Source organism: Mangrovibacter yixingensis, from assembly GCF_020523985.1.
GTDB lineage: Bacteria > Pseudomonadota > Gammaproteobacteria > Enterobacterales > Enterobacteriaceae > Mangrovibacter > Mangrovibacter yixingensis.
The window spans coordinates 1-56,428 of record NZ_JAIVKM010000001.1; the positions used below are offsets into that span (position 1 = coordinate 1).

The window sequence follows — 56,428 nt, forward strand, 5'->3', positions numbered from 1 at the left end:
GTGTGTAAGCGCAGCGATGCGTTGAGCTAACCGGTACTAATGAACCGTGAGGCTTAACCTTACAACGCCAAAGATGTTTTGGTGTGAGAGACGAATTTTTTAGCTTGTTGACGGATAAGATTCATGGCCGTGAGGCGGTGAATGAAACAGAATATGCCTGGCGGCAAGAGCGCGGTGGTCCCACCTGACCCCATGCCGAACTCAGAAGTGAAACGCCGTAGCGCCGATGGTAGTGTGGGGTCTCCCCATGCGAGAGTAGGGAACTGCCAGGCTTCAATTAAAACATTCGCATTATGCGGGTGTGGAAAGAAAAAGTAATAAGCCATTGTAATGGCTGTTGCAGAAAAATTCGGTGGAGCGGTAGTTCAGTTGGTTAGAATACCTGCCTGTCACGCAGGGGGTCGCGGGTTCGAGTCCCGTCCGTTCCGCCAATTATTATTAACCCCTGAGGAAAACTCAGGGGTTTTTTGTTTTTATCACTTATATCTCCAACTGCATTTTCCAATAATTTTTTAGTTACTATTCAGTGACTGGAAATGGTGGTCATAGCAATAGCAAAACAACCACCATGTCTTTGCAGCATTTTAGCTCTTCAGTTTCACTTGCAATGATTGTGCATTCAGAACCGCTTTATCTGCAAAGCGCTCAGTAAGAAAATCAATGAATGCGCGGATACGTGCACTAATGGCCCGGTCACTGTAGTAAACGGCGCTGAATGGTGTGGGTACTGCTAACTTGTGTGCCTGCAAAACCTCAACTAACCGGCCCTGAGTGATTTCCTCATCGACCATAAAGTCCGATAAGCTGGCAATACCATTCCCACCCAGGCACAACTGCTTGATAGTTTCACCATTGTTAGAGGTTAGCGCCGGGCTAATTTGCCTCAACTGGCCATTCTCATCCGGTACCGCCCATGAATTCAGGGATAACGGCTCGGAAAATCCAATACAGCAATGTGCATCCAGATCTTCAGGCGTTTGAGGCATACCATTTACTGCCAAATATTCTGGTGTGGCGACTATACGGCGATAGCTGTTAAACAACGGCCGGGCGCGTAAACTTGAATCCGATAAGTTACCTACACGAATGGCAACATCTACTTTGCGTTCAATCAGGTTGATAAAGGTTTCAGAAGAAACCAGTGATAGTGTGACTTGTGGGTAGCGCTCGCGAAAGGGTTTGATTAGAGGGACGAGTAAGTGCAATACCACAGGTGTGGCTGCATCAACAATCAATGTCCCTGCTGGCGTTTCTTTGGTTTCCTGTAGCTCATTTTCAGCATCTGCCATTTCCTGAAGAATATGCTGAGCCCGGCGGAAGTAACGCTGGCCTTCCTCGGTTAAACTTAATTGCCGTGTTGTTCGGTTGAGTAGGTTCACTCCCAACTTCATTTCAAGGCGCTTAACCGCTCTGCTAACTGCTGAGTTAGCCTGGTTCAGTTGAACGGCTGCACGGCTGAAGCTGCCATTTTCTACAACAGCGACGAAAACCCCGAGTTCCTCAGAATTTGTTTTCATTATTGCCTCCATGGCAATAGTTAAATTGTTTTATGGGCAATTTGGTAATAAAAGTACCCTGCATCTTTACTGGCTGGCAATGAAAATACTGAAATAGTGCATCTTGCTTTATCAAAGCCAGCGGATGATTGAAACTGACCGCTAAAAATTCTATAACTGAAATGACTGCTAACATGTTGTGTGCAGTGAAACGAAAAGGTGTGTTGTAACGTGCGTAAACCGACCTATGCCATGCGTTATGTCGCAGGCCAGCCTGCGGAGAGAATTTTGCCGCCAGGGGCGTTTTCGAGCATTGGTCAGGCTCTTCCTTCCGGAATTCCGCTTACCAGTGAGGAGCGGATACGTATTCTGGTATGGAATATTTTTAAACAGCAACGCAATGAGTGGCTGTCGGTACTGAAGAATTTTGGTAAAGATGCACACTTGGTGTTATTACAGGAAGCCCAGACAACGCCTGAGCTGGTTGATTTCGCAACTTCGAATTACCTTGCGGCCGACCAGGTACCTGCCTTGATCCTGCCTCAACACCCTTCAGGCGTGATGACACTCTCTTCTGCTCATCCTATTTACTGCTGCCCACTACGCGAGCGAGAGCCCATACTGCGGCTTGCCAAGTCTGCTCTGGTCACTGTTTACCCACTACCTGATACCCGAATGCTGATGGTTGTAAATATTCATGCCATCAACTTTACTTTGGGTGTGGACGTGTATAGCAAACAATTAGCCCCCATCCGGGAACAAATGGCGCATCATAATGGGCCAGTTATTATGGCGGGTGATTTCAATGCGTGGAGCCGCCCCAGGATCAGTGCGTTATACGGATTTGCCCGAGAAATGTCACTACGAGAAGTACGTTTTAAAGATGACCAGCGGAAAAGAGCTTTTGGGCGCCCACTGGATTTTGTCTTTTATCGTGGCCTGAATGTGGCGAACGCGTCTGTTCTGGTTACTCAGGCCTCTGACCACAACCCACTGTTAGTGGAATTTGACCCATGCAAGCCAGATAAGACAAAATAAAAAACCGCCTGTATCGATACTCTGTTTCACAGCAGTATATCTACAGACGGTTTAGCAGGCATGATGCGTATGTTATGGCCCTGGCTCCTTAGGAGTCGGGTTTAGTCCCATCATCAACAAACAAAGTTAACTGGTCGCCAGGTTTAATGGCGTCAACATCCTTATTCCAGCGCATGACATCATTAATGTTGAGGCCATGCCGCCTGGCGATGCTGTACAGGGAATCACCTTTTTTAACACGATAGGTGATGCTGTCATTTTTCACCAGCCGGGAATCACTGTTCAGCGTTCCTGTTTGCAGAGTCTGACCAACCTTGATCTTGCTGGATGTCAGGTTATTCCACGCTCGTAAATCATGCTCAGAGACATTCAACCGAGCGGCAATGGCAGAAAGCGTGTCACCGCGGCGTACTGTATACGCAGCGCTGCTATTGCTGGCGACCAGAGAAGACTGCATCGCGTCGAACGTATTTGCAGCCAAAGAGCTACGGAGCTCATCCGCATGCTTTTGTGGCACCATGACATACTTCGGGCCGCTCTTGCCTAATACTTCCCCTTTGTAGCCCGCATTAAATGTTTTCAGCTTTTTAAGCGACATACCTGCCATTTCGGCAAGTTGGTCCATCTGAACCGGGCTGGACACTTTCACTTTTGCCAAAGCACGACTTTCATCTGGCGTAGGCAAGCGAACACCATAACGCTGACTATTTTTGAAAATCTCACTCAGCGCTAACATTTTGGGAACATAGACACGCGTTTCATGCGGCAAAGAAAGTGACCAAAAGTCCGTTGGTTTCCCATGGGCCTTGTTCGCTTTTATCGCACGCATTACCCTGCCTTCACCGCTGTTATACGCAGCAACTGTCAATAACCAGTCACCGTCAAACATACGATTCAGGCGTTGCATCATGTCCAATGCGGCGGTTGTGGAAGCTACCACATCACGACGCGCATCATACTCACGAGTTTGCTTTAAACCATAATTCCTTCCCGTGCTCGGAATGATTTGCCAAATGCCTGCGGCATTAGCACCAGACGTTGCATGGGGGTTAAAAGCGCTCTCCACTATGGGTAGTAGTACCAGCTCCATCGGCATGTTACGTTTCTTAACTTGCCCGGCTATCCAGTACATATACGGCTCTGCCCGTAAAGTTACATCGTGGAGATAGCTCTTATTACTCAAATATTTCTGTTTTTGTTCGCGAATCCGGGCGTTTTCCGGAATCCCCATCTTTAGCTCGTTGCCAATGAAGGTCCACAGGTCCTGATCATGCGCGAAGGAAGTACCATCGTTCAACCATCGCGCGCTGTCCGCCTGACCTGCGAACTTTCCTGCTTCTCCTTGACCAGCCGCAGAAAGGCTCTGTGCGTGCTGTTGAATATGCCCGTCATGTTTCGACGCCTGGCACCCAACCAGCAGGACAGAGGCGATTAGAATCGCTTTTGCCTTCATGTGTGTGTCAATAGTTGCTTAAAAGACGAGCGATGATACCTGCGACTGCAAAATAACTCAACCCTGGATTTAGAAGTTATCTTTCTTTGCGCGTAACCAGGCAAAATATTGCTCAGGTTGTTGCAAAGTTGTTTCATCTCTTATTTTCTCAATTAAAACAGTATCATCCGTTCGTAAAAAAAGATTAATTCGCCGCTCATTTTCCAGCGTTGAGGGGAGGGAAGAGTGACTTTTTTTACGTAACTCATTAACTTCATTACTGTATTTAACTAACGCTTCATCTTTCGGGAGAATACTTAAGGAAAAGTTAATATTTGATTGAGTGTATTCATGTGCGCAACAAACTAAAGTATTGGCTGGTAACTGGTTTAATGTTTTAAGAGACTGGTACATCTGGGTTGGTGTACCTTCAAAAATTCGGCCACATCCACCAGAAAAAAGCGTATCGCCACAAAATAGATAAGGAGAACTGTAATAGCAGATATGTCCTAAAGTGTGACCAGGTGTGAATATCACCTCAAAATCGAGCCCCAGTAATGTGAATTTATCGCCATCAGCCAGTATGTGAGTGGTCCCTTTACTGCTGGTTTCTTCGGGCCCATAAACAACCAGTTCTGGCCATATCGCACGTAAATCCGCCACCCCGCCAGTGTGGTCGTCATGGTGGTGGGTGAGCAAAATAGCTACTGGTTTCCAGCCAAATTTCTTCACACTATCAATAACAGGTCTGGCATCACCTGGGTCGACAACCAGGCATTCTCCTGTGGAGTTATAGAGTACCCAGATATAGTTGTCCTGAAATGCAGGAATACTGGTAAGATTCATAAATGACCTCAGTAATGCTCGCAAATGGAAGGTTTTAATGAAACCGGCAAGGACACCTTTGCCACTCCAGGCGCCCGGACAGTGGGCTGAATTGCCTTGGGGTGAATACTATCGTGAAGCGCTCGAACGCCAGGTGCAACCCTGGCTTGGAAAAATGTTTGGGTTCCATTTGATTAAACTGGGGAATTTGAGCGCAGAAATCAATACCAGTGAATGCCCTATATCACACCAGGTGAATGTGGCAATGCAAGGGCACGCACTTCATGTGATTGCCGATCCATTAGCATTGCCTTTTGCAGCAAAATCTGTTGATGCTTGCTTATTAGCTCATGGTTTGTCCTGGTGCCAGGATCCACACCGTTTGCTGAGGGAAGTTGATCGCATCTTGATAGATGATGGCTGGTTAATCCTGAGTGGCTTTAACCCTGTCAGCCTACTTGGCGCTGGTAAAGCCGTGCCCTTTCGCAGCAAAAAAGGCGCAACCCAGAGCCGAATGTTTACTCTGGTTCGTCAACTGGACTGGCTTTCATTGCTTAATTTTGAAGTGCTGCATTACAAACGTTTCCATGTTCTCCCCTGGCACCGGTTAGGTGGGCGGTTACTCTCCACTCACCTTCCGGCTCTGGGTTGCATGCAGTTGATCGTGGCACGGAAAAGAACCATTCCATTAACGATGAACCCGATGTCTGCTCGTAAATCCCGTGCATCACTGCGCCCGGCAGTGACGGCTTCCCGCCAATACCGAAAATCTTCGGATCACCCGTTTTCAGATAAATAGCCCGTATCTTCCTGTGATGGCGAGCCAGCGGCTGTTCGTGCCAGTTCGTCACACCGCTCATTCTCAGGGTGCCCGGCATGGCCCTTTACCCATTCCCATTTAATGTTGTGCTGGCTAAGTGCGCTATCCAGCCTCTTCCACAGATCCACATTTTTGACTGGCTTTTTATCTGCGGTTTTCCAGCCACGCTTTTTCCAGTTATGGATCCAGGAGGTAATCCCCTGGCGAACATACTGACTGTCGGTACTCAGTGTGATATCGCAGTGTTCCTTAATGGCTTCAAGTGCGACGATCGCCGCCATTAATTCCATTCTATTGTTCGTTGTGAGGTAGTATCCTTCACTGAAGGTTTTTTCGTGTTGTTTGTAACGTAAAATCGCACCGTAGCCACCTGGGCCTGGGTTCCCTAGACAAGAGCCATCGGTGAAAATTTCTACCTGTTTACGCATTCTGGTAAACTTCCCGGGTCTGAAGAAAAAACTAAGTCTGACACAAACGAGCGCTATGAGCACAGAAATCACAAGACAGATCGTTCTCGATACTGAAACCACAGGTATGAACCAGGTAGGGGCGCACTACGAAGGGCACCGTATTATCGAAATTGGTGCTGTTGAAGTGATTAACCGCCGCCTGACGGGTAACAACTTCCATATTTATCTGAAACCAGACCGTTTAGTCGACCCGGAAGCCTTTATGGTTCATGGGATTTCAGATGAATTTCTGGCATATCAGCCAGTATTCGCTGATGTTGTCGATGATTTTCTCGATTATATTCGTGGTGCTGAATTAGTCATCCATAACGCATCGTTTGATATCGGCTTTATGGATTATGAGTTTGGCATGCTCAATAAGGGCATTGGTAAAACGGAAACATTCTGTAAAGTCACCGATAGCTTGGCTCTGGCGCGCCGTATGTTCCCAGGCAAACGTAACAGCCTGGATGCCTTGTGCTCGCGCTACGAAATAGACAACAGCAAGCGAACACTGCACGGGGCATTACTCGATGCCCAAATCCTTGCTGATGTCTACCTGACTATGACAGGCGGGCAAACCAGCATAAAATTTGCGATGGAAGGTGATGCCCAACAGGCTGCAGACTCAACAGGTATACAACGTGTAGTGCGTGCTGGTGGGCTGAAAATAGTTAGAGCTTCTGATGAAGAATGTGTTGCCCATGAATCTCGTCTGGACCTGGTTCAGAAAAAGGGCGGTAGTTGCATGTGGCGTGCATAATAATGTGCAAAATCCGGTCATTCAGGTGAATTTTGCGCCAACCAGCCAAAATAGAAAGAAAAAGCGTTGACGCTTCTGCAAGGTATCCGTAATATCCGCATCGTTCCCGACGGGGAACAATCGCGGAGCGGTAGTTCAGTTGGTTAGAATACCTGCCTGTCACGCAGGGGGTCGCGGGTTCGAGTCCCGTCCGTTCCGCCACTATTTGAGCGCCATGTTAATCTTTAACATGGCGCTTTTTCGTTTCTGATTGCCATCAATTTATCCACTCGTGATTTGTCTTTGCTACTGGCTAACGACTACTGGTAATGACATGTAGCGCAGTTATATAAGCTGCTTTGCAGAAATTTAACTGGCTCTGTTGCTGTTGACTACGATATTTTACGGATCTCACGTATTTTTCCCGGGAAAATAGCGTATTAGAGGTGCCAGCGAAATGACTGGCACCTTACTGTATACATCATTATTCTTGCGAGGCCGCTACCCTGTCAGTACGCGGGCCGGATACATGCACCCGGTCATTACGGGCAATCCAGCGGTAACTTCCAGCTGCCAAAAATGCACCGATAAACCAGCTAAAGTTAGCAACCGCATGTAATGACGGAATAAAGCTGATAATCAGGCACACCACAACAGACGGAATCAATGCAGCAATTGCTTTCGGGTTGAAGCCCTTGTTGTACCAGTAGGGGCCATCCTGAGACACACTAAATAATGCATCCACATTAATTGTGCCACGTTTAATTAAATAAAAATCAGCAAGTAAAATGCCAAAAAGTGGGCCAATAAAAGAACCCAGAACATCCAGAGTGTAATGGATCAATTCTGGTGACTGGAACAGATTCCACGGAGTTAATAAAACAGAGCCTACAGCAGCAATCATACCACCAGTACGGAAACTGATCTTTTGAGGTGAGCAGTTTGAGAAATCAAAAGCGGGTGACACAAAGTTTGCGACAATATTAATCCCTATAGTGGCAGTAATCATGGTCAGCAAACCTATCGCCATCGCCACGCTATTTCCCACATGGCTGACTGTCTCAATAGGGTCGGTAATCATTTTGCCAAATAATGATTGTGTACCAGAAACAATAATGACAGTCACAATGGAAAATAGCAGAAAATTAAATGGCAGCCCCCAGCGATTCCCACGGCGAATTTCATTCATGTTTTTCGCATAACGCGAGAAATCACCGAAATTGAGCAGTGGCCCAGAAAAATAGGAAACCACCAGCGCAGTCGCTGTAATCATTTCCCAGACCTGGGCTGAAGGACTCAGCGTTTTACTTGATAGTGTGAAAGAAATGCCATCCAGACCGGTCTGGTAAAGTATCCAGCCCGCAAGGCACATCATAACGACATACACAGCTGGGCCTGCCACATCAATAAATCGTTTAATGGCGTCCATTCCGTGCCAGAACACCATAGCCTGCAATACCCACATAATGCCAAAACAAATCCATCCCAGATGCGAAAGCCCCAAAAAGTGAGCCTGTGTCATTGGCGCGAGCGAAGGCCAAAATTTCAAAATAACCAGCATCAGAGCATTTGCTGCCAGGTATGTCTGAATGCCGTACCAGGCAAACGCAATCAAACCACGGATTACTGCGGGAATATTGGCACCAAATACCCCAAAAGCCTGGCGGCTGATAACGGCATAAGGCACGCCGGCCATTTGGCTGGGTTTGGCTACCAGGTTAGCGCATACCTGAACAATACAAATACCCACCAACAGGCACAACAGCACTTGCCAGCTTGATAAACCTAATGCAAAAAAACTGGCAGCAACAACATAGCCGCCCATGCTGTGAACATCTGACATCCAGAATGAAAATATATTGTACCAGGTCCAACGTTGTTGGCGTGTGGGCGCCAGATCTTCATTGCACAATCTTGGGCTGTAGCCCGCATTGGGGTTATCAGCAGTTGTATGGTGAACGTTTGGCATGGATTCTGCTCCTTTACTCAATAGCAGCTGATGATGGTTTGTGCGGTAACTGTTGCAGGAACCAGGCCAGGTTCACATTTTTTGTGTACTTATTTTATATATATTGTATACAAGATAGAAAATGCATTGTGTACGGGAGTAATGAATGAGGCAGCAAGATGTGGGGCAACCCCAGCAAGAGCAACAAGATAAAGAAGCCGAAATATGGCAATCATTAATGAGAGCGATCGTTGAGCATCAACTTCCTCCGGGATGTAAGCTCCCTGAAGAAGCGCTGGCTGAAGCCTTTGGTGTGAGCCGAACGGGGATCAGAAAGGTCCTGACACGCCTTGCAACAGTGCAAATGGTCACTATGACGCCCCGGCGTGGTGCGTTTGTAGCAAGCCCTGGAGTAGAAGAATCAAAACAGATCTTCCGTACTCGCACGTTACTCGAATGTGCCAATCTACCTGATGTAGTGGCACATATTCAGCCGCCACATATTGCTGCGCTGGAAAATATCACTCGGCGCGAAGAACAAGCTCATCGCGAGCATGATGGCGCGGCAGCCATTCGTTACTCCGCAGATTTTCATATTCAACTCCATGCGATTTCTGGCAACGAGGTTATGGTTGAGACACTTACACGCCTGACACAGCGTTCCTCATTAGTGATAGCGGCCTGGGGGGCGCCATGGCAACAAGGTTGCCGGTGTGATGATCATGGCGTGCTGATTGATGCCCTGCGTCAAAAAGACCCTGACAGACTAATATCGTGTATGCAACAGCACTTCGAAGACATTCTTCATAGCCTGCATTTTGAACGAAGCGGTGAAACAGTTCCTGATTTTTCACGCCTGTTTGGTATACAAGAGGCAAAGAAATGACCACGTTGCGTATTCAGGTGATCAACCCCAATACCAGCCTTGCAATGACTCAGACTATCGGTGAGGCAGCCCGTATGGTCGCCAGTTCGGGTACTGAAATTTTGCCAGTCTGCCCATCCCACGGTGTACCTTCTATTGAAGGTCATTTTGATGAAGCGATTGGCGCTATGGGCGTGCTGGAACAGGTAACGTTGGGGGAACGTGCTGGGGTTGATGGGCATATTATTGCTTGTTTTGGTGACCCAGGCTTGCTGGCGGCTCGTGAACTGGCAACTGGGCCTGTGGTTGGCATAGCGGAAGCGGCTATGCATATGGCCACACTGGTTGCGACACGCTTCTCTATTGTCACTACTTTACCGCGCACGGTGATTATCGCCCACCATTTATTACGGCAGTATGGTTTTGAGCACCACTGTCAGGCAGTTCATTCCATTGATTTACCAGTATTGTCTTTAGAGGATGGCACGGGTTTTGCTCAACAAAAGGTTAGGGAGCGTTGTATACAGGCCAAAGCGCAGGATAACTGTGGCGCGATTGTGCTGGGGTGTGGCGGTATGGCAAATCTGGCGAGAGAACTTAGCCATGAGCTCTGTATTCCGGTCATTGATGGCGTGAGTGCTGCGGTCAAAATGGTAGAAGCTCTGCTTGGACTGGGATTGGGAACCAGCAAACAAGGTGATTTGGCAAAACCCAATCCCAAACCGCTAACTGGCCCGTATACAATCTTCAATGACCCATCTGTGATGTAGAAAGAGGAAAGTAAGGCATGCAATCAGAACAAGAAAATAACCCCCTGGCCTTTACACAAAACTACCCGCGCGACATGCTCGGTTATGCCGGAAAACCACCGCATCCACACTGGCCAGGGGGGGCCCGCCTGGCGATTCAATTTGTCCTGAATTATGAAGAGGGCAGTGAAAACAACGTATTACATGGTGACAGTGGTTCTGAGCAATTTTTGTCAGACATCATTGGTGCCGCCAGTTATCCAGACCGTCACATGTCGATGGATTCGCTCTATGAATATGGTTCGCGAGCGGGTTTCTGGCGCATCCACAACGAATTTCAACGCCGTGGGTTAACCATGACAATTTTTGGTGTGGCGATGGCGTTGGCGCGTAACCCGGAAGTTGTCCAGGCAATCAAAAATGCCGACTATGACGTGGTTAGCCATGGCTGGCGCTGGCTTCATTACCAAAATATTGATGAACAAACAGAACGTCAGCATATGCAGCAGGCGATTGAAACCCTGGAAAACTTGTTTGGTAAAAAGCCACTGGGTTGGTATACCGGGCGCGATAGCCCGAATACTCGCAGGCTGGTGGTTGAACAAGGGAGTTTTCAGTACGACAGTGATTATTATGGCGACGACTTGCCTTTCTGGAGTGAAGTAACCTGCCAGGATGGCACGGTGAAACCTCATCTGGTCGTGCCTTATACACTGGATGCGAACGACATGCGCTTTGCTACTGCGCAAGGGTTTAACACAGCGGAACAGTTCTACACTTACCTTAAAGACAGCTTTGATGTGTTATACGAAGAAGGCGAACATGCACCGAAAATGATGTCAGTAGGTATGCATTGCCGGTTATTAGGCCGCCCTGGTCGCTTCCGGGCACTGCAACGTTTCCTGGATTATATACAGGGTTTCAATGATGTCTGGGTTTGCCGCCGGCAGGATATTGCTGACCACTGGATAAAAACGCATCCGTGGCAGAAGTAATCGCAGCGGGATGGCTTCACCGGCCATCCCACAATAAACGTTTCAGCCCATTTTACTGACATGAGCGGCAACAATCCGCCAGCCAAACGGGAACTTCACCCAGGTTTGCATCTGGCGGCCAATACTCTCGCTGCCTTCACGGGTGAACTCAGTGCAGGTTACAGCCATTTCTTCACCGAAAGTGGTGATAGTTGTGTTATGCAGAGTGCGATCCAGTCCCTTGGGGGAACGGCCCTGGCGAAAGGCGCGGATCTCGGAAATGCCGTAGAGATTTTCTGTCGCACCATAGCGTACCGTGCGCGCATCCTCCCAAAAAAGTTCATCCAGAACGTCAACATCGTTGCTTACCAACGCTTGCTCATAGCGATAAAACGCGGCGGTGACTTCATTTAAAATAGCTTGTCTGTCGATATTATCTCTGTTCATGGAATACACCCTGTGCTGGTGTTGCCTGGCAAATATTCTGTAAAACAAGTGACTGTGCAGCCTGCAGGCAGCGTTTCTCCTGCCAGGGGGCACCAATCAGTTGTACACCAATGGGTAGGCCACCTGCCGTGATGAGGGGAACGGTTACAACAGGTAAACCCAAAAATGAAATAGGTTGGGTCAACATACCCATACTGGCTTTTACTGGCAAATCACACTGGTTAATGCGCATGGTTTGCTGCCCAATTTCAGTGGCACAGCACGGTGTGGCCGGGGCAATCAGAATATCAAAGTCATTGAATAACGGGAGTGTTACATCCCGAAACCAGGCCCGGAAGCGTTGTGCCTGTGTATACCAGGCTGAAGGGGTCATTGCACCTGCGAGCAGGCGGTCCCTGGAGTTCGGTTCGAATTCCTCCGGTTTTGTGCGTAGTAACGGTAAATAGTGGTTTCCACCTTCAGCGGCAGAAAGCAGGAAAGCGGCTGAACGCGCCATTTCAGCTTGTGGCAGTGTAATACTTTCTGTTGCCTGTAATCCCCTGGCAATTCGGCTGACGGCATCTCTGGCATCATCATCGCACCAGGTATCAAAATAGCCACCCAGCACAGCACAACGCAAAGGCCGCTCTGGCATAAGAGACTGTTCGATTAATGCCGGAGAGCGGCGTGCCTGAAAGTGATCATGGGGATCATCGCCCTGAAGCGAATCATAGACCAGCGCCAGATCTTCCACATGACGCGCCATAGGGCCAATATGATCGAGGCTCGCGACAAAAGGCTGGCTACCACTACGGGACAGACGGCCGAAGGTCGGTTTCAGGCCAAAAATGCCACACAACGAGGAAGGAACACGAATTGACCCGTTGGTGTCAGTACCCAGCGAGAAATTCACCAGCCCGGCGGCAACTGCTGCGGCAGAACCACCAGATGACCCTCCGGCGACCCGGCTAAGATCATGGGGATTATGGGTTGCCCCATAGTGTGTGTTCTCGGTAGTAAAGCCGTAGGCATATGCATCCATATTGAGTGCCCCGGCCAGGGACGCCCCTGCGTGCTGTAATTGCTTGATAGCGAAAGCATCATGGCTGGCTGGTGGGTTATCACGAAATAACCGGGCACCGGCCAGAGTCGTTATTCCACTAATATCAAATAAATTTTTAACAGCGTAGGGAACACCGGCAAGTGGGGGAAGTATCTCATTGCGAGCAATGCGCTGGTCTGTCTGTGCGGCTTCATCCAGCATGCGCTGGTGAGTTATGTGGGTAAACGCGTTGATAGCTGGGTTAATGCGTTCAATGTCTGCAAGCGCCTGTGTCGCCAGTTCGGTGGCGGAAAAAGATTTCTCGCGCAGGCCTTGTTGAATATCACTTATCCGCAAACTCATAACTGGTATACCCCGGCGACTTCCTGGCGCTGGTCCAGCTCAAAGTCCATTAATGGTTGTGCCATCGCATTAATGCGGCGCAATTGCACTTCAAGTTCTGCCCGGCGTGCATCATCCAGCGGCATATCCAGTATTTGGGCCATTAACGCAATATAGCCCGGCCAGTCAAAATCGGTTGTTTGCATGTTCTCTCCTTAAAATCCGGCGGCACTGCCATTGCTGCGAGGGTCATAAGCGCCTTCGAGCATACCGTTGGTATGGCGCACAATTGCACCAGCATGACCAACAGCCTCACTGAAGTCATCCAGAGCTTCCACTTCGTGGCCCATGGCGCGCAAGGATTCAAATGTTTGTGGGCTGAAGCGGTTTTCCAGTTTCAGGCTGTCTGAGGATTGCCCCCAGGTGCGGCCAAGTAGCCAGCGGGGAGCTGAAACAGCCTGTTGCAGTGGCACGCCTTGAAGCACATAGCGAGTAAACAGTGCAGCCTGCGTCTGTGGCTGCCCGTCACCTCCCATCGATCCGTAAACCATCACTCTGCCATCAGCCAGGCGAACAGCGGCCGGGTTTAGTGTGTGAAAAGGTTGCTTGCCTGGCGATAAAGCCAAAATATGCTGGGGATCCAGGCTGAATGCAGCCCCACGGTTTTGCCACAGTACACCGCTTTGTGGCAGCACTACACCGCTGCCAAATTCATGGTAAATGCTCTGAATAAAAGAAACAGCTAACCCGTTATTATCAATAACACCCATCCATACTGTATCTCCCGGGCCTTTGCCTGTTCCCCAGGGAGCGGCCTGGTTATCATCAATTTCAGCTGCCATATTTTCTAAGTTTTCCGGATCAAGCAGGCTTTGCACCGGGCGAGTAACATGGCGAGGGTCGGTTATGTACTGATCACGCAGGGCAAATGCTTTTTTCGTGGCTTCAACAATCCGGTGAATGGTTTGCACTTCGTTCGCTTGTGCCATATCCATTCCGGCTGTGATGCCAAGGATCGCCAGCGAAACCAACCCCTGAGTAGGTGGCGCAAGGTTATAGACATCACCTTGTGGGTGAGTCAGATGCAATGGTAACCGGCGGCGAGCCCGGTGTGCGGCCAGGTCCTGCAAAGTAACCGGTATTCCCAGTTCTTCCAGCTCCTGAGCCATCTGGCTGGCAAGGGGGCCACGGTAAAAACTATCCAGGCCTTCGGTGGTTAAGCGTGTTAGCGTCTGCGCCAGTCGTGGCTGGCAAAAGCGGCTACCTGCTACAGGAACTTCCCCCCGGGAAAGAAAGGTTTGCGCGAAACCCGGTACATTTGCCAGTTCATGATACTTTCCCTGAGTGGCAATCGCTTGTGACTGCGTGACAGGTATACCATCGGCTGCATAACGAATAGCGTCGGCCAGCAAACGGGAAAGTGGTAATTGCCCTCCACCTAATTCCTGTGAAATCAACAGTGCTTCCTGCCACCCACTGATAGTACCTGGCACGGTTAGTGCAGCACGAGGGCCACGGTGTGGAATATGTGTTTCATTGGCGTAGAACTCCATCGAAGCCAGTGAGCCTGCCGCACCACTTGCGTCTATGGCGACGGGTTCGCCTTCAGGTGGAACGATTAGCCAGAAGCCATCACCACCAATACCATTCATATGAGGGTAGGTGACGGCAATAGTGGCAGCCGCGGCCACCATGGCTTCAATCGCGTCACCGCCGTGACGTAATACGGACAAGGCGGTTTCACTCGCCAGGTGGTGTGGCGTAACAGCCATACCTGAAGGGGCCATGTTGCTTTGTATCATCGTTTCTGTCTCTTGCTCAGGGGAACATTAATACTAAGCAAGAGACGTTCCAGAATGACGCGAAATGTTTCATTATACTCAGGTCGGTTGCAACAAAAGTTACAGGAGAACCCATGAAACAACTGGATGAGCGTCTTAGGGCCAGCTATGCCCAGCTTTCCCCACAGGAACAGCGAGTGGCTGGGTTTATCATGGATCATTTCGATGATTTGATAAGCTATAACAGTGCTGAACTGGCAAGGCTGAGTGGGGTCTCGAAGGCAACAGTCAGCCGGCTGTTTAAACGACTGGGGTATGACCGCTACAAAGTTATGCGCGATGAATTACGTACTTTGCGCCAAAGTGGGATGCCCCTAACAGAAAACCGTGATGCGGTGCAGGGCAACACCCTGCTGGCGCGCCATTACAAACAAGAAATGGCTAACCTGACACACTGGGTCAATACCCTTGATGCTACGCAATTCAGCGATATTATTTCTGCGCTGGCAGTAGCAAAACGTATTCTGATTGTTGGTTTACGTAATAGTTGGCCAGTAGCACTGCACTTGCGTCAGCAACTACTGCAAAGCCGTGGCAATGTCTATGTACTTCCTCAGCCAGGGCAGACTTTATCTGAAGAGTTGGTCGACATCAGCCCCAGTGATTGCGTTGTGATGGTCGCCTTTCGCCGCCGCCCGCGCATTATTCGCCCGATATTGAATGATCTGGTGCAACGGGGCATCCCACTGGTAGTTATTAGCGAACCGCAAGCCAGCACTCTGAAAGGTGTCGGTGGCTGGCACCTTGAAGCCCCTCTGGACAGCGTTTCGGCATTTGATTGCTACAGCAGTGCAATGAGCCTGGTAAATTTGTTGGCAAATGCACTCTTACACCACAGCCTTGCAGATGGCAGGCAGCGTATTCATCAGATAGCGGAACTGTATGGTTCGCTTGATGAACTGGAACAGCGTTAAATTGCACTATCATGGTGCCAATGCACTATGATAGTGTTCACTTTTAGGGCGTTCTCTCTTATCTCTCCAGCCAATAACTTTTCTAAAAAATAAATATTTTACCTGTAGTTATGGTGCTGGTTGTTTTTGTTTCGCTATGGCACATTAGTTGCAGAACTTTTCATTAAGAATCTTTTGTTTCATTGCGAATTGTCTATATCAAGGAATCATCATGTCCGACACCCAGCTTTATCCACAAATCAATCCTCCTCACCGGTTATTGATGGGACCGGGGCCAATTAATGCTGACCCTCGCGTTTTACGTGCTATGTCCAGCCAATTGATCGGCCAGTATGACCCGGTGATGACGGGATACATGAATGAAGTGATGGCGTTATACCGGGGCGTCTTCCGCACCCAAAACCAGTGGACGATGCTGGTGGATGGTACATCTCGTGCGGGTATCGAAGCGGTGTTGGTTTCAGCCATTCGTCCTGGCGATAAGGTTCTGGTGCCAGTATTTGGGCGTTTTGGACATTTGTTGTGTGAAATCGCCCGGCGATGCCATGCAGAAGTGCATACCATTGAAGTTCCCTGGGGAGAAGTCTTTACCCCGGATCAAATTGAAGATGCTATCCGGCATGTGAAACCTCGTTTGCTGCTGACTGTTCAGGGCGATACCTCCACCACAATGTTACAGCCGCTGGAAGAATTAGGTGCGATTTGCCGCCGCCATGGCGTGTTGTTTTACACCGATGCTACAGCGTCGTTAGGCGGCAACCCAATGCAGGCAGATGAGTGGGGACTGGATGCCGTTTCCGCCGGGTTACAAAAATGCCTGGGCGGGCCTTCCGGGAGTTCGCCGGTTACCCTCAGCCCTGAAATGGCGAGTGTCATCAGCAAGCGCCGTTGTATCGAGCAAGGGATCCGCAGTGCATCTCATGAAGATGGTGACGATGAAATGATCTGGTCCAACTATTTTGATCTGGGCATGATCATGGATTACTGGGGGACAGAACGCCTCAACCACCACACTGAAGCAACCAGCATGTTATTTGCCGCACGCGAATGTGCCCGCATCATGCTGGAAGAAGGCATGGACAACATCATTGCTCGCCACGCATTACATGGCCGGGCTATGGTTGCTGGCATTCAGGGAATGGGGCTGTCTGTATTTGGCGATATCGCCAATAAAATGAATAACGTCATGGGTGTGGTTATTCCGGAAAATGTTCATGGTGAAGCGGTGCGCAAAACACTGCTGGAAGACTTCCATATTGAAATAGGCACGTCATTTGGTCCACTGCAGGGCAAAATCTGGCGTATTGGCACGATGGGCTATAACGCTCGTAAAGATTGCGTATTGCAGACTTTAACGGCATTGGAAGCAGTGCTTAACCGCCATGGTTTTCGAACCACACAGGGGGCAGCAATGCAGGCCGCATGGGATATCTATGACGCGGAGGCGCGCCCATGACAGTGATGGCAATGCCCGACGAACAATCCCGCCAGGCGGCCAGCCGCATTATGGCGCGCAGCGATACGCTGGCGTTAATTTCTCAAACCCCGGGGCAACTTACCCGGGTTTTCCTGTCACCTGAGCATTTACAGGCAAATCAGCAAGTTGCCCGTTGGATGGAAGAAGCAGGTATGACCACCTGGCAGGATGCCACAGGAAATATCTGTGGCCGTTATGAAGGTGAAACAGAAGGTGCGAGTGCTGTATTACTGGGCTCACACCTGGATACTGTCAGAAATGCCGGGCGGTATGATGGCATGCTGGGGGTACTGACAGCCATTGAAGTGGTTGACTGGCTTAACCAGCAAGGTAAACGCCTGTCTCATGCCATTGAAGTTATTGGCTTTTCAGATGAAGAGGGCACGCGCTTTGGTATAACCCTGTTGGGTAGCCGGGGGATTACAGGTACCTGGCCTGAAAACTGGCTGGAATGCCAGGACAGCGAAGGCATTACTGTTGCCCAGGCGATGGTGCAGGCAGGGCTTGACCCGGCGAGAATTGGTATGGCGGCGCGTAGCCAGGAAGATTTTATCGCCTACCTTGAACTGCATATTGAGCAAGGCCCGGTTCTGGAACAGGCCTTGCTCCCGTTGGGCGTAGTGACAGCCATCAATGGTGCTCACCGTTTGCGCTGCTGTTTCACCGGCCAGGCCGGGCACGCCGGTACAGTGCCGATGGCGCATCGCCATGATGCACTTGCCGCTGCTGCCGCCTGGATTCACCAGGTGGAACAAATAACATTGGCAAGTGGTGGCGACAATGTCGCAACGGTGGGTACGGTTAATTGTCTGCCTGGTGCCGTTAATGTTATTCCTGGCTCGGTGGAACTGACACTGGATATTCGCAGCCCATCGGATGCCTGCCGGGATGCATTGTTGTCACAACTGTTATCGCAAGCAGAAACGATTGCGCACCAACGCGGGTTATCCTTCACCCACGACACGTTCTATTCTATTCCGGCGACACCATGCTCCCAAGTGTTACAGGCAGCATTGAGTGAAGCGGTTGCTGCTGCTCAGGGCAAAGCGCTTTCTCTGCCGAGCGGCGCAGGGCATGATGCTATTGCTGTCGCAGAACGCTGGCCGGTCGGCATGCTGTTCGTTCGCTGTGAAAAAGGTATCAGCCATCACCCGGCAGAATCGATAACTGAAGCTGATGTTGCTGTTGCGATGAAAGCATGGAGCCAGGCGGTGTGCGCGGTTGCAGAAGCCCCAACGCCACTGGCCCGGTTTAACCAGGCAGATACTCAGGCCGCGAAGGCCATGATTCAGGCTTGCGTGGCAATACCAGCCTGGCAAGAAGCACTGGTTGCTGGCCGGCCTTATTCGTCGTTTACAGCATTGAAAAAGCACGCAATTGAATTAGCTGAAACATGGCAAGCAGCAGAGCTTAATCAGGCGCTCAGTGCACACCCTCGCATTGGTGAGCGGCCAACAGGTAAGAGTGAAGAAGCACAGCTATCGCGCGGCGAACAGGCTGCGGTGAATACTGCAGATCAGGCGCTGGTACAGGCACTGGCAAAAGGAAATGCCGATTACGAAAAGCGTTTTGGACGCGTTTTTTTGATTCGGGCAAAAGGGTTATCCGGGCAGGATATTCTGCAGGCATTACAACGCCGGATGGTGTTGAAACCAGAACAAGAAAGCCTGGAAGCGCTTGAACAGCTACGGCAGATTACGTTATTACGCCTTGAAGGAGTTTTCTTACCATGAGTACGCTCAGCACACATATTCTGGATACGGCAATCGGGAAACCGGCTGTGGGTGTGGCTATTCGCCTGGAACAACTTCAGTCTGGTAAGTGGGTAACGCTAACGCAGGGTGAAACAGATACCGATGGCCGCCTGAAAAACCTCGGTGGTGGGGAACTAGGGCCAGGTCAGTACCGGCTGGTTGCGCAAACTGGTGAGTATTTTGCTATTACTCAACGTGAAACACTCTACCCCGTCGCGCAAATTGACCTGATTTTACCGGCAGATAATCTGCATTATCACCTGCCATTCTTGATTTCCCCCTGGTCGTGGTCGACCTACCGGGGAAGTTAATGACAGGTGGGCTCCCCCAGGCAAATTGCCTGAGAGGGAGGCTATCAGCGGTTAAGCATGAAGTTGTCTGCATCGCGCCAGGCCGGGAATTTTTCCCGGTACTCCTGCAACGCAGTGAGTGACAGTTCAGCGTCTATGCGTGCAGCATGGTGTGGATCGCAAGAGGCAATGATTTCCCCTTGTGGCGAGATAACCCGGCTGTCGCCCCGGTAATGATGCCCATTGCCATCCGTACCCACCCGGTTGCAGCCAGCAACCCAAACCTGGTTTTCAATGGCCCGGGCAGACAACAATGTTTGCCAGTGCTGCGAGCGGGGCGCAGGCCAGTTGGCAACATACAGAGCTAAATCGTAATCGCCCAGGTTGCGTGACCACACAGGGAAACGCAGATCGTAGCAGACTAAAGGTAAAATTCTCCAGCCTCGCCATTCAACAATCACTCTGTCATTCCCAGCCTGATAGAACTGGTGTTCATCAGCCATGCGGAAGAGATGCCGTTTATCGTAATGACTGACTTCACCTTCCGGTGTGACCAGTAAAAAGCGGTTAACCGGCCCGGATTCAGTTTGCAATGCAGCACTGCCCGCAACCATAGCGTCGCACTGGCAGGCCTTTTCTTTCATCCACTCAATGACCTGAGCTTCAGGCATGGACTGCTGTGCTGCTTCCATTGCAAAGCCGGTAGTAAACATTTCTGGCAGGACAATCAAATCCCGCCCAGAAAGCTTATCCATCACCACATCAAAATGGCGCAAATTGGCGGAACCATCCATCCAGACCAGCGGTTGTTGCAACAGGGTAATTTTCAAACCAGACACCGTCAGCGCTCCACATTTATTCAGGGATTATCACACTGTATCAGACAATAACGCGTTTAGCCGCGAAATAAAAACCGCACCTGTTACCAGATGCGGTTTGCGGATGTATCACAGAGATAACGGATTTAGCTCAAATCAGGCAGCCTGGTCTTTATGGCTGGCCTCATGGAACTTTACTGGCTGAGTAGCCAGTGCATCCGGCTCAAACTCATCGACATTAATACTGCGTAATCGGCTAACTTCCGCCTGTTTCAATATCCGGGCTTCTTCTTCCGTTATTTCCCCTGCAGCCAGTGCCGATTTTGCCAGTGCATCCAGGCGGGTAAACGACAGGTTTTTACCGCGGCTTTCACACAGCCGTTTATGAATCGGCTCGGCAGCAATAACATCATGCAATGCGGCTTCTATCAGGCCAGCCGGGTTATGTTCACTCGGCTCCAGGAACTGGCCGCGGCCAATACGGTCACGGGTTGCACTGGGCTGTTGTAGAATTGTCGCGACCTTGCTGTCCAGTTTATCAGAAGGTGCCTGATGGCGGCGGCCAAGTGGGAAGACCACAACACGTAATAAACGGGCAACAGCTTTATTGGGGAAATTACGCAACAAGTCGTCAATAGCCTGCTCAGCCTGGAACAGCGCATCCTGAACCCCCCAGTGTACCAACGGTAAATCTTCCTGATGGCGCCCTTCATCTTCATAACGTTTCAACGCTGCAGAGGCCAAATATAACTGGCTGAGAATATCGCCAAGACGCGCCGAAATACGCTCACGGCGTTTCAGGCTGCCACCCAGCACCGCCATTGAAACATCTGAAAGCAACGCCAGGTTAGCGCACAGCTTATTCATTTGTTGGTAATAACGGCGAGTGGCATCGCGTGTTGGTGCAGCACTGGTACGGCCATTTGTCAGACCCAACCAGAAGCTGCGTACTTTATTACTACCCACATGGCCAATATGGCGGAAAAGCAGCTTATCAAACGCGTTCACATCGTTATTTTGAGCAGCAGTCATTTCATCCAGAACATAAGGATGGCAACGAATGGCTCCCTGGCCGAAGATCATCATACTGCGGGTCAGAATGTTGGCGCCTTCAACGGTAATGGCAATAGGTGCGCCCTGGTAAGCCCTGGCAAGAAAGTTAGATTCACCGAGCATAATGCCTTTGCCGCCAGCGATATCCATGGCATCAATAATTGAACGCTGCCCACGGTGAGTGCAGTGGTATTTGACAATTGCCGACAGCACAGCCGGTTTTTCACCCATCACTATGGCATAGGTAATCAATGATGCAGCAGCATCCATAACCCAGGCATTACCTGCAATACGTGCCAGAGCTTCTTCAATCCCTTCCATTTTGCCAATGGAGACTTTGAACTGGCGGCGAATATGCGCATAAGCTCCGGTAGCCATTGCAACAGATTTCAGGCCGCCAGTTGAGTTGGAGGGTAGGGTAATTCCGCGTCCGACTGACAGGCATTCAACCAACATGCGCCAGCCCTGGCCTGCCATTTGGGGGCCACCAATAATATAATCAATAGGGACAAATACATCGTTACCGCGTGTTGGGCCGTTCTGGAAAGGTACATTCAGTGGGAAGTGACGGTGACCAATTTCAACGCCAGGCGTAGACGTTGGAATTAACGCACAAGTAATGCCCAGTTCCGTTTCCTTGCCCAATAAGTTATCCGGGTCAGACAGTTTAAATGCCAGGCCAAGAACCGTAGCAACCGGTGCCAGAGTGATGTAACGCTTATTCCAGGTCAGCCGCATACCCAGCACTTGTTCGCCTTGCCATTCACCCATGCAAACAACGCCTGTATCAGGAATTGCACCTGCATCAGACCCGGCCTCAGGGCTGGTCAGCGCAAAACAAGGGATTTCCTGGCCGCGAGCCAGGCGTGGTAAATAATGATTTTTTTGCTCTTCAGTACCGTAGTGTTGCAGCAATTCACCCGGCCCCAGAGAGTTAGGAACACCCACAGTAATGGCAAGAATGCCTGAGACGCCAGAGAGCTTTTGCAACACCTTCGCCTGAGCGTAAGCCGAGAAAGCCAGACCGCCATATTCTTTTTTGATAATCATCGCGAAGAAACGGTGTTCTTTCAGGTACTGCCACAACTCTGGAGGAAGATCTGCCAGTTCATGGGTTATCTGGAAATCATTCGCCATGCGGCAGGCTTCTTCCACCGGGCCATCAAGAAAGGCCTGTTCTTCGGGGGTTAACACTGGCTGTGGGTAATTATGTAGTTTTTTCCAGTCAGGTTTCCCCTGAAAAAGATCACCCTCCCACCAAGTAGTGCCAGCATCAATTGCTTCCTTTTCGGTTCGCGACATTGGTGGCATCACTTTACGAAAAGTACGAAATACTGGCGCTGAAATCAGAGATTTGCGCATTGGTGCAAAATTAAACGGCACCAGCATAATTAACAACGGTAACAGCACCCAGGCAGACCACAGCCCGGTAGCAGCAAGGCCTGCGGTCCATAACAACAGAACCAGGCTGCTTAGTGTCAGCGACAGACGGTGATAAAACAGCGCACCTAGCACAATAAACGTTGCAACAATACTCAATATCAGCATAAGAAAAGCTCCCTTCTTGTAGGAGGTCTGACCACTTGATGTAGTTATGGTTTTAGTGGATGTGCATTTCTTTATCAATCTATTTACAAAATAATTACAACCTGGTTCACAATGTTCATGACAAGAGTCTGAAAAAAAGTGGTTCATCTAACCAGCAGTGCTTCTCGCTGTTCGTGCTATCCGGTAAACTTCTGGCTGATATTTTTAATACTGAAGGATATTCCTTATGTACCAGGATTTGATTCGTGGTGAGCTGAATGAAGCAGCCGAAACACTGGCTAACTTTTTGAAAGATGAAGAAAATATTCATTCCATTCAGCGCGCAGCAGTGATGCTGGCAGACAGCTTTAAAGCTGGGGGAAAAGTGCTCTCTTGCGGCAATGGCGGTTCGCATTGTGACGCAATGCATTTCGCTGAGGAACTCACCGGGCGCTACCGTGAAAACCGTCCTGGATACCCGGCAATCGCTATCTCTGATGTCAGCCATCTCTCCTGCGTTAGCAATGACTTCGGTTATGAGTATGTCTTTTCCCGCTACGTAGAAGCAGTTGGCCGGGAAGGCGATGTATTACTGGGTATTTCTACCTCGGGTAACTCAGGTAACGTAATTAAAGCGATTGAAGCAGCGAAAGCGAAAGGCATGAAAGTCATTGCGCTAACAGGCAAAGATGGCGGGAAAATGGCAGGCAGTGCTGATGTGGAAATTCGTGTGCCACATTTTGGCTATGCTGATCGTATTCAGGAAATCCATATTAAAGTTATCCATATTCTGATTCAGTTAATTGAAAAAGAAATGGTAAAAGCCTGAGCCAATAAAAGGCAATGGCGCAGTAGCTGGTAGCGGCACAGGCGTTTTCGTGTTGTGCTGCTACCATGTGTGAGGTGTTTTATGTGTGAATTGCTCGGGATGAGCGCGAATGTGCCCACCGATATTTGCTTTAGTTTTACCGGGCTGGTTCAGCGTGGTGGCGGAACCGGTCCTCATAAAGATGGCTGGGGAATTACATTCTACGAGGGGAAAGGTTGCCGGACCTTTAAAGATCCTCAACCCAGTTTTCGCTCGCCCATTGCCCGCCTGGTCCAGGACTACCCTATCAAATCTTGCTCAGTGGTCGCACATATTCGGCAGGCCAATCGTGGCAAAGTCGCGCTGGAAAATACGCATCCGTTTACTCGTGAGTTGTGGGGGCGTAACTGGACATACGCACATAATGGGCAACTGAAAGGCTACCATTCGCTGGATACAGGGCATTTTCGCCCGGTAGGCGAAACCGACAGCGAGTATGCTTTTTGCTGGTTGTTGCATAAGCTCAATGAACGCTACCCGCGAACCCCTGGCAACATGCCTGCCGTGTTTCGTTACATTGCACAACTTGCAGGTGAATTGCGGGAAAAGGGCGTATTCAATATGTTGCTGTCTGACGGGCGTTACGTGATGGCCTACTGTTCTACCCGGTTACATTGGATAACCCGGCGAGCACCGTTTGGCGTTGCGACATTACTGGATCAAGATGTAGAAATCGACTTTCAGAAAGAAACCACACCGAATGATGTGGTCACCGTTATTGCTACACAGCCTTTAACCGGCAATGAAACCTGGACCCAAATCGAACCTGGTTCATGGGCACTATTTTACCTGGGAGACCGTATAGTTTGAGGCCAGTTGTGGTTGGGTTGCGTTCATATTGGGCGCACCCACAACATAATGACCATTGACTACGGAAACTACAGGTGGCTGATGGTATTTGGCAAAATAGTCGTAACCCGGTTTTAGCTCTTCCCAGAACTTGATGTAATAAGAATATTTATGACGCGCCATATTGGCGTCTGTCATACGGAAAGGGAAGATATTCACCTCAACCTGAGGTTGCCCGAAAATAATAGCACCAGTAACAAACTGGAATATTTCATCAATATTCGAGTTGGTCATTGCATAACAACCGACGGATACACAGGCTCCGTGGATCATCAGGTATTTACCATCATACCCGTGTTCCCGGTCGTAAGTGTTTGGGAAACCAATGTTAATTGCTTTATAAAAGCGGCTGTCAGGTTTTAGCTGGCTTCGCCCAACAGAATAAAAGCCCTCTGGGCTTTTAAAATCCCCCATGCGCCGTTTTGGCCCAAGACCACCAGAATAGTTACAGATGCGGTAGCTGTTCATCAACTGATAGCGTTCGCCCATCTTGACGTACAGCTCAAGAATGCGTTCTTCCTTGAAAATCTGGATATAAACCGGGGAGCCCATTAACTGCTTTTTCATTTCTGTGCTGGCTGGTTTTGCTATCGTGCCGCCGGAAATGTCACTGGCAAATGACAAAAGGGGCATTAGAAGCATCGCAAATACAAGTGCGATTTTACGCATACTGCTATATTCCTTGATAAACCTTAAAATCAATCGCCAGATTGGCTAAGAAGACCCAAAATCAGATTTTTCTGCCTGATCGGGCTCACATTAGCACCACTATTAATTTTCGCAAGCCCTTGAGAGGGATGTTTGGCAGATAATTGTGTAATGGTTGTTATGGCAAGCATATTTTTATTCTGTACTTTGCGAGTTTGTTCTCACTCCCTGATTTTGGATTGGGTTTTTCGCATGCAAGGCGTCCGATTAATGGTACTATCTTGCGGGTCAAAAGTAGATTAATAGTAAAACCCGGTGAGTTGATTGATGGCCGGTGGATAAGATAAGAAAGGACGCTTTCCTGGGATTCACCAACGGCACAAACCTTTTGGTATAAGGCTTGCCGCGTGTATTTTACTGCATTGCTCTCCTCCTTTTCTTAACCTTCGTGCTGTATCACCTTTCATCACTACTCTGGCGTCAGTGGCTTGTTGCTGGCGGAATTACGTTAATAATTGCGTGATAACCATATGATTAAAATTAAAAAAGGTCTCGACTTGCCTATCGCAGGCAGGCCTGTCCAGGAAATTTATGATGGCCCTGCCATCAGTCATGTGGCAGTGCTCGGCGAAGAATATGTCGGCATGCGCCCTTCTATGCGAGTCAAAGAGGGCGAACCGGTCCGTAAAGGGCAGCCACTCTTTGAAGATAAAAAAAATCCCGGGGTCATTTTTACTGCACCTGCCAGCGGCACTGTGGTTGCCATTAATCGTGGCGAACAGCGTGTGTTGCAATCAGTGGTCATTAAAGTTGATGGTAATGAACAAATTACTTTTAACCGCTATGCGCTGAAGGATATCGCTGAGCTCTCACGGGAAACCGTTGAGCAACAGTTGCTGGCTTCTGGATTATGGACTGCATTACGTACTCGTCCATTCAGTAAATCCCCCACACCAGGTTCAGAACCCACCGCTATTTTTGTGACGGCAATAGACACCAACCCACTTGCCGCAGATCCGCAACTGATTATTCACAATGAACGTGAGATGTTTAATGCCGGGTTATCCGTACTTGCCCGCCTGACAAAAGGCAAAGTGCATGTTTGCCAGGCAAGTGGTGGCAAACTGGGTGGGCATTCATCCGGTCAGGTCACCTTTAACGAATTTGCAGGGCCACATCCTGCCGGTTTGCCGGGTACTCATATTCATTTCCTTGAACCGGTGAGTATTAAAAAGCAGGTCTGGCATCTGAATTACCAGGACGTTATCGCCATCGGGAAGCTGTTTATTAATGGGGAGCTTTGCTGTGAACGTGTTGTGGCATTGGGTGGCCCGCAAGTAAACAATCCACGCCTGGTGCGTACCTGTCTCGGAGCATCACTGGAAGAACTGTTACAAGGTGAACTGGCTGAAGGTGAAAACCGCATTCTGTCTGGCTCTGTTCTGAATGGGCATATTGCGCATGGCCCGCATGCCTGGTTAGGGCGCTTTCATTTGCAGGTTTCTGTATTACTCGAAGGGCGCGAGAAAGAACTATTCGGCTGGGTTATGCCGGGCAAAGACAAATTCTCCATCACCCGCACTACTTTGGGTCACTTCCTGAAACATAAACTGTTTAACTTCTCGACAGATACCAACGGTGGCGAACGCTCAATGGTGCCTATTGGTAACTATGAGCGTGTTATGCCTCTTGATATTTTGCCCACTTTACTGCTGCGAGACCTGTTGGCTGGCGATACAGACGGTGCTCAGGCGTTAGGGTGCCTTGAACTGGATGAAGAAGACCTCGCATTGTGCACTTATGTGTGCCCGGGAAAATATGAATATGGCCCGGTATTACGCCAGGTATTAACCCGTATCGAGCAGGAAGGATAACCATGGGCTTAAAACAGTTATTTGAAAAGATTGAGCCGCATTTTACGAAAGGCGGCAAACTGGAGAAGTACTATCCCCTGTTCGAAGCTACGGCAACGGTGTTTTACACGCCGGGCACAGTAACCAAAGGTGCATCTCATATTCGCGATGCCATTGACCTGAAACGTATGATGATTCTGGTCTGGTTTTCTGTATTTCCTGCCATGTTTTGGGGAATGTATAACGTTGGGCAGCAGACCATTCCTGCGCTTAATAAACTCTATTCCCCTGAACAATTGCAACAGGTTATCGCCAGTGACTGGCATTACACCGTTGCTCAATGGCTGGGAGTGAGTTTTGCCCCTGATGCCGGCTGGTTAAGCATGATGTTACTGGGGGCGGTTTTCTTTGTTCCCATCTACCTGACTGTTTTTGTTGTCGGCGGTTTCTGGGAAGTGCTGTTTGCCATTATTCGCAAGCATGAAGTGAATGAAGGTTTCTTCGTTACCTCGATTCTGTTTGCGCTGATTGTCCCGCCCACTTTGCCTTTGTGGCAGGCAGCTTTGGGGATTTCGTTTGGTGTGGTGATCGCCAAGGAGATTTTTGGCGGCACCGGGCGTAACTTCCTCAACCCCGCACTGGCCGGGCGTGCATTTCTTTTCTTTGCATACCCAGCACAAATATCAGGCGACCTGGTCTGGACGGCTGCAGATGGCTTTTCTGGTGCCACACCGCTTTCACAGTGGGCAAGCCACGGTGGGCAGGCACTGGTTAATGTCACCACAGGCCAGCCCGTTACCTGGCTGGATGCTTTTCTCGGTAACATCCCAGGCTCCATTGGTGAAGTCTCTACGCTGATGATAATCATTGGCGGGGCTATCATCATGTTTGGTCGTGTAGCATCCTGGCGCATCGTGGCTGGCGTCCTTATCGGGATGATAGCGACCGCAACCTTATTCAACCTGATTGGCTCTGCCACAAACCCTATGTTCGCGATGCCGTGGTACTGGCATTTGGTTCTGGGTGGTTTTGCTTTTGGCATGATGTTCATGGCAACCGATCCCGTTTCAGCCTCTTTTACTGACAAAGCCAAATGGAGTTATGGCCTGCTAATTGGCGTCATGTGCGTCTTGATAAGGGTAGTAAACCCGGCTTACCCAGAAGGGATGATGCTGGCAATTCTGTTTGCTAACCTCTTCGCGCCATTGTTCGACTACCTGGTGGTGCAGGCTAACATCAAACGGAGGAAATCTCGTGGCTGAGAAAAAAGGTAACGATAGCATTGGCAAGACATTGCTGGTTGTACTGCTACTTTGTCTGGCCTGTTCCGTTGTGGTGGCAGGTTCTGCTGTAGGGCTAAAACCGCGCCAGCAAGAGCAGAGGTTGCTGGACAAACAACGTAATATTCTTGATGTCGCTGGTCTGTTACAGCCGGGAATGAGCAGTGAAGCTGTGAAGCAAATTTACAGCTCACGCATTGAACCACGGTTGCTAGATTTACAAAGTGGCCAGTTAACAAATAAAGATCCTGCGTCATTTGACCAGGCGGCAGCATTGCGCTCTTCCGACCAGAGCATTGCGTTGAGTGCTTCACAAGACCCTGCGGGCATTAAGCGTCGTAGTAATTTGGTTGAAATTTACCTGGTAAAAGGCGAAGACAACCACATTCAAGAATTAGTGTTGCCCGTGTATGGCAATGGCTTGTGGTCAATGATGTACGCCTTTGTTGCACTGGATATCGACGGCCGTACCGTCAAAGGCATTACCTATTATGACCAAGGGGAAACCCCAGGGCTGGGGGGAGAAGTTGAAAACCCGAGCTGGCGGCAAAAGTGGGTGGGTAAAACACTGTTTGATGACAATGGTAAACCAGCCATTCGCGTAGTGAAAGGTGGTGCACCGCAAGGTGATAAGCACGGTGTGGATGCCCTTTCAGGCGCAACGTTAACCTCAAATGGTGTACAACACACCTTCGATTTTTGGTTAGGTAAATTAGGTTTTGGGCCATTCCTGAAACGTGTCCAGGAGGAGGGGCTAAACAATGGCTGATACTGCTGGTTTGAAAGAAATTAAACGGGTAGTTGTTTCTCCGTTAGTGGATAACAACCCAATTGCACTGCAAATTCTTGGGGTTTGCTCTGCGCTTGCCGTGACAACCAAGCTGGAAACAGCGTTTGTGATGACGCTGGCCGTAACGTTAGTTACTGCGTTTTCCAGTCTGTTTATCTCCTTGATCCGTCATCATATTCCTAACAGTGTGCGTATTATCGTGCAGATGGCCATTATCGCATCGCTGGTAATTGTTGTGGATCAGTTGCTTAGGGCTTTTGCTTACGAAATTTCCAAACAGTTGTCGGTATTCGTTGGCCTGATTATCACGAACTGTATTGTGATGGGGCGTGCTGAAGCTTATGCAATGAAATCTCCGCCATTGGCAAGCTTTATGGACGGTATTGGTAATGGCCTGGGTTATGGCGTCATTCTGATTATCGTTGGCTTTTTACGTGAACTGATTGGCAGCGGGAAACTGTTTGGTGTCACCGTACTGGAAACCGTACAAAACGGTGGCTGGTACCAACCAAATGGTATGTTTTTGCTCGCACCCAGTGCGTTTTTCATCATTGGCCTGCTGATTTGGGGGATTCGTACTCTCAAACCCGCTCAGCAGGAAAAGGAGTAATCGCCAATGGCTCACTATATTAGCTTGTTTGTCCGCGCAGTGTTTGTGGAGAACATGGCGTTAGCCTTCTTCCTTGGCATGTGCACCTTCCTGGCTGTATCCAAAAAAGTCTCCACCGCGTTTGGGCTGGGCATTGCCGTTACGGTGGTGTTGGGGATTGCTGTTCCGGTGAATAATCTGGTCTACAACTTGATCCTGCGTGATGGCGCGCTGGTGAGTGGTGTGGATCTCAGCTTTCTGAACTTTATTACCTTTATTGGTGTGATAGCAGCGCTGGTTCAGATTCTGGAAATGATCCTGGATCGCTTTTTCCCGGCGCTCTACAACGCATTGGGGATCTTCCTGCCATTGATCACGGTGAACTGCGCCATTTTCGGTGGCGTTTCGTTTATGGTGCAGCGTGATTACAACTTTGGGGAATCCATTGTTTATGGCATTGGTTCAGGCGTGGGCTGGATGCTGGCCATTGTTGCTCTGGCGGGTATTCGCGAAAAAATGAAGTATGCCAATGTACCCGCAGGGTTGCGTGGTCTGGGCATTACCTTTATCACCACCGGGTTAATGGCATTGGGCTTTATGTCTTTCTCTGGTGTGCAGCTATAAGGGCGGAAATGTATGGAAATTATTCTTGGCGTAGTGATGTTTACGCTGATTGTCCTGGCGCTGGCGCTGTTGATTCTTTTTGCAAAATCAAAGTTGGTCAACTCTGGTGATGTCCTGATTGAAGTAAATGGCGATGCCGACAAACAGTTTCGCGCAGCAGCTGGCGACAAACTACTCAACACGTTATCCGGGCAGGGGATATTTGTTTCATCTGCCTGTGGTGGTGGTGGTTCTTGTGGTCAGTGCCGGGTAAAAATCAAACAAGGTGGTGGAGATATACTGCCTACTGAGCTTTCCCATATTTCAAAACGCGAAGCCCGTGAAGGCTGCCGCCTGGCTTGCCAGGTTGCAGTTAAGCAAGATATGCAAATTGAGCTGCCGGAAGAAATTTTCGGGGTCAAAAAATGGGAATGCGAAGTTATCTCTAACGATAACAAAGCCACTTTTATTAAAGAACTGAAGTTACGTATTCCTGACGGTGAAGATGTGCCGTTTCGAGCTGGTGGTTATATTCAAATTGAATGTGACCCACATGAAGTGGCGTATAGCGATTTTGATGTGCCAGAAAAATACCGTAGCGATTGGGATAAATTCAATTTATTCCGTTACCACTCTTTAGTGAAAGAACCCTGTATTCGCGCTTATTCCATGGCGAACTACCCGGATGAAAAAGGCATTATCATGCTGAACGTGCGTATTGCCACGCCACCGCCAGCAAAACCTGATGTTCCACCGGGTATCATGTCTTCATATATCTGGTCTCTTAAGCCTGGCGATAAAGTGACGATTTCCGGGCCATTTGGGGAGTTTTTCGCCAAAGAAACCGATGCAGAAATGGTATTTGTTGGTGGTGGCGCGGGAATGGCACCGATGCGTTCTCATATTTTCGACCAGTTAAAACGCCTGAGTAGCAAGCGTAAAATCAGCTTCTGGTATGGTGCTCGCTCCATGCGTGAAATGTTTTACCAGGACGAGTTTGAACAACTGGCACGAGAAAACCCCAATTTCACCTTCCATGTTGCATTGTCTGAACCGCTACCGGAGGACAACTGGACTGGATACACCGGTTTTATCCACAATGTACTTTATGAAAACTATCTTCGTGATCATGAAGCACCTGAAGACTGCGAGTTTTATATGTGCGGGCCGCCAGTTATGAATGCCTCTGTCATTCGTATGCTGAAAGACCTGGGTGTGGAAGACGAAAACATCATGCTGGATGATTTCGGCGGCTGATAAGGGGAAGAAAAGTGCTCACTGTTTTTGTAGCCACATTTGCCATTTTTTTACTGGTTATTCTGGGAATGTCTCTTGGCTGGTTGTTTAAGCGCAAGGCAATCCAGGGGAGTTGCGGTGGCATAACGACGTTGGGGCTGGAAAAAGTGTGTAACTGCCCATCACCTTGTGATGCGCGCAAAAAGCGTATGGCTGAAGAAGCCCGTGCGGCACAGCGCGAGAAAGCGCGTATTCTCTAAATGTAAGTGTTCACTTACCTGCTCGCGCTTAGCCGGGCAGGTAAGTAACCTATATCCACCATTATACTGAGCCAGGCACCTCTATACTGTTTCCCTCCTTACCTGAACGGAAACCCTGCAGGCTTTAATCCGTTTGTTGAACCCTCTTTGAACCTTTCACTTAGCGCCTTACTGCTAAACCATCTATATTCCTCGCTTTGCTCCTCTGTAACGGGGAAGCCGCCTGCTAATTGATTGGGTTTGGGTTGGCAGCCACAACCAACAAGACAAAACACATGCTCATTCTTTGATTCAACGGGCATCTTCCACAACCAAGTGGGCCTGCGCCTGGCCGCTTTATTACTGAAAAGTAAGCACATACTTACTATTCCTCACCATTCTGGTAAGAAAATCACTATTACACTTCTCACAACCGATAATTATGCTGTATATTTACACAGTAATTGGAGGGGGAATGCGTAAAATAATACATGTCGATATGGACTGCTTTTTTGCGGCCGTCGAAATGCGCGATAACCCGGCACTGTGCGATATTCCCCTGGCAATAGGGGGAAGCCGGGAAAGACGTGGCGTTATCAGCACCGCGAATTACGTTGCGCGTAAATACGGTGTTCGCAGTGCCATGCCAACGGCTACCGCGCTGAAACTGTGCCCTCAACTAACACTGCTACCCGGCCGTTTTGAGGCTTATAAAGAAGCGTCCCGGCATATTCAGTCGATTTTCTCTCGTTATACCCGCCTTATAGAGCCCCTATCATTAGATGAAGCCTATCTGGATGTAACGGACAGTGCCCTTTGCCAGGGGTCGGCAACCTTGATTGCTCAGGAAATCCGGCAAACGATTTTTAATGAGCTTCAACTAACCGCTTCTGCTGGCGTAGCACCGGTTAAATTTCTGGCAAAAATAGCCTCAGACCTGAATAAACCCAATGGGCAGTACGTGATAACCCCTCAGCAGGTGCCTGAATTCCTCGCAACCCTCAAACTAGGGAAAATCCCCGGTGTGGGTAAAGTGACTGCCGGGAAACTGGAAAGTATGGGCTTACTCACCTGCGCGGACGTTCAGCAGAGTGACCTTGCGCTACTGCTACGCCGTTTTGGCAAGTTTGGCCGGGTGTTGTGGGAGCGCAGCCACGGTATTGATGAGCGCGCCATCAGTAACGACAGGCAGCGTAAATCAGTGGGGGTGGAGCGCACGCTGGCAGAAGATATTCATGACTGGCAGGCCTGTGCGGACATTATTGAACAGCTTTACCCTGAACTGGAGCGCCGCCTGGCAAAAGTGAAACCCGACCTGCGAATTGCTCGTCAGGGCATCAAACTGAAGTTTGACGATTTTCAGTTAACCACCCAGGAACATATCTGGCCGAGCCTTAACAAAGCAGACTTACTGGATACCGCGCGTAAAACCTGGGAAAGCCGCCGGGGTGGGCGGGGAGTAAGGCTGGTGGGGTTGCACGTCACGTTACTGGACCCACAACTGGACCGCCAGTTAGTGCTGGGGCTGTAACGGTATTAACTCTTGGTTCACCATACCGGTAAAGCCACGGAGCATAAAAAAACGCCCTGTATTAACAGGGCGTTGGGTCTGATGACGAACCTCATGTCTGCACAGAATGAAAGGATGTCACCCAATAAAAAAACTGGAAAATCAATTCATTGATTTTCGGCTGCTAACTAAAAAGAAGGAAAAACCACGCTTTTTCCTTCTTTTTCATCAATCTGCACGCCCTGTATTAACAGGGCGTTGAAGGATTATTTAGCCGGAATTGATTTCAGCAGCTCGGTCAACAGTATCCAGTACTGGCCCACGCTTTCGATATGCACTTGCTCATCGGGTGAGTGTGGCCCGGTAATTGTTGGCCCAATAGAAACCATGTCCATGTCCGGGTAGGGTTTTTTGAACAACCCGCACTCCAGGCCTGCGTGAATCACCATGATATTTGGTGTTTTGTCGAACAGGCGCTGGTAAGTTTCCCGCACCAGGTGCATTACAGGTGAATTAGCATCTGGCTGCCAGCCCGGGTAACTGCCTTTGGCGACCACATCGGCACCAGCTAACTCGCCAAGAGAAGTCAGCATGCTGACTACGTAATCTTTCCCGCTGTCGATCAGTGAACGGATCAGGCAGATAATTTCTGCTTTATCTTGCTCCATTGTTACTACACCGACATTCAGGGACGTTTCAACCACCCCTTTAACGGCATCTGAATTGCGAATAACACCGTTCGGTGTAGCATTCAGCAGGCCGATAAATTTGTCCTGGCTTTCACGGGTTAGAGCGGTCTGAGTGGTGGTAACCGGCTCAAGCAGAACTGTGATGTTTTTCTCAACAGCCGCCAGCTCATTTTTCAGGGTGGCAAGGTAAGACTCAACCTGTTGTTTGAGTGCAGCAACCTGGCCTTCTGCAACAGCAACGACAGAAAATGCTTCACGGGGGATAGCGTTACGCAGCGTGCCGCCACTGAATTCTACCAGGCGCAGGCCCAGAGAACGTGCGTTATCGCTCAGGAAGCGCGCCAGCAATTTGTTTGCGTTACCTAAACCCACGTGGATCTCACCACCGGAGTGGCCGCCTTTCAGGCCTTTAAGCACCAGATTAAACGCCTGGTAGCCAGCAGGAATAGCTTCACGGCTTAATGGCAGCGTGGTGATAAAATCAATCCCACCGGCGCAGCCCATATAAATCTCGCCTTCTTCTTCGGAATCTGTGTTGATCAGAATATCAGCCTGCAACCAGCCAGATTGCAAACCAAAAGCGCCATCCATACCGGCTTCTTCTGTCATGGTCAACAGCACTTCCAGCGGGCCGTGCTCAACGCTGTCGTCAGCCAGAACAGCCAGCGCTGAAGCCATACCAATGCCGTTATCTGCGCCCAGAGTGGTGCCACGGGCTTTTACCCATTCGCCATCAATCCACGGCTGAATTGGGTCTTTAGTAAAATCATGCACAGTGTCGTTGTTTTTCTGCGGCACCATATCCAGGTGAGCCTGCAGTGCGACAGGCTTACGGTTCTCCATGCCTTTAGTGGCAGGTTTACGCAATAAAATATTCCCAACCTGATCACGCTCTGCATGCAGGCCTTTGTCTTTTGCCCAGGACAGGATGTGTTCAGCTAACTGTTCTTCATGATAAGACGGGTGGGGGATAGAACAAATTTTCGCGAAAATATCCCACAAAGGTTGGGGAGATAACTGGGACAGTTCAGACACGGCGAGTCTCCTTGACAGCAGGTTGCCAGTGAGTGCTGGCAGCCCGGATTTAGCAAATAAAAAGAACCGGTAACTTGTAGGTAACCGATACTTGCACGTTGGCGTGAGAATACCATTATATTATCTGGGTGGGGGCGTTTCTGGGCACAAAAAACTGCGGAGCATTGCGCAACACTGGTTTTTAGTGCGCCAGATCTCTATAATCTCGCGCAACCCAATTTTCCCCTGAACACTTTTTAAGCCGTTTTTACTGGCCGGGACATTCACATGAGCGAAAAATACGTTGTCACCTGGGACATGCTGCAGATTCACGCACGTAAACTGGCAAGCCGCCTGCTGCCAGCAGAGCAGTGGAAAGGCATTATTGCTGTGAGCCGCGGAGGCCTGGTGCCTGGCGCGCTGCTGGCACGTGAACTGGGCATTCGCCATGTTGATACCGTGTGCATCTCCAGCTATGACCATGACAACCAGCGTGAAATGAAAGTACTGAAACGCGCAGAAGGCGATGGCGAAGGCTTTATCGTTATCGACGACCTGGTTGATACCGGTGGCACTGCGGTTGCAATTCGCGAAATGTACCCGAAAGCACATTTTGTTACCATTTTTGCCAAACCTGCGGGCAAACCGCTGGTGGACGATTACGAAATCGATATTCCCCAGAATACCTGGATTGAACAGCCGTGGGATATGGGCGTTGTCTTCGTACCGCCGTTAGCTGGCCGTTAATTCATTAACATCAGCTGAATAAAAAAACACACGCCCATTTGCCGGGCGTTTGTTTTTTTTAGCGCCTGACAAGATACAATAAGCACCATGACCTGTTCATGGAGGCCGTCATTATGTCAGAGGAAAATCTCAGCGTTTCTTTATTCAAACCCCGTTTTAAGCACCCAGAAACATCCACTCTGGTGCAACGCCCTCGTAATGATAAACCACTCATGGTTGAGTCCACTCTGGATGGGTCAACGGTGCCTCACTGGTACCGGATGATAAACCGCCTGATGTGGATTTGGCGTGGAGTGGACCCACGAGAAATCATTGAAGTACAGGCACGTATCGCCGCCTGTGATGCTGAGCGCACGCGGGATGACTGGATGGATACCGTCATTGGTTACCGAAGTGGGAACTGGATTTACGAATGGTCCCGCCAGGCGATGTCCTGGCAACAGCAGGCAACTCAGGAAGAGAATAATGCACAATCAGGGAAATGCTGGCTTAAAGCAGCAAACCTGTACAGCATTGCGGCTTACCCTCACTTGAAAGGCGATGAGTTAGCCGAACAAGCCCAAACCCTGGCTAACCGGGCCTACGAAGAGGCCACACTGCGCTTGCATGGAGAATTACGCCAGCTTGAATTCCGCATTCCAGGTGGTAGCGCGATAACCGGCTTTTTGCATATGCCCGAAGGTGAAGGCCCCTGGCCGACGATTTTGATGTGCGGCGGGCTGGATGCCCTGCAAAGCGATTACTATCAACTGTTTTCCCGTTACTTCGCTCCGCGCGGTATCGCGATGCTGACAATTGATATGCCCTCAATTGGGTACTCATCCAAATGGAAACTGAACCAGGATTCCAGCCAACTTCATCAGCATGTCTTACAGCACCTCACCAATATTCCCTGGGTTGATCACACCCGTGTTGCTGCTTTTGGTTTCCGTTTTGGCGCGAATGTGGCTGTGCGCCTGGCCTATCTGGAAAGCCCGCGTCTGAAAGCCGTGGCTTGCCTGGGGCCAGTTGTACACAGCCTGCTCAGTGATCCACAGCGCCAGCGTAATATTCCCGATATGTATATCGATGTGTTAGCCAGCCGCCTGGGCATGATGAATGCCTCCAATGCCATTTTAAGCACGGAGTTAAATCGCTATTCGCTCAAAACGCAGGGTTTGCTCGGCCGTCGTTGCCCCACACCAATGCTCTCTGGTTACTGGGATAACGACCCTTTCAGCCCAGAAGAAGATTCGCGGTTAATCGCTTCGTCATCTTCCGATGGTAAGTTGCTGGCGGTACCTTTTAACCCGGTTTATCGCAACTTTGATAGAGCCTTGAATGATATTGTCGACTGGATCAGCAAACGCCTGGGTTAAAGGATTGATAAATTCTGTTTATTTGGTAAAACATTTGAACGACTAAAGGAGACCAAAATGACGTTACCAGGTGGACACCCACGGGGCCGGTTGCTAAAAAAATTTGCTGCCCTTGGCCCGTATTTGCGTGAAGAACAGTGTGACGAGAGCCGTTTCTTTTTTGATTGCCTGGCAGTGTGCGTTAACGTGAAGCCAGCTCCCGAGAAACGTGAATTCTGGGGCTGGTGGATGCAAGTAGAAGCGCTTGATACACACTTTGCCTATACCTATCAATTTGGCCTGTTTGATAAGGAAGGTGTTTGGAACCCGTCTCCCGTTAAAGATAAAAACGCGAACGAGGAAATTGAGAAAACGCTGCGTACTTTCCATGGCAACCTCACCAAACTGCTGGATTCCTTCAATATCAAGCTGCTCCCCGCCGAAGACTTCGACGAAAAGCCAGTCCGGCTTTCTGCCTGAACAACGCTATAAAAAACCCCCAGTAGCAAGCAGGGCGCTATTGGGGGGAAGCAGTGGTATTGCTGCCCGCCATGTCTCTGGCGGGCTGTTTTAATTCAATCAGAACTGGTAAGTCATCCCCACAGCCACGATATCGTCGGTGCTGATTTTAAGGGCTGTAGTTTTTGCGTCTTTATCAATCTGGTTGATTTTGTAATCAACAAACGCAGACATGTTTTTATTGAAGTAGTAAGTGGCACCCACATCGACGTAGTTAACCAGGTCCTGGTCGCCAATCCCTTCAATATCTTTCCCTTTCTGGGAAACATAACCAATAGAAGGACGCAGGCCGAAATCAAACTGGTATTGCGCAACAGCTTCAAAGTTTTGCGTTTTGTTTGCTGCACCAGTAAAGGTGGATGATGTGCCGCTGATTGGCGTCATATTACGGGTTTCGGAGTACATCACGGCCAGGTAAACATTGTTGGCATCATATTTCAGGCCAGTCGCCCAGGCTTCTGCTTTATCGCCAGTACCCAGCACTTGCTCTTTCTGCAACAGGGTACGGTTAGAAACAGTATATGCACCACCAACGCTCAGGCCGGTATCACCAATGGCATAAGTCAGGGCAGAGCCAAAACCATCACCATTTGCTTTACTTACTGTGTCGCGTTCGTTTTTACCCTGGTACTGCAGGGTTAAATCCAGGCCATCAACCATGCCAAAGAAATCGTTATTGCGATAAGTTGCCAGGCCGCTGGAGCGCTGAGTCATAAAGTTATCGCTTTTCGCGGAGGAATCACCGCCGAATTCCGGGAACATATCGGTCCAGGCTTCTACATCGTACAGCGCACCCAGGTTACGGCCATAGTCCAGTGAACCATACTGAGCGAATTTTAACCCGGCAAACGCCAGACGCGTTTTCTGGCTGGAAGTGCTTTCTGGTTGGTTACCGGCAAACTGTTCTTCCCAACGGCCATAACCCGTCAGCTCGTCGTTAATCTGGGTTTCGCCTTTAAAGCCCAGACGCACGTAGGTTTGATCGCCATCTTTACTTGAATCGTCACTGAAGTAGTGTTCAGCTTTCACTTTGCCGTACAAATCCAGTTTATTACCATCTTTGTTGTAAACTTCAGCTGCGTGTGAAGCGGAAGCTGTCATAACGCCCATCATCATTAATGCCAAAGTGCTCTTTTTCATTGGTCTTTCCTGTTTTGTTTTTTAACGCGCGACAATCGCGGGCAATAAGAGCCCGGAGAAAACAGGGAGTTTTTTAACGTCTGGCGATGAAAGATTTATGACATTTTCAGGAAAAATCTAAAATTTTGTCATTTATTTTTACTGTCATTAACATGTAAACATTGCCCGGTATTTTCCCTCATTTTGCTCTTTTTCCGTTGTTTTCCCTGCTGCCTGTTGGCAAGGCTCGCCAGTCCTGTTACAACGTCATCAGTTTTTCTTTTTATTTGTTGAAACGGCAGAACACCATGAGTAATAGCCAGACACTGGTGGTTAAACTGGGAACCAGTGTATTAACTGGCGGCTCCCGCCGCCTGAACCGAGCCCATATTGTCGAATTAGTGCGCCAGTGTGCGCAGTTACACAGTGCCGGTCACCGCATTGTGATTGTAACCTCTGGCGCTATTGCGGCAGGGCGTGAACACCTGGGTTATCCCGAATTACCCGCGACCATTGCGTCCAAACAATTGCTGGCGGCCGTGGGCCAAAGCCGGCTTATTCAACTGTGGGAACAGCTGTTTTCTATTTATGGCATTCATGTCGGGCAGATGCTGTTGACCCGCGCCGATATGGAAGACCGTGAGCGTTTTCTTAATGCGCGTGACACACTGCGTGCCTTGCTGGATAACCGCATCGTCCCGGTTATCAACGAAAACGACGCCGTTGTTACATCGGAAATAAAAGTGGGTGATAACGACAATTTATCAGCACTAGCCGCGATTCTTGCTGGTGCTGACAAATTACTGCTGCTGACAGACCAGCAAGGTTTGTTCACCGCCGACCCACGCAATAACCCCACAGCCGAACTGATCAAAGAAGTGCATGGCATTGATGACACACTGCGGGCTATTGCCGGTGACAGCGTGTCTGGCCTTGGCACCGGTGGCATGAGCACCAAACTGCAGGCGGCCGATGTCGCCGGGCGCGCAGGTGTTGAAGTGGTTATCGCCGCAGGCAGTAAACCAGGGGTTATCAGCGATGTAATGGAAGGTATCTCTGTTGGTACCCGTTTCCATCCTTTAGATACGCCGCTGGAAAACCGCAAACGCTGGATTTTCGGTGCGCCCCCGGCGGGTGAAGTGACCATTGATGATGGCGCACTCAACGCGCTGGAAGCCCGTGGCAGCTCGCTTTTGCCGAAAGGCATTAAAGAGGTGACCGGGAATTTCTCTCGTGGTGAAGTCATTCGCATTCGCAGCCTGGACGGGCGCGATGTGGCCCATGGCGTTACCCGCTACAACAGTGATGCCCTGCGCCGTATTGCTGGCCACCACTCACAACAAATCGACGCCATCCTTGGTTATGAGTATGGTCCTGTCGCCGTTCACCGCGACGATATGATAGTCAAATAAGGAACGCCGGATGCTGGAAGATATGGGTAAAGCGGCTAAAGCCGCGTCTTACCGCCTGGCGCAGTTATCTGCCCAGGAAAAAAATGCTGCACTGGAAATGATTGCCGACAATCTGGAAGCGCAGTCTGCAACCATTCTTGCCGCCAACGAGCAAGACTTGGTTGAAGCACGTAACAACGGCCTGAGCGAAGCCATGCTGGACCGCCTGCAACTCAACCCGGCGCGGTTAAGCGGTATTGCCAATGATGTCCGCCAGGTGTGCCGCCTGGCAGACCCGGTGGGGCAGGTGATTGATGGCGGAATGCTGGACAGCGGCCTGCGCATCGAGCGCCGCCGTGTGCCGCTGGGTGTGGTGGGCGTTATCTATGAAGCCCGCCCCAATGTGACTGTGGACGTTGCTTCTCTGTGCCTGAAAACCGGCAATGCCGTTATCCTGCGTGGCGGGAAAGAAACCTGGCGCACCAACGCCGCAACTGTGCGGGTTATTCAGTCTGCACTTGAAGCCTGTGGGTTACCTGCAGGTGCTGTGCAGGCCATTGAGAGCCCGGATCGTGCCCTGGTCAATGAAATGCTGCGCATGGATCAGTATATCGACATGCTGATCCCACGCGGCGGCGCTGGCTTACATAAGTTGTGCCGCGAGCAATCGACTATTCCGGTGATCACCGGCGGAATTGGCGTCTGCCATATTTTTGTCGATGAGTCTGCCGATATTACCCCGGCCCTGAACGTAATTGTTAACGCCAAAACACAACGCCCCAGCACCTGCAATACGGTTGAAACGCTGCTGGTGCACACGGCAATTGCAGGCCGTTTCCTGCCAGAACTCAGTAACGTAATGGCACAGCGTGGTGTAACGCTGCATGCCGATGCTGCTGCACTGGCTGCCTTGTCATCCGGCCCGGCCGCTGTTGTACCTGTCAAGGCGGAAGAATACGACAACGAATTCCTGTCGCTGGACTTGAATGTGAAGCTGGTAAGCGGCCTGTACGATGCCATCGACCATATCCGTACGCATGGCACACAGCATTCCGACGCGATTCTGACGCGCACACTGCGCAATGCCGACCGTTTCGTTAATGAAGTGGATTCCTCTGCGGTATATGTGAATGCCTCTACGCGCTTTACCGATGGCGGCCAGTTTGGCCTGGGCGCGGAAGTGGCTGTGAGTACACAGAAACTGCATGCCCGTGGCCCGATGGGCCTGGAAGCACTAACCACCTATAAATGGATTGGTTACGGCGACGATACAATTCGTGCGTGATATAGCCGGGGTGATGCAAAAATAGCCGTTTGATTCACAGAGTTATTGACGCATCCCCCGGTTAGTTTTAACCTTGCAGCCCGTGAGTTACGCTCGTAACCACATCCAGCAGTGCCGATATAGCTCAGTTGGTAGAGCAGCGCATTCGTAATGCGAAGGTCGTAGGTTCGACTCCTATTATCGGCACCATTTCAACGTCTCCCTAAGTCTACTAAAGTTCACTGAAACCCCTTATAATCTGCGATTTACAGCCCCTTTTAGTATTTCTACGTCTACTAAAGTTCCCTGAAATCTACGATCGTTTGGGGGTACTTATGGGGGTATATGCTGTTCGGTCTAGAGGAGGTACCCCCAGTGAAACTAAACGCCAGGCAGGTGGACGCCGCCAAACCTAAAGATAAGCCTTACAAGCTGGCTGATGGTGGTGGTTTGTATCTCCTGATTAAACCTAATGGCGGCAAATACTGGCGGCTCAAGTATCGTGTAGCCGGCAAAGAGAAGCTGTTAGCGCTGGGTGTGTATCCTGAAGTCACATTGGCCGATGCTCGGGCAAAACGTGTAGAAGCCAAAAGGGGTATCGCTGGGGGTATCGATCCTATGGAAGCGAAACGGGAAGAGAAGATTGCCCGTGAAACTCAGTTAAACAATACCTTCAAAGATATTGCCCATGAGTGGCACAGCAGCAAACTAAAAAAATGGTCTGCTGGGTATGCTTCAGACATCCTGGAAGCTTTCAACAAAGATGTGTTCCCTTACATTGGCAAAAAACCAATAGCCGAAATCAAGCCGCTTGAACTGTTGAATGTGCTGCGGCGCATTGAAGGGCGCGGCGCTACAGAAAAGGCAAAAAAAGTTAGGCAGCGCTGCGGGGAAGTTTTCCGTTACGCAATAGTCACCGGCCGTGCTGATTATAATCCCGCCCCGGATCTAACCAGCGCGATGCAAGGGCATGAGTCCAATCATTATCCTTTCCTCACACCGAAAGAATTGCCTGATTTTTTCAAGGCGTTGTCAGGATATACAGGAAGCGCGTTAGTAGTTTTGGCCGCTCGTCTGCTGATTATCACTGGCTTGCGTACTGGCGAACTCCGCGGGGCATTTTGGGATGAAATCAATACCAATAAGGCGGTCTGGGAAATACCAGCCTCACGCATGAAAATGCGTCGCCCTCATGTGGTGCCGTTGTCCAGGCAAGCTCTTACGCTTATTGGCCAGCTCCAAGAGCTAACAGGCAATTACCCGCTTATGTTCCCTGGCCGTAACGATCCGCGAAAAACAATGAGTGAAGCCAGCATCAACCAAGTCTTTAAGCGGATTGGCTATGACGGAAAAGTCACCGGGCACGGTTTCAGGCACACCATGAGTACCATCCTGCACGAACAGGGCTACAACACCGCATGGATAGAAACGCAGCTGGCACACGTCGACAAAAACTCTATTCGAGGTACGTACAACCACGCTCAATACATAGACAGCCGCCGTGAAATGCTTCAATGGTATGCCGACTATATGGAGGCGTTGGAAAACGGCGAAAATGTAGTGCATGGAACGTTTGGGAAAAGCGCTTAACTGTATGTATAGACAGTGCTAATTGACAGTAGTAGACTTCGGTAGACGAACAAAGAACAGGCTATGTCTAGGTTGATCCCCGAAAATCCGTACACCTCTGCGGACTGGCATAGCCGCTCAAATAAAAGAGGGCGTGAGGTGACGTAATGTTCAATTTACCGGTCCATATTGGACGCTTGCGAATTGTATCTTTAGATCAGGCAGCCTTAGTTATGGCTGGAATATCTGAAAAGGTTGATAGCGTCCAAAAAGCAGTAGAAGGGAATTATATAGGACATGAACAGGCATCTATTTACAAGGAAACTATCATACAAGCCATTCAGCTAAAGGAAATAAAGCCACTTCAAGCTTTCAAATTAGCCGATTATAAATATGGTCTTCCTGAGGTCGTCAGATTAAAAGTAGATATTGAATCTATAACTCTCGATACCCCGATTGTTAATGCAACCTTCCTCGCAAAGGATATCTGGACTTGGGTTGCTAACGAAATCGATAGCGGTTTAAGGATGATTGATAGTCACTCCACGGATTTAGATTCCGAGTCGCTCAATGAAGATTTACACGAACCTACCCAATGGGGCAACTTTGCTGGCAAGGATACAGCACTGAAACTGATAGCCGGAATGGCAATTGCTCTCGAGAAAAGCCAGGGGAAATATCTACGTGGTGGTAAATTAAATAAATCTGAGGTGGCAAGGACTGCGACGAAACTGATTAATGACCATGGAGACGGTATCGACGTAACCAGTAAGGCACTGATAATGTTGATAGATGAAGCACTAGAGCTTCATGCTTCCAAAATCTCGAAGTAAAGACTTCCAAAACTAACGGCGCACTTCCAAACCTCATTTTACAGGTTCTAAAAAACCTGTAAAACCGATCAATTCACGCAGTTGTCACTTCCAATTAAAATCGTACCCACTTCCACACAGGTAATCTGATATCTGGTTGAATTTATCTCGTACACCACAATAGACGTTACGAGGTAAAGATGTCCCACTCTTTAATCAGATTAGCTGAAGTACAAAAACGTACTGGTTACAGCAAGGCTTGGATTTATCGTCTTCTTAAAGACAATCGCTTCCCTAAATCGGTCAAGATTGGTTCTCGAGCTATCGCCTTTGTCGAAAGCGAAGTTGACGAATGGATAAGCCAGCGTATCGAAGAACGTGATGCGTTAATTTCCACAAAACCTCAACTGTAACTTAGCCCGGGAAAACTAATTATGACTATTAAAAATGCCCACGCCGGGCAGGGTTTTGCTTACCCTGAAAACAGCAGCGATGATATTTCGGTTATTAAATTTGAGGATGCAAAAGTACGTATTGTTAAGATCCTGGGCGAGCCATGGTTTATAGCTGCAGATGTATGCGCAGCTCTGGAAATAGCTGATCACAAGGTTGCTTTGCGGCGTCTGGATGATGATGAAAAGGGGGAGTGTTTAATACCCACCCCTGGCGGAAAGCAGACTATGCGAACTGTATGTGAATCAGGGTTCTACAAACTGATCTCACGTAGTCGCAAGGCGACTACTCCCGGCACCTTTGCGCACCATTTCAGTAATTGGGTATTTCGCGAGGTGATCCCCTCAATCCGCAAAACTGGCTCTTATGGTGTGCCGTTCGTGTTCCTGAACGACTTTAGCCAGCGTATGGCAGCTTATCAGCAGGAGGCCAGCAAACGCGGGTATAAGTTGCAGCAGTGTAAAGGAGTAAAAGAGGCTCTTGAGCGGGAGGAGAGCCAGCTATGGCGTAAGTATCAGCCCGAGCTATTGAAGGAAAATGGCGATGAATAAAAAGGCGGGAAGAAGCCGGGATTTTTACCCGGCAGAAAGCGTGTCTAATCAGCCCCTTGGCTCGATCCCACGCTGCTGGAGTTCCTTGCGAACAATTCTCTTAAGCCATGCGGCTAGAGATTCATCACCATCTTGCTGTTGCGCTCGTTCCATCATCTCTCGAAGCTCTGGATCAAGCCGAAATTGGAATGGCGGATTACCACGTCTCTCGTTTTTGTGTGTTGACACGTTAATTACACCCGATGTAATGTGTTTATGTGTGATGACACATTACACACAGAAGTTAAAAAAAACAACGCCCCGAAGTGCGGGAACACTTTCAGGGCGTCTGACCACAACGTTAGAGGTACTAACATTATGGCTTGCACTAAGTCTACCCAAACACGCCCTGAATTTACATGGCGTTTTCTCACCCTGGGTGAATTCACAAATCAGATCGTCAACGTTACTGCTTTCACCGAACATGAAGCACGCGAAAAAACGCCTGCAGGATGTGTCTGTATTCTGGCGTGTCGTTTTCGTCTTAAGGAGGTACAGCATGTTTAACCTCCAGACCCTGACAGCAAAAGCCCGTGAGTTGCGCGGCAACGTAGTAAAAGCCACTACCACTAAAGGTACCCGCACCATGACCCCCGTTTACGAACGGGAAGAACAGCGCAAACTGCGCGAACGTATCCAGCAGACCCAACCAGAGTGGGTGTTGCTCTGGTGGGATATCTCGACCGTTACTGGCTGGCGTACCAGCGATGTATGCAATTTCCGATACTCCTGCATTAACTGGGAAACGGGTACCGCCACAATTATCGTGGCCAAACAGACCAAGGCTGCAGAAGCCAGGGCGACCCGAAAAGGGATCGAAATGGTTCGCCAGCAGCGTAAGGACGCAGCCAGAATGGCCGGTGACCACATCGCGTATATGCACTGGGACAGCGTGAGCTGTGACGAACTCGCCGCTGGCATGACCGACGAGGAACAGGCGATAGTGTTTGAGCTGGTGGCCAGGGCGGAAGTTAAACATGACACCAAACAGTTACCGCCAGGCATTATCAAAAGACTGCAGGAACGCCTTGAACGTAATCTGATTGATGATGATTTGGTATTCAGTCGCAGCCAGATTGAAAGTAACCGTTGTGCCCGTCTGGAAGGTAGCGTAACCCGGCAGACTGTCTGGAAGAAACTGCACAACGTAATGGTGTGGTTCACACGCGTAGTAAATACGCGTCTGCGTCTCAGTGCTTACTCCAGCCGCAAAATTGCCGCCTTTAATCTCATGTCTGCCGGCGGCGAACAGGGCTTACTCGTCGCCTCTGAAATGCTGGGACACAGCAACCCGGCAATCACCCGAACTTATCTCCAGTTAGGCAGTAAAGCCTCCGCTATTCAATCCCGGCTGGCCATGGAGGTATCAGTGTGACTGTTGATCTCTTATATCGCCACCCAGGTGAGCAAGAAGCTGTTGCCCTGTTAACCCGTAAACAGCCTTATCCGGCTACGTTTACGCTTTCTGAACGTACATCTGAGCGATTAAACCGCGTACGGCATGGTCTGACACACGTTATGACTGACTTACTGCCGGTGCTGGATAAAGAACAGTATGAAGAGCTGTACTGCTGGCTGGATAAAATCCTGGTGATTATCGACGCGACGTTACTGGATGCGGAGGGACAGGCATGAAGATTGCCTTAATGGATGCAGAATGCCGTGTCAGACAGGCTCTGGCTGTACTGGGTATCTGGCTTGAGGTACAGCGAAATGATAATGAAACCAGACAGTTGATTGCATCCGTGCAAACACTTCTTACTGGTGTGCCGGAATCAATTGACCAGGCAGAAAATGAGCTGACTGAATTCACTGCACTTCGGTTACGGGAGGGTAACGAATGAACCCTGTCTATGATCTGGTGCGCCGGGCAGACGGTAAAAACGTTTTCAGTTTTCCGGCTGGTGGCCGCTATCTGGTGGATACGTCGAACGGACTGCAGTCGATGCGCCCCCTCATGGAAGACGAAATTGTTTTCACCGTGGAGAGTGCCGCCCGCTTTCTGAGCAAGATTGGTTATCAGGTAATCCCGCCGACAGCGTGAGGTAAAAATATGACGATGAAAAATCCCGGCTTTGCTGCTGGTGGCCGCGCTCACCCTGAAATCAGGCCGGGTGATAAATGGAAAGACCGCCAGGGTAAAACCGTAATTATCGAAAGTTATCAGTCCAGCATGGTGACGTATTGCCGTGAGGGATACAGCTCACCGTGTTTTTGTACGCCCGAAAGAATGGCCCGGGAATTTACGTTTTTATCTTCTGCACCATTACCCGGGGGAAAAGATATCGAACGGGTAATGCAGGTAACAGGAACAGAAAGAATCAGGGTTATACGTGAAATTATCAGGGAGCGGGGTGGCAAAAAATGAAAAATGCACCAAACGTAAAAAAACTACCGGCTGACCTTATGGAAGAGGCCATTATTTTTGCCGGGGCCGATGCCTGGACGTTTGCGAAAGCGTGGGAGGAAATGAACCCAATAGGCGATACCGTTCCCCCGGTCGTTCTTGATAAAAAGCAACTTGCTGAGTTGGAAAATATCCGGATTGTTGATGAAGGGCGTCGTTATGTTCGCGTATGTCGTGGTGGCCAGCTGACTGAAAGACAGATAACCATGATTGCCACCAGACTGGCTCTTGCTGGTGTGGAACGTGCTCAACTGTACTCCGAAGGGTATGAATTACTGGAAGACTGGACAGGGCAACTGCCCCGCCTGAAAGCAGAGGCAGAAGCGGGTAACAGTATGGTTATTGACCGGCCCGGTGTCGGGGTGAACCTGCGGGATTTGGCTGATAATGAAAAGGCGCTCATTCTGGCTGAACGCTTTGCCGGTATTGCCATTCATGAGGACAGTGAGGGTGTTTATGCCTACCGTGGTGGCATATGGGAAAAAACATCACTACTTGAACTCAGTCGCGAAATGGTGGCTATTTATAACGAAAATAAGACTAATTTCAGCAAACGTGCAATTAATAATGTCATTGATGCCCTGAAAATCGTGATCCCCATAATGGGGGAGCCACGGCGCAGTTTAATCCCCTTTGCCAACGGTGTTTACGATATGGAAAGCGGGATGTTCTCAGAACACCGCCAGGATAACTGGCTGACTAACCATAATGGCGTGACCTATACGCCGGCAGTGCTGGGCGAAAATCTGCGTGACCACGCGCCTAACTTCCATAAATGGCTAAGTTACACATCAGACAGAGACGCACTTAAGATGCAGCGTATTGCTGCTGCGCTCTTTATGGTGCTGGCGAACCGGTACGACTGGCAGTTGTTTCTTGAAATAACCGGGGAAGGTGGCAGCGGGAAAAGCGTTTTTACACATATCGCCACAATGCTGGCCGGCGCACACAATACCGCCAGCGGAAATATGGCATCACTCGACAGCGCCCGGGGACGGGCGCAGTTCGTCGGCAAGAGTATGATTACGCTGCCTGACCAGCCCAAATATTCAGGGGAAGGGACGGGCATAAAAGCGATTACCGGCGGGGATGCCGTGGAAATCGACCCGAAGCATGAACACCAGTACACCGCAGTGCTGAAGACGGTTGTTGTGGCCACGAACAACACCCCGATGATTTTCACTGAACGTGCCGGCGGTGTTTCCCGGCGCCGGGTGATTTTCCAGTTTAACCGGCGTGTCAGTGAGGAAGACAAGGATCCGGACCTGGCTGGTAAAATATCGGCTGAAATTCCGGTGATTGTCCGCCGGCTGCTGGCGAACTTTTCTGACCCGGAAAAAGCGCGGGCACTGCTGCTTGAACAGAGGAACAGCGAGGAAGCACTGGAGATTAAACAGAAAACGGATCCGCTGTACGCCTTCTGTGCCCATCTTAATATGCTGAACGACTGCGTGGGTATGCTGGTGGGTAACCGTAACCCGCCTTTCTATCCGCGCGTTTACATCTATCACTCCTATCTTGCATTCCTGGAGGCCTACGGGTTCGACAGACCACTGACGCTGAATAAATTTGCCGAAGGAATGGTAAGCGCCATGCGGGAGTTTAATCACGAGTACCGCAAGGAGAGAAAGACACGGGGCGTGGTGACGAACGTCGAGCTTTCCGAAAGTGCAGAGGACTGGCTGCCGCCGGTACATCCCCTGGCCGGTCAAAAGAAATGACAGTTCGGATAAACAGGACTAAAGGTGTTCATAGTGTTCATAAACCTTAAAAAGTAACTGTAAATCAACTGGATAAACTATGAATACCTTTGCTAAAGGTGTTCATAGGGTATTCATAGTGTTCATCGCGGGCTGTCACCGGATGGTTGTTCAATAAACAAAAATATGAACACCATGAACACTTAAAACCCCCGTATGTAGACCGGTGTTCATAGTCTAAATATTTGTTTTTAAGGTGATTTATTTTGATTATGAATACCATGAACACCCTGAAAGCAAATTCCTTAAAACACGCTGACTCACTGACTGTTGTACATCCCGCCAGTTTGATTATCATCGTTTCATAAATCGCAATAATAATGTTGGTTATTGCGATATTTGAATGTCTGTAACTGACCTGAACATGGAGGCACTGTGAAGAAAGCTAATGTAAAACCCGTTCTGTTGAACGGGATGCAGATTGAGGCTCTGAAAGTCATTCAGGAGCAGGAGCGCCAGAAGTCGGGATTTGGTATTGCGCCATCAATCCATGATGTTGCGCGAAAAGTATTTGATGCCGGATTGTCTAAAATGGAGGCCGGGCAGTGAGCTACGAAATTAAGATTGGTCAACACAGCATCCAGCTGGCAGGCTATGCCGGCATGGTCAATGCGCCAGCCATGAAGATGGCAGCACTGTACCGTGGCATGGTCAGTGCCCTGACAGGGCTTCGGGTAACGGCACAGCAGGCAGAGGCAGAAGCTGATTTGCTGGACGCCATACGTAACGATCCCGACCTGAATGAACAGGCTAAAACCCGCCGGGCGGGGGAAGCCAGGAACCCGGACACACTCAGGGCATTTTCTAAAGGTGTGGTTGAAGTAAATGAACAGGCCGCCAATATTATGGACTACCTGCATAACCAGCTGGAACCGGTAAAGCCCCTTTCCGGGGATGATGTTCAGGGCTTTATGCGTGACAGTGAAATGCGCCAGGCATTTGTCCGCATGGACCGGGTCAGCCAGGAAAAAATGCTGATGGCTATGCACAATGGTAAGCACCCGGACCTGGCTGATGCTTTGCTTCGTGCTCATCCCATTTGTTCAGGACTGACGGCAGAGCAACTTAAAAGGCTGGCATTTTCCCGGATATCAACAGACAACACTGAGGTAATCAGTTCGGTGGCAGAGCTGATTGCGGCAGTCATTAAAGATATTTCTCAGATAACCGCAGTCCGGACCTGGTATGCCAACCTGGTGTTTGGAACCCACGACGATCCAAACCTCGTTTTACCAAGAATGACCAGCCTGACAAAACTGGATGAGTATGTTGGGTCAATGATGAAAATCAGCCAGCGACAGGGGAAACAACCGAGTGAGACACAGGCCGCCTGAATGGCGGCTTTTTTGTCACCGGGAACAGGTTAACGGAGAGTAATCAGCGATGTTATTAAGCAAATCTGCTTATGCCAGACACATGGGCGTAAGCCGGCAGACGGTGTACTCCTGGGCTGCCCGGGGCAGTATCGTACTGTCTGGTGATAAAGTTGATGTTGACGCATCACTGGCCAGACGAAATGCTGTCGCAGCCGCCGGCGTTCACCGGACTGAAATGACCTGGGCACAGGCGGCTGTATGGGTATGGGGGCATGATGGTGGCGAACTTTCTGATGGTGTGGAAGGTGGCCAGAGGGTTGAGGCTGCAGCCACTGAGCTGGGTTTTGATATTCAACACGAACCTGATGAGCAATTACTCATTTTGTTTCGACTGGATGAAGAAACCCACAGCTTTTATGGCAAAGACCGTGTGGCAGGCGCTTTACGTTTCCTCCGTTCTGAGCTGGCCTACGTTGCCACAATGCACCCCGATACGCTGGATGACTGGAACAAAACTGGTTTAATGTCACTCTGCCTGCTGGACGACGAAAAACTGTAAACCCCCCAGCCCCTCAAACTTGACACTTTTTCGCGAGAAACTGGGAAAAGTGTCAACCCAACCTAACGGATCCTGACGCCTACGAACAGCAGCTACAGCAGAAGTGTAAAGGGCTGGCGTTGAGATTTGCTGAGCCTTGGCTGTTAGCTTTTGTTAATCCTGATGCGAAGCTGGGTAGGTGTCAGCCTGTTATGTTTTGTTATGCCTTACTAGGGGAAAGTGTTAACCGCTACTGCTTCAGAAAGCTTCAGTTGCAGATCCTTGGCAGCACCTGTCAAAACTTGTCATCCGTCGGCATAGCCAGCGGGAATTTTGGCTCTGAACGATCTAAGTTACAGTTGATGTGATCAGTTAATTTTATCTGATCCATCCAAATTTAACTTAAGTTCCACTTTAACAAGAGACAACCTAACAAATCGGAGGTGAATTCTTTGTTGATTTGATAAATGAAATGTGGCATGAATGTTTTTTATTTGAAATTTCAACGATAAAGGATCTCGTTTTATGAAATTAATTACTGAAATGGAAGCTGATGAAGCTAAGGACTTTTTCTTAAAACATAATAGCTATTGCAGTTTTCCACTGCCCGTTTACTTTGACTTTTCCCCGCTTTTAGATGCAGTAGATAAATCACTTAAAAGAAAACGAAATGGCATCAAGGATATTGGATATAAAAAAGCATGTGAATTCGAGGATGTTAATTACACTCTCCAAACTAATAAGGATGGTCATTATTCGTGGAGGCCATTTGATTTAATTCACCCAGCAATATATGTTCATCTGGTAAATAAAATAACCGAGGAGGATGCTTGGGAGTTATTACTTGAGCGATTTTCTGTTTTTAGTCTCAATGATAAAATTACCTGTGCAAGTTTACCGAGAGAGTCTGATAATGAAGATGTTTCTGATAATGCTGAAACAGTGTCAGGATGGTGGCGAGATGTAGAACAAGCATCCATCAATAAGGCCTTAGACTTCAAGTATTTATTTACTACAGACATAGCAAATTTTTATCCATCAATTTATACGCATTCTATTCCTTGGGCAATACATACAAAAGAAGAGGCCAAAGGTATTAGAGGTGATGATGCGAATCTCGGAAATCGCATCGATCACGCATTAAGACAGATGCGTTGGGGGCAGACAAATGGCATCCCACAAGGTGCCGTTCTGATGGACTTTATTGCAGAAATAATCCTCGGTTACGCTGATGAATCTCTAACTGAGAAGTTAGAAGAAGAAGATATTACGGAATATAATATTATTAGATATCGCGATGATTACCGGATTTTTACACAAAGTAAAGAGGATGCTGAGGCAATAGCGAGACACCTAACTGTAATTCTACAAAAATTGGGTCTTCAACTTAACGCTTCTAAAACATCGCTTTCCGAGGATATAATTCTCAATTCGATGAAAACGGACAAGCAAGAAGCTTTAATGCTTTTTGGGAAAAATGTGTACGCCACAACTATTCAAAAAACGCTGTTAAAACTTTTAATTTTTTCACGGAAGTATAAAAACTCTGGGCAACTCCCTAAATATCTCTCTAAAATAAATAAACGTTTGGAACGGATGAATGAATTAAAAGAAGATGTTTTACCGATAATAAGTATAATTACAGATATAATGGTTAACAATCCACGAACTTTTCCGTCATGTGCATTAGTTCTTAGTAATGTACTGAAATTTGTGGAAGAAAATGATCAAAAAATTGAGCTGTTATCGCAAATTAGAAGTAAATTCGAGCCTGTCTTGGGAACCGGAATTTTAGATATCTGGTTGCAGCGAATTTCTTATCACATTGATAACTCGATAGATTATGATGAGAAGCTTTGCTCTGTTGTATCTGGTGAGTATGATGAGCCCCATGAGCAAATATGGAATTCAGAATGGATTACCGACAACAATTTTAGAAATGTCGTTTTAGCTACAGAGTTTATCGATTCAGATGAGCTTGAAAACTGTGAGTCAGTAATACCAGAAGATGAGGTTGTACTTTTCCCGTATGACCATGAGTTTGATGATGAAGATCTCGATGATGAAGATTAAACATTATAATATGTTATGAAATTGCTGGAGTAATTCTAGTTAAGGGGATATCCCCTTAACTAGAATACTGCGGGGGTATACAAAGTGGTCTGGGGGTACTTTTGGGGGTATGTTAAAAGGTGTTACGATAAAAAATAATTAAAAATCAAAGCTATACTGTGTTATGATGTGTTCCTATTATCCCATTTCAACTTCCCCAAACGTCCGTGTTCATCAATAAATCCTCTGATTTATAACGATTTTTCCGCTTTTTAGTCCATCATCGTCCGTAACCATCCAGTAGAACCCGATACCGAGTGCGTACAGGATTGTGTATATGTTCCTGTTCGGTCCTGGATTCCTATACACATGCCTTTAAACGATATGCAGATTCGCCGCGTCTATACACTTGGAGATGGGCAATGGTCCTTATTGCTTATTGAACCTAATGGAAGCAAGAGTTGGCGGTTCCGTTATCGTTTTGCCGGTAAAACAAAAAATGATCTCGCTTGTGGTTTACCCGACGATCATTCTCGCCGATGCCCGTTCCCATCGTGACGATGCCCGAAAACTGGTCGCGGAAGGAAAGAACCCGAGTGAGGTTCGAAAAGAGCAGAAGATTGTGTAAGCATCCCTGCAATCCGGACCATTCACTTTTAGAGATCTTCCGACATACTGTATATGTCCCCTGAGGAGATCACCATGCGTAAAGCCCGATTCACCGAATGCCAGATCATTGCTGTTCAGGATCCTGAATGAAGCGAGGAAAATCACAGAGCGCTGGCTAACGGAATACAACAGTGAGCGGCCCCATAAATCCCTGAATAACCTGACGCCGGAAGAGTACCGGCTGATGGCTGAAACCCCGGAAATCTCAAAAAGTGCGTGGAACTAAAATAGGTATGCTTACACTGTCACCATCGCAATTCTTTAAAATGTTCTTTCAGATAATCAATAAATTTTTGAGTGCGAGCGGGCCTGTTTTTTTCACGTTGTCCGGTTAATGCAACAATATTTGCCTCAGGTAGCGAGAACTCTTCAAGTAGACTGATCAGGGTTCCATTTTTAAGTGCAGAGCTAACATCCCATTCTGAACGGACCATAATTCCCATTCCATCAAGGGCCCATCGTTTAATAGCCCGACCGTCATTACTTGCAAGTCTCGGGCTGATCCGAACCAAAATCTCTCCTTCCTTACTGGTAAACTTCCAGCGCGTTACATCTTCACTGTTTTCTCTCAACACCAGGCAGCTGTGGTTTTTCAGTTCATTTGGATGACTGAGAGCACCAACTTGCGATAAGTAAAGCGGGGAGGCGCACAAATATCGGCGGTTATCAGCGATCTTAGTGCAGTACAGAGAGGTATCCCTGAGATGACCAATGTAAATTACCACATCCCATTTTTCTGTCTGCATCCAGTTGGGGTTATCAGAGAGGGTGAGGTCTGCGGAGAGTTCTGGATAACGAGCAGTAAATTCCGCTAACAAAGGAGCAATATACTCCGTTCCAAACCCCAGCGGTGCCAGCACGCGTAACACACCTGTTACTTTTCCTTTTTTGATGTCGATAGTTTCCTGAAGCGCGTCAATCTCAGCGATTATCTTCTGCGCATTTTTAAAGAGTATTTCCCCTTCCTCGGTAAGTCGTACCTGTCTTGAAGGTCTCTGAATAAGGCGTACACCAAGTTTCGCCTCAATATTTTGCAGGCGCTGTGTGACAGAAGGTGGCGTAATATCCAAAAATCTGGATGCAGCGCTCAACGAATTACTGGTCGCTACCACACTAAAGAAACGAAGGTCATCGCTGTTGATCATTAGGATGTAACCTAATTAGTAATTGGGTTTGGTTGCATTTTAAACATATTTGCGAGGTGAGAGAATCATCTTATGTAAACGGAGATGACTATGACTACATCTAACAGTAGAGAAGCTACGCAAACCCCCTATTTGTTGCTTGAAGAAGCAAAGATTAAAAAAAATGTCGCCAGTCTGTACGATCATATTAACAAGCTCGGGTGTTATGTCCGCCCTCATCTGAAAACATTGAGAAGCTTACAGGCCGCATCGCTACTGCTTAAAGATCTAAGCTCACCTGCAACAGTTTCTACTCTGGCAGAGGCAGAAGCTTTTGCCTCCGCGGGCTACCTCGACTTGTTATATGCAGTGGGTATTGAACCTCACAAACTGGATCGCGTCATTGAACTGTCGAAAAATGGGGCAACCATCCATATTCTTCTGGACAGCGTTACGCAGGCAAAAGCGGTTGTTGAGTGCGCAGCAGAAAGAGAATTTCAGTTCTCTGCATTTATTGAAATCGACTGTGACGGTCATCGTGGCGGTATCCTCCCGGACAATGCGTTGCTACTGGAGATAGGGCGCATACTTGAATCCGGAGGAGTGAGTGTAACAGGTGTCTTAACCCATGCTGGCGAGTCTTATCACTGCCAGACTCAGGCAGAGATACAAAAAGCGGCCAGAAATGAATGCCTGGCGGCATTAACAGCAGCCAGACATTTGCGTGAAGCGGGTATCCGCTGTCCTGTCGTAAGCGTGGGGTCAACACCCACCGCTCATCGTGTTGATGACCTGAGCGGCATTACCGAAGTCCGCGCAGGTGTATTTTCAACATTCGATTTATTCATGAAAAACGTTGGCGTCTGCACTACAGAGGACATTGCCATCTCTGTGGTGACAACTGTCATCGGACATAATCTGGAAAAACGGTGGCTGTTTGTCGATGCAGGATGGATGGCACTGTCTCGTGACAGAGGTACTGCATCACAGGTTGAGGACTACGGTTATGGCCTTGTGTGTGACATGGAAGGAAAACCGCTCAATTACACAGTTGCATCAGTCAGTCAGGAGCATGGGATCGTCATATTACCGGAAGATGATAAATGTGGCCCCGAAAATTTCCCTCTGGGTACACGGTTACGCATCTTGCCTAATCACGCCTGTGCCACTGCATCCATGCACGACGTATACCGAGTAAAACAGAACGATGAAGTTGATCTGCAATTATGGGATCGCATCAGAGGCTGGTAATTTTTTATCAGCTGCCGCTGCAGCCTCCTGATTCATATATTACATGTGCGGCAGCTCAGGCTTCTGCACCACTTGTCAGACAATCAAATAAGGCGGAACTATGTCCAGCTTTGATCCAGATAGTGTTGGTTTATCTTCAGGCCATTTTGTTGACGGCGCATTCACTGTAGCAAAAGGAGAGACCTTATCCGTTATGCGGCCTTCTGATGGCAAATGCTATGCAGAGATCAATAATGCAGAAGCTGGGCTTGTCGATCAGGCCGTCACCGTAGCGGAAGAAAAACGTAAATCCAGCGGATGGTCCTCATGCTCTCCTCGTGAGCGGGGGGCTGTTCTTCGTCGCTGGGCCGATTTGATTGATGCCGATATTGAATATCTGGCAAAGCTTGAAGCTGTAGGATCAACTCGTCCTATTTCCGACGTCATCAGTCATGAAGTGCCCTTTACCGCTGAGGCCCTGCGTTTTTATGCTGAGTGTGCAGATAAATTCAGCGGCGACGTTTTCCCTACCCGTCAAGAT

Annotated in this window: 58 protein-coding genes, 3 tRNA genes, 1 rRNA gene and 3 pseudogenes (1 of these 65 cut by a window edge); 49 read left to right on the forward strand and 16 right to left on the reverse strand. The window is 49.0% G+C overall.

What is annotated here, in order from left to right; all coding sequences use genetic code 11:
• Window positions 1–156 precede the first annotated feature (156 nt).
• Window positions 157–272 (forward strand): 5S ribosomal RNA (rrf, locus tag LC084_RS00005).
• 82 nt (window positions 273–354) lie between these two features.
• Window positions 355–431 (forward strand) — tRNA-Asp (locus LC084_RS00010).
• Between the two features lie 153 nt (window positions 432–584).
• On the opposite strand, the gene yafC is transcribed toward LC084_RS00010, so the two are convergent.
• On the reverse strand, window positions 585–1,517 hold the full coding sequence (gene yafC, locus LC084_RS00015) for a DNA-binding transcriptional regulator YafC (protein WP_226568320.1): 933 nt from the start codon (window positions 1,515–1,517) through the stop codon (window positions 585–587).
• 210 nt (window positions 1,518–1,727) lie between these two features.
• On the opposite strand from yafC, the gene LC084_RS00020 reads away from it, so the two are divergent.
• Window positions 1,728–2,534 carry an endonuclease/exonuclease/phosphatase family protein gene (locus tag LC084_RS00020; protein ID WP_226568322.1) on the forward strand — a complete coding sequence of 269 codons (807 nt, stop codon included), beginning with the start codon at window positions 1,728–1,730 and terminating at the stop codon, window positions 2,532–2,534.
• Between the two features lie 88 nt (window positions 2,535–2,622).
• Here LC084_RS00020 and mltD read toward each other — a convergent pair whose 3' ends face one another.
• Window positions 2,623–3,987, reverse strand: a complete 1,365-nt coding sequence (mltD, locus tag LC084_RS00025; protein ID WP_226568323.1) for a murein transglycosylase D — start codon at window positions 3,985–3,987, stop codon at window positions 2,623–2,625.
• Between the two features lie 69 nt (window positions 3,988–4,056).
• On the reverse strand, window positions 4,057–4,812 hold the full coding sequence (gloB, locus tag LC084_RS00030; protein ID WP_226568324.1) for a hydroxyacylglutathione hydrolase: 756 nt from the start codon (window positions 4,810–4,812) through the stop codon (window positions 4,057–4,059).
• A 37-nt stretch (window positions 4,813–4,849) separates the two neighbouring features.
• Between gloB and LC084_RS00035 the strand changes: the two genes are divergently transcribed.
• Window positions 4,850–5,590, forward strand: a complete 741-nt coding sequence (locus tag LC084_RS00035; RefSeq protein WP_226568325.1) for a class I SAM-dependent methyltransferase — start codon at window positions 4,850–4,852, stop codon at window positions 5,588–5,590.
• Here LC084_RS00035 and rnhA read toward each other — a convergent pair.
• The gene (rnhA, locus tag LC084_RS00040; RefSeq protein ID WP_226568326.1) at window positions 5,569–6,141 is read right to left on the reverse strand and encodes a ribonuclease HI; all 573 of its coding nucleotides are present in this window, start codon (window positions 6,139–6,141) and stop codon (window positions 5,569–5,571) included. The two genes, LC084_RS00035 and rnhA, sit on opposite strands and share 22 nt — an antisense overlap.
• Between rnhA and dnaQ the strand changes: the two genes are divergently transcribed.
• On the forward strand, window positions 6,095–6,823 hold the full coding sequence (dnaQ, locus tag LC084_RS00045; protein WP_226568327.1) for a DNA polymerase III subunit epsilon: 729 nt from the start codon (window positions 6,095–6,097) through the stop codon (window positions 6,821–6,823). The genes rnhA and dnaQ overlap by 47 nt on opposite strands.
• 124 nt (window positions 6,824–6,947) lie before the next feature.
• Window positions 6,948–7,024: transfer RNA gene (locus tag LC084_RS00050), tRNA-Asp, on the forward strand.
• A 262-nt stretch (window positions 7,025–7,286) separates the two neighbouring features.
• On the opposite strand, the gene LC084_RS00055 is transcribed toward LC084_RS00050, so the two are convergent.
• Entirely contained in the window at window positions 7,287–8,771 is a 1,485-nt protein-coding gene (locus LC084_RS00055; RefSeq protein ID WP_226568328.1) for an NCS1 family nucleobase:cation symporter-1, read from the reverse strand.
• 145 nt (window positions 8,772–8,916) lie between these two features.
• Here LC084_RS00055 and LC084_RS00060 point away from each other — a divergent pair, with 145 nt between their 5' ends.
• From LC084_RS00060 to puuE, 3 genes are read left to right on the forward strand one after another with little or no spacing between them, the layout of a single operon-like run.
• Window positions 8,917–9,636, forward strand: a complete 720-nt coding sequence (locus LC084_RS00060) for a GntR family transcriptional regulator (protein WP_226568329.1) — start codon at window positions 8,917–8,919, stop codon at window positions 9,634–9,636.
• Window positions 9,633–10,385 (forward strand): aspartate/glutamate racemase family protein, encoded by a 753-nt coding sequence (locus tag LC084_RS00065; protein ID WP_226568331.1) that lies wholly within the window; start codon window positions 9,633–9,635, stop codon window positions 10,383–10,385. Before LC084_RS00060 ends, LC084_RS00065 begins: the two co-directional genes overlap by 4 nt.
• Window positions 10,386–10,402: 17 nt before the next feature.
• Window positions 10,403–11,359 carry an allantoinase PuuE gene (gene puuE, locus LC084_RS00070; RefSeq protein WP_226568333.1) on the forward strand — a complete coding sequence of 319 codons (957 nt, stop codon included), beginning with the start codon at window positions 10,403–10,405 and terminating at the stop codon, window positions 11,357–11,359.
• Between the two features lie 42 nt (window positions 11,360–11,401).
• Here puuE and hpxZ read toward each other — a convergent pair whose 3' ends face one another.
• Genes hpxZ through LC084_RS00090 form a run of 4 tightly spaced genes read right to left on the reverse strand, consistent with a single transcriptional unit; the run spans window position 11,402 to window position 14,950 of the window.
• The gene (hpxZ, locus tag LC084_RS00075) at window positions 11,402–11,785 is read right to left on the reverse strand and encodes an oxalurate catabolism protein HpxZ (protein WP_226568335.1); all 384 of its coding nucleotides are present in this window, start codon (window positions 11,783–11,785) and stop codon (window positions 11,402–11,404) included.
• Window positions 11,772–13,169 (reverse strand): AtzE family amidohydrolase, encoded by a 1,398-nt coding sequence (locus tag LC084_RS00080; RefSeq protein ID WP_226568337.1) that lies wholly within the window; start codon window positions 13,167–13,169, stop codon window positions 11,772–11,774. Before LC084_RS00080 ends, hpxZ begins: the two co-directional genes overlap by 14 nt.
• Window positions 13,166–13,354: an oxalurate catabolism protein HpxX gene (gene hpxX, locus LC084_RS00085; protein WP_226568339.1), complete on the reverse strand. Its 189-nt coding sequence runs from the start codon at window positions 13,352–13,354 to the stop codon at window positions 13,166–13,168. The genes LC084_RS00080 and hpxX overlap by 4 nt, the downstream gene beginning before the upstream one ends.
• Window positions 13,355–13,363: 9 nt before the next feature.
• Window positions 13,364–14,950: a gamma-glutamyltransferase family protein gene (locus tag LC084_RS00090; RefSeq protein ID WP_226568341.1), complete on the reverse strand. Its 1,587-nt coding sequence runs from the start codon at window positions 14,948–14,950 to the stop codon at window positions 13,364–13,366.
• 113 nt (window positions 14,951–15,063) lie between these two features.
• Here LC084_RS00090 and LC084_RS00095 point away from each other — a divergent pair, with 113 nt between their 5' ends.
• The 5 genes and pseudogenes from LC084_RS00095 (at window position 15,064) to uraH (ending at window position 19,445) form a co-directional block, all read left to right on the forward strand.
• The gene (locus LC084_RS00095; RefSeq protein ID WP_226568343.1) at window positions 15,064–15,903 is read left to right on the forward strand and encodes a MurR/RpiR family transcriptional regulator; all 840 of its coding nucleotides are present in this window, start codon (window positions 15,064–15,066) and stop codon (window positions 15,901–15,903) included.
• Between the two features lie 211 nt (window positions 15,904–16,114).
• Window positions 16,115–17,359 (forward strand): pyridoxal-phosphate-dependent aminotransferase family protein, encoded by a 1,245-nt coding sequence (locus LC084_RS00100; protein WP_226568344.1) that lies wholly within the window; start codon window positions 16,115–16,117, stop codon window positions 17,357–17,359.
• Window positions 17,356–18,612 (forward strand): annotated as a pseudogene (hpxK, locus tag LC084_RS00105) (allantoate amidohydrolase); the annotation flags it as partial. The gene LC084_RS00100 and the pseudogene hpxK, both read left to right, overlap by 4 nt.
• Entirely contained in the window at window positions 18,592–19,113 is a 522-nt protein-coding gene (gene uraD / locus LC084_RS00110; RefSeq protein WP_226571090.1) for a 2-oxo-4-hydroxy-4-carboxy-5-ureidoimidazoline decarboxylase, read from the forward strand. The pseudogene hpxK and the gene uraD, both read left to right, overlap by 21 nt.
• On the forward strand, window positions 19,110–19,445 hold the full coding sequence (uraH, locus tag LC084_RS00115; protein WP_226568346.1) for a hydroxyisourate hydrolase: 336 nt from the start codon (window positions 19,110–19,112) through the stop codon (window positions 19,443–19,445). Before uraD ends, uraH begins: the two co-directional genes overlap by 4 nt.
• Before the next feature lie 44 nt (window positions 19,446–19,489).
• On the opposite strand, the gene LC084_RS00120 is transcribed toward uraH, so the two are convergent.
• Together LC084_RS00120 and fadE are read right to left on the reverse strand one after the other, a co-directional pair.
• Window positions 19,490–20,263: an amidohydrolase gene (locus tag LC084_RS00120; protein WP_226568348.1), complete on the reverse strand. Its 774-nt coding sequence runs from the start codon at window positions 20,261–20,263 to the stop codon at window positions 19,490–19,492.
• Between the two features lie 135 nt (window positions 20,264–20,398).
• Window positions 20,399–22,843 (reverse strand): acyl-CoA dehydrogenase FadE, encoded by a 2,445-nt coding sequence (gene fadE, locus LC084_RS00125; protein ID WP_226568350.1) that lies wholly within the window; start codon window positions 22,841–22,843, stop codon window positions 20,399–20,401.
• A 226-nt stretch (window positions 22,844–23,069) separates the two neighbouring features.
• Here fadE and lpcA point away from each other — a divergent pair, with 226 nt between their 5' ends.
• Both lpcA and LC084_RS00135 read left to right on the forward strand, forming a co-directional pair.
• Window positions 23,070–23,651, forward strand: coding sequence for a D-sedoheptulose 7-phosphate isomerase (lpcA, locus tag LC084_RS00130; RefSeq protein WP_226568352.1), 582 nt, complete (start codon window positions 23,070–23,072; stop codon window positions 23,649–23,651).
• An 81-nt stretch (window positions 23,652–23,732) separates the two neighbouring features.
• Window positions 23,733–24,500: a class II glutamine amidotransferase gene (locus LC084_RS00135; protein WP_226568354.1), complete on the forward strand. Its 768-nt coding sequence runs from the start codon at window positions 23,733–23,735 to the stop codon at window positions 24,498–24,500.
• On the opposite strand, the gene dpaA is transcribed toward LC084_RS00135, so the two are convergent.
• Window positions 24,471–25,208: a peptidoglycan meso-diaminopimelic acid protein amidase gene (dpaA, locus tag LC084_RS00140; RefSeq protein WP_226568356.1), complete on the reverse strand. Its 738-nt coding sequence runs from the start codon at window positions 25,206–25,208 to the stop codon at window positions 24,471–24,473. The two genes, LC084_RS00135 and dpaA, sit on opposite strands and share 30 nt — an antisense overlap.
• A gap of 509 nt (window positions 25,209–25,717) precedes the next feature.
• Here dpaA and LC084_RS00145 point away from each other — a divergent pair.
• The 8 genes from LC084_RS00145 (at window position 25,718) to dinB (ending at window position 33,308) form a co-directional block, all read left to right on the forward strand.
• Window positions 25,718–27,061 carry a Na(+)-translocating NADH-quinone reductase subunit A gene (locus LC084_RS00145; RefSeq protein WP_226568358.1) on the forward strand — a complete coding sequence of 448 codons (1,344 nt, stop codon included), beginning with the start codon at window positions 25,718–25,720 and terminating at the stop codon, window positions 27,059–27,061.
• Between the two features lie 2 nt (window positions 27,062–27,063).
• Window positions 27,064–28,302, forward strand: coding sequence for an NADH:ubiquinone reductase (Na(+)-transporting) subunit B (locus tag LC084_RS00150; protein WP_226568360.1), 1,239 nt, complete (start codon window positions 27,064–27,066; stop codon window positions 28,300–28,302).
• Window positions 28,295–29,089, forward strand: coding sequence for a Na(+)-translocating NADH-quinone reductase subunit C (locus LC084_RS00155; RefSeq protein ID WP_226568362.1), 795 nt, complete (start codon window positions 28,295–28,297; stop codon window positions 29,087–29,089). The genes LC084_RS00150 and LC084_RS00155 overlap by 8 nt, the downstream gene beginning before the upstream one ends.
• Window positions 29,082–29,720: an NADH:ubiquinone reductase (Na(+)-transporting) subunit D gene (locus LC084_RS00160; protein WP_226568364.1), complete on the forward strand. Its 639-nt coding sequence runs from the start codon at window positions 29,082–29,084 to the stop codon at window positions 29,718–29,720. The genes LC084_RS00155 and LC084_RS00160 overlap by 8 nt, the downstream gene beginning before the upstream one ends.
• Before the next feature lie 6 nt (window positions 29,721–29,726).
• A complete protein-coding gene (gene nqrE / locus LC084_RS00165) occupies window positions 29,727–30,323 on the forward strand; it encodes an NADH:ubiquinone reductase (Na(+)-transporting) subunit E (protein WP_226568366.1) in 597 nt (198 codons plus the stop codon).
• A gap of 12 nt (window positions 30,324–30,335) precedes the next feature.
• Window positions 30,336–31,559 carry an NADH:ubiquinone reductase (Na(+)-transporting) subunit F gene (gene nqrF / locus LC084_RS00170; RefSeq protein ID WP_226568367.1) on the forward strand — a complete coding sequence of 408 codons (1,224 nt, stop codon included), beginning with the start codon at window positions 30,336–30,338 and terminating at the stop codon, window positions 31,557–31,559.
• A 14-nt stretch (window positions 31,560–31,573) separates the two neighbouring features.
• On the forward strand, window positions 31,574–31,798 hold the full coding sequence (gene nqrM, locus LC084_RS00175; protein ID WP_226568368.1) for a (Na+)-NQR maturation NqrM: 225 nt from the start codon (window positions 31,574–31,576) through the stop codon (window positions 31,796–31,798).
• Window positions 31,799–32,252: 454 nt separating this feature from the next.
• The gene (gene dinB, locus LC084_RS00180) at window positions 32,253–33,308 is read left to right on the forward strand and encodes a DNA polymerase IV (protein WP_226568369.1); all 1,056 of its coding nucleotides are present in this window, start codon (window positions 32,253–32,255) and stop codon (window positions 33,306–33,308) included.
• Window positions 33,309–33,553: 245 nt separating this feature from the next.
• Here dinB and pepD read toward each other — a convergent pair whose 3' ends face one another.
• Window positions 33,554–35,011, reverse strand: a complete 1,458-nt coding sequence (pepD, locus tag LC084_RS00185; RefSeq protein ID WP_226568370.1) for a beta-Ala-His dipeptidase — start codon at window positions 35,009–35,011, stop codon at window positions 33,554–33,556.
• 267 nt (window positions 35,012–35,278) lie between these two features.
• Between pepD and gpt the strand changes: the two genes are divergently transcribed.
• From gpt to crl, 3 genes are all read left to right on the forward strand, one after another.
• Window positions 35,279–35,737 (forward strand): xanthine phosphoribosyltransferase, encoded by a 459-nt coding sequence (gpt, locus tag LC084_RS00190; protein ID WP_064596430.1) that lies wholly within the window; start codon window positions 35,279–35,281, stop codon window positions 35,735–35,737.
• Window positions 35,738–35,850: 113 nt separating this feature from the next.
• Complete coding sequence (gene frsA, locus LC084_RS00195; protein ID WP_226568371.1) at window positions 35,851–37,095, forward strand: esterase FrsA; 1,245 nt, start codon at window positions 35,851–35,853, stop codon at window positions 37,093–37,095.
• A gap of 57 nt (window positions 37,096–37,152) precedes the next feature.
• Window positions 37,153–37,554 carry a sigma factor-binding protein Crl gene (gene crl / locus LC084_RS00200; RefSeq protein ID WP_226568372.1) on the forward strand — a complete coding sequence of 134 codons (402 nt, stop codon included), beginning with the start codon at window positions 37,153–37,155 and terminating at the stop codon, window positions 37,552–37,554.
• Between the two features lie 99 nt (window positions 37,555–37,653).
• Here crl and phoE read toward each other — a convergent pair whose 3' ends face one another.
• On the reverse strand, window positions 37,654–38,733 hold the full coding sequence (gene phoE / locus LC084_RS00205) for a phosphoporin PhoE (RefSeq protein ID WP_226568373.1): 1,080 nt from the start codon (window positions 38,731–38,733) through the stop codon (window positions 37,654–37,656).
• Between the two features lie 287 nt (window positions 38,734–39,020).
• Here phoE and proB point away from each other — a divergent pair, with 287 nt between their 5' ends.
• The 7 genes from proB (at window position 39,021) to LC084_RS00240 (ending at window position 44,752) form a co-directional block, all read left to right on the forward strand.
• Window positions 39,021–40,124 (forward strand): glutamate 5-kinase, encoded by a 1,104-nt coding sequence (gene proB, locus LC084_RS00210; protein WP_226568374.1) that lies wholly within the window; start codon window positions 39,021–39,023, stop codon window positions 40,122–40,124.
• Between the two features lie 10 nt (window positions 40,125–40,134).
• A complete protein-coding gene (gene proA, locus LC084_RS00215; RefSeq protein WP_226568376.1) occupies window positions 40,135–41,388 on the forward strand; it encodes a glutamate-5-semialdehyde dehydrogenase in 1,254 nt (417 codons plus the stop codon).
• A 113-nt stretch (window positions 41,389–41,501) separates the two neighbouring features.
• A tRNA-Thr gene (locus LC084_RS00220) sits at window positions 41,502–41,577 on the forward strand.
• 165 nt (window positions 41,578–41,742) lie between these two features.
• Complete coding sequence (locus tag LC084_RS00225; protein ID WP_226568377.1) at window positions 41,743–42,957, forward strand: tyrosine-type recombinase/integrase; 1,215 nt, start codon at window positions 41,743–41,745, stop codon at window positions 42,955–42,957.
• A gap of 146 nt (window positions 42,958–43,103) precedes the next feature.
• Window positions 43,104–43,769, forward strand: a complete 666-nt coding sequence (locus tag LC084_RS00230; RefSeq protein WP_226568379.1) for a hypothetical protein — start codon at window positions 43,104–43,106, stop codon at window positions 43,767–43,769.
• A gap of 179 nt (window positions 43,770–43,948) precedes the next feature.
• Complete coding sequence (locus LC084_RS00235; protein WP_226568381.1) at window positions 43,949–44,161, forward strand: helix-turn-helix transcriptional regulator; 213 nt, start codon at window positions 43,949–43,951, stop codon at window positions 44,159–44,161.
• Between the two features lie 21 nt (window positions 44,162–44,182).
• Window positions 44,183–44,752, forward strand: coding sequence for a BRO-N domain-containing protein (locus LC084_RS00240; protein ID WP_226568382.1), 570 nt, complete (start codon window positions 44,183–44,185; stop codon window positions 44,750–44,752).
• 48 nt (window positions 44,753–44,800) lie between these two features.
• On the opposite strand, the gene LC084_RS00245 is transcribed toward LC084_RS00240, so the two are convergent.
• Window positions 44,801–44,980 (reverse strand): hypothetical protein, encoded by a 180-nt coding sequence (locus tag LC084_RS00245; protein WP_226568384.1) that lies wholly within the window; start codon window positions 44,978–44,980, stop codon window positions 44,801–44,803.
• A gap of 129 nt (window positions 44,981–45,109) precedes the next feature.
• Here LC084_RS00245 and LC084_RS00250 point away from each other — a divergent pair, with 129 nt between their 5' ends.
• The 13 genes and pseudogenes from LC084_RS00250 to LC084_RS00310 form a co-directional block, all read left to right on the forward strand.
• Window positions 45,110–45,298, forward strand: coding sequence for a host cell division inhibitor Icd-like protein (locus tag LC084_RS00250; protein ID WP_226568386.1), 189 nt, complete (start codon window positions 45,110–45,112; stop codon window positions 45,296–45,298).
• Complete coding sequence (locus tag LC084_RS00255; protein ID WP_226568388.1) at window positions 45,291–46,166, forward strand: site-specific integrase; 876 nt, start codon at window positions 45,291–45,293, stop codon at window positions 46,164–46,166. The genes LC084_RS00250 and LC084_RS00255 overlap by 8 nt, the downstream gene beginning before the upstream one ends.
• A complete protein-coding gene (locus LC084_RS00260; protein ID WP_226568390.1) occupies window positions 46,163–46,426 on the forward strand; it encodes a nicotinic acetylcholine receptor subunit beta in 264 nt (87 codons plus the stop codon). The genes LC084_RS00255 and LC084_RS00260 overlap by 4 nt, the downstream gene beginning before the upstream one ends.
• The gene (locus LC084_RS00265) at window positions 46,423–46,635 is read left to right on the forward strand and encodes a hypothetical protein (RefSeq protein ID WP_226568392.1); all 213 of its coding nucleotides are present in this window, start codon (window positions 46,423–46,425) and stop codon (window positions 46,633–46,635) included. The genes LC084_RS00260 and LC084_RS00265 overlap by 4 nt, the downstream gene beginning before the upstream one ends.
• Window positions 46,632–46,835, forward strand: a complete 204-nt coding sequence (locus LC084_RS00270) for a hypothetical protein (RefSeq protein WP_226568393.1) — start codon at window positions 46,632–46,634, stop codon at window positions 46,833–46,835. The genes LC084_RS00265 and LC084_RS00270 overlap by 4 nt, the downstream gene beginning before the upstream one ends.
• Window positions 46,836–46,844: 9 nt before the next feature.
• Window positions 46,845–47,159, forward strand: a complete 315-nt coding sequence (locus LC084_RS00275; protein ID WP_226568395.1) for a DUF4222 domain-containing protein — start codon at window positions 46,845–46,847, stop codon at window positions 47,157–47,159.
• Window positions 47,156–48,919, forward strand: a complete 1,764-nt coding sequence (locus LC084_RS00280) for a DNA primase family protein (protein ID WP_226568397.1) — start codon at window positions 47,156–47,158, stop codon at window positions 48,917–48,919. The genes LC084_RS00275 and LC084_RS00280 overlap by 4 nt, the downstream gene beginning before the upstream one ends.
• Window positions 48,920–49,333: 414 nt before the next feature.
• On the forward strand, window positions 49,334–49,507 hold the full coding sequence (locus LC084_RS00285; RefSeq protein ID WP_226568398.1) for a hypothetical protein: 174 nt from the start codon (window positions 49,334–49,336) through the stop codon (window positions 49,505–49,507).
• Window positions 49,504–50,292: a hypothetical protein gene (locus LC084_RS00290; protein ID WP_226568399.1), complete on the forward strand. Its 789-nt coding sequence runs from the start codon at window positions 49,504–49,506 to the stop codon at window positions 50,290–50,292. The genes LC084_RS00285 and LC084_RS00290 overlap by 4 nt, the downstream gene beginning before the upstream one ends.
• Window positions 50,293–50,341: 49 nt before the next feature.
• The gene (locus tag LC084_RS00295; protein WP_226568400.1) at window positions 50,342–50,833 is read left to right on the forward strand and encodes a DNA-binding protein; all 492 of its coding nucleotides are present in this window, start codon (window positions 50,342–50,344) and stop codon (window positions 50,831–50,833) included.
• Between the two features lie 504 nt (window positions 50,834–51,337).
• Entirely contained in the window at window positions 51,338–52,885 is a 1,548-nt protein-coding gene (locus tag LC084_RS00300) for an RNA-directed DNA polymerase (protein WP_226568401.1), read from the forward strand.
• A 348-nt stretch (window positions 52,886–53,233) separates the two neighbouring features.
• Window positions 53,234–53,486: pseudogene (locus LC084_RS00305) on the forward strand (Arm DNA-binding domain-containing protein); the annotation flags it as partial.
• 117 nt (window positions 53,487–53,603) lie between these two features.
• A pseudogene (locus LC084_RS00310) lies at window positions 53,604–53,759 on the forward strand (integrase core domain-containing protein); the annotation flags it as partial.
• A 19-nt stretch (window positions 53,760–53,778) separates the two neighbouring features.
• On the opposite strand, the gene LC084_RS00315 reads toward LC084_RS00310, so the two are convergent.
• Complete coding sequence (locus LC084_RS00315) at window positions 53,779–54,678, reverse strand: LysR family transcriptional regulator (protein ID WP_226568402.1); 900 nt, start codon at window positions 54,676–54,678, stop codon at window positions 53,779–53,781.
• Window positions 54,679–54,768: 90 nt separating this feature from the next.
• Here LC084_RS00315 and LC084_RS00320 point away from each other — a divergent pair, with 90 nt between their 5' ends.
• Together LC084_RS00320 and LC084_RS00325 are read left to right on the forward strand one after the other, a co-directional pair.
• On the forward strand, window positions 54,769–55,908 hold the full coding sequence (locus LC084_RS00320) for an alanine racemase (protein ID WP_226568403.1): 1,140 nt from the start codon (window positions 54,769–54,771) through the stop codon (window positions 55,906–55,908).
• A gap of 100 nt (window positions 55,909–56,008) precedes the next feature.
• On the forward strand, window positions 56,009–56,428 hold the 5' end (the start) of the coding sequence (locus tag LC084_RS00325; protein ID WP_226568404.1) for an aldehyde dehydrogenase family protein. The gene runs 1,053 nt beyond the window's last position; only the first 420 of its 1,473 coding nucleotides appear in the window; it begins with the start codon at window positions 56,009–56,011; its stop codon lies off the right edge, out of view.

Excerpts from the sequence above, each read along its gene's own strand:
- yafC (WP_226568320.1), bottom strand. The coding sequence starts at position 1,517 with ATGAAAACAAATTCTGAGGAACTCGGGGTTTTCGTCGCTGTTGTAGAA.
- mltD (WP_226568323.1), bottom strand. The coding sequence starts at position 3,987 with ATGAAGGCAAAAGCGATTCTAATCGCCTCTGTCCTGCTGGTTGGGTGC.
- gloB (WP_226568324.1), bottom strand. The coding sequence starts at position 4,812 with ATGAATCTTACCAGTATTCCTGCATTTCAGGACAACTATATCTGGGTA.
- LC084_RS00035 (WP_226568325.1), top strand. The coding sequence starts at position 4,850 with ATGAAACCGGCAAGGACACCTTTGCCACTCCAGGCGCCCGGACAGTGG.
- dnaQ (WP_226568327.1), top strand. The coding sequence starts at position 6,095 with ATGAGCACAGAAATCACAAGACAGATCGTTCTCGATACTGAAACCACA.
- LC084_RS00055 (WP_226568328.1), bottom strand. The coding sequence starts at position 8,771 with ATGCCAAACGTTCACCATACAACTGCTGATAACCCCAATGCGGGCTAC.
- LC084_RS00060 (WP_226568329.1), top strand. The coding sequence starts at position 8,917 with ATGAGGCAGCAAGATGTGGGGCAACCCCAGCAAGAGCAACAAGATAAA.
- LC084_RS00065 (WP_226568331.1), top strand. The coding sequence starts at position 9,633 with ATGACCACGTTGCGTATTCAGGTGATCAACCCCAATACCAGCCTTGCA.
- puuE (WP_226568333.1), top strand. The coding sequence starts at position 10,403 with ATGCAATCAGAACAAGAAAATAACCCCCTGGCCTTTACACAAAACTAC.
- hpxZ (WP_226568335.1), bottom strand. The coding sequence starts at position 11,785 with ATGAACAGAGATAATATCGACAGACAAGCTATTTTAAATGAAGTCACC.
- LC084_RS00080 (WP_226568337.1), bottom strand. The coding sequence starts at position 13,169 with ATGAGTTTGCGGATAAGTGATATTCAACAAGGCCTGCGCGAGAAATCT.
- hpxX (WP_226568339.1), bottom strand. The coding sequence starts at position 13,354 with ATGCAAACAACCGATTTTGACTGGCCGGGCTATATTGCGTTAATGGCC.
- LC084_RS00090 (WP_226568341.1), bottom strand. The coding sequence starts at position 14,950 with ATGATACAAAGCAACATGGCCCCTTCAGGTATGGCTGTTACGCCACAC.
- LC084_RS00095 (WP_226568343.1), top strand. The coding sequence starts at position 15,064 with ATGAAACAACTGGATGAGCGTCTTAGGGCCAGCTATGCCCAGCTTTCC.
- LC084_RS00100 (WP_226568344.1), top strand. The coding sequence starts at position 16,115 with ATGTCCGACACCCAGCTTTATCCACAAATCAATCCTCCTCACCGGTTA.
- uraH (WP_226568346.1), top strand. The coding sequence starts at position 19,110 with ATGAGTACGCTCAGCACACATATTCTGGATACGGCAATCGGGAAACCG.
- fadE (WP_226568350.1), bottom strand. The coding sequence starts at position 22,843 with ATGCTGATATTGAGTATTGTTGCAACGTTTATTGTGCTAGGTGCGCTG.
- lpcA (WP_226568352.1), top strand. The coding sequence starts at position 23,070 with ATGTACCAGGATTTGATTCGTGGTGAGCTGAATGAAGCAGCCGAAACA.
- LC084_RS00135 (WP_226568354.1), top strand. The coding sequence starts at position 23,733 with ATGTGTGAATTGCTCGGGATGAGCGCGAATGTGCCCACCGATATTTGC.
- dpaA (WP_226568356.1), bottom strand. The coding sequence starts at position 25,208 with ATGCGTAAAATCGCACTTGTATTTGCGATGCTTCTAATGCCCCTTTTG.
- LC084_RS00145 (WP_226568358.1), top strand. The coding sequence starts at position 25,718 with ATGATTAAAATTAAAAAAGGTCTCGACTTGCCTATCGCAGGCAGGCCT.
- LC084_RS00150 (WP_226568360.1), top strand. The coding sequence starts at position 27,064 with ATGGGCTTAAAACAGTTATTTGAAAAGATTGAGCCGCATTTTACGAAA.
- LC084_RS00160 (WP_226568364.1), top strand. The coding sequence starts at position 29,082 with ATGGCTGATACTGCTGGTTTGAAAGAAATTAAACGGGTAGTTGTTTCT.
- nqrE (WP_226568366.1), top strand. The coding sequence starts at position 29,727 with ATGGCTCACTATATTAGCTTGTTTGTCCGCGCAGTGTTTGTGGAGAAC.
- nqrF (WP_226568367.1), top strand. The coding sequence starts at position 30,336 with ATGGAAATTATTCTTGGCGTAGTGATGTTTACGCTGATTGTCCTGGCG.
- dinB (WP_226568369.1), top strand. The coding sequence starts at position 32,253 with ATGCGTAAAATAATACATGTCGATATGGACTGCTTTTTTGCGGCCGTC.
- gpt (WP_064596430.1), top strand. The coding sequence starts at position 35,279 with ATGAGCGAAAAATACGTTGTCACCTGGGACATGCTGCAGATTCACGCA.
- frsA (WP_226568371.1), top strand. The coding sequence starts at position 35,851 with ATGTCAGAGGAAAATCTCAGCGTTTCTTTATTCAAACCCCGTTTTAAG.
- crl (WP_226568372.1), top strand. The coding sequence starts at position 37,153 with ATGACGTTACCAGGTGGACACCCACGGGGCCGGTTGCTAAAAAAATTT.
- phoE (WP_226568373.1), bottom strand. The coding sequence starts at position 38,733 with ATGAAAAAGAGCACTTTGGCATTAATGATGATGGGCGTTATGACAGCT.
- proB (WP_226568374.1), top strand. The coding sequence starts at position 39,021 with ATGAGTAATAGCCAGACACTGGTGGTTAAACTGGGAACCAGTGTATTA.
- proA (WP_226568376.1), top strand. The coding sequence starts at position 40,135 with ATGCTGGAAGATATGGGTAAAGCGGCTAAAGCCGCGTCTTACCGCCTG.
- LC084_RS00230 (WP_226568379.1), top strand. The coding sequence starts at position 43,104 with ATGTTCAATTTACCGGTCCATATTGGACGCTTGCGAATTGTATCTTTA.
- LC084_RS00235 (WP_226568381.1), top strand. The coding sequence starts at position 43,949 with ATGTCCCACTCTTTAATCAGATTAGCTGAAGTACAAAAACGTACTGGT.
- LC084_RS00240 (WP_226568382.1), top strand. The coding sequence starts at position 44,183 with ATGACTATTAAAAATGCCCACGCCGGGCAGGGTTTTGCTTACCCTGAA.
- LC084_RS00250 (WP_226568386.1), top strand. The coding sequence starts at position 45,110 with ATGGCTTGCACTAAGTCTACCCAAACACGCCCTGAATTTACATGGCGT.
- LC084_RS00255 (WP_226568388.1), top strand. The coding sequence starts at position 45,291 with ATGTTTAACCTCCAGACCCTGACAGCAAAAGCCCGTGAGTTGCGCGGC.
- LC084_RS00265 (WP_226568392.1), top strand. The coding sequence starts at position 46,423 with ATGAAGATTGCCTTAATGGATGCAGAATGCCGTGTCAGACAGGCTCTG.
- LC084_RS00270 (WP_226568393.1), top strand. The coding sequence starts at position 46,632 with ATGAACCCTGTCTATGATCTGGTGCGCCGGGCAGACGGTAAAAACGTT.
- LC084_RS00275 (WP_226568395.1), top strand. The coding sequence starts at position 46,845 with ATGACGATGAAAAATCCCGGCTTTGCTGCTGGTGGCCGCGCTCACCCT.
- LC084_RS00280 (WP_226568397.1), top strand. The coding sequence starts at position 47,156 with ATGAAAAATGCACCAAACGTAAAAAAACTACCGGCTGACCTTATGGAA.
- LC084_RS00295 (WP_226568400.1), top strand. The coding sequence starts at position 50,342 with ATGTTATTAAGCAAATCTGCTTATGCCAGACACATGGGCGTAAGCCGG.
- LC084_RS00300 (WP_226568401.1), top strand. The coding sequence starts at position 51,338 with ATGAAATTAATTACTGAAATGGAAGCTGATGAAGCTAAGGACTTTTTC.
- LC084_RS00315 (WP_226568402.1), bottom strand. The coding sequence starts at position 54,678 with ATGATCAACAGCGATGACCTTCGTTTCTTTAGTGTGGTAGCGACCAGT.
- LC084_RS00320 (WP_226568403.1), top strand. The coding sequence starts at position 54,769 with ATGACTACATCTAACAGTAGAGAAGCTACGCAAACCCCCTATTTGTTG.